Origin of the sequence: Paracoccus tibetensis, assembly GCF_900102505.1 — a bacterium.
GTDB classification, from domain to species: domain Bacteria; phylum Pseudomonadota; class Alphaproteobacteria; order Rhodobacterales; family Rhodobacteraceae; genus Paracoccus; species Paracoccus tibetensis.
On record NZ_FMVT01000007.1, the window covers coordinates 167,050 to 222,572 of the forward strand.

The 55,523-nt window shown below is 69.6% G+C and carries 50 protein-coding genes and 1 riboswitch (1 of these 51 running past the window's edge); of the genes, 28 read left to right on the top strand and 22 right to left on the bottom strand.

The window, feature by feature from the left end; all coding sequences use genetic code 11:
- Window positions 1-206: 206 nt before the first annotated feature.
- The 8 genes from glpD to glpK all read left to right on the top strand — a co-directional run bounded on the left by glpD (window position 207) and on the right by glpK (window position 9,371).
- On the top strand, window positions 207-1,799 hold the full coding sequence (gene glpD, locus BLP73_RS11570; protein WP_090744388.1) for a glycerol-3-phosphate dehydrogenase: 1,593 nt from the start codon (window positions 207-209) through the stop codon (window positions 1,797-1,799).
- A 28-nt stretch (window positions 1,800-1,827) separates the two neighbouring features.
- Window positions 1,828-2,910: an ABC transporter ATP-binding protein gene (locus BLP73_RS11575; protein ID WP_090744390.1), complete on the top strand. Its 1,083-nt coding sequence runs from the start codon at window positions 1,828-1,830 to the stop codon at window positions 2,908-2,910.
- Between the two features lie 9 nt (window positions 2,911-2,919).
- The gene (locus BLP73_RS11580; protein ID WP_090744392.1) at window positions 2,920-3,990 is read left to right on the top strand and encodes an ABC transporter ATP-binding protein; all 1,071 of its coding nucleotides are present in this window, start codon (window positions 2,920-2,922) and stop codon (window positions 3,988-3,990) included.
- 21 nt (window positions 3,991-4,011) lie between these two features.
- Entirely contained in the window at window positions 4,012-4,881 is an 870-nt protein-coding gene (locus BLP73_RS11585; RefSeq protein ID WP_090744395.1) for a carbohydrate ABC transporter permease, read from the top strand.
- A gap of 1 nt (window position 4,882) precedes the next feature.
- Entirely contained in the window at window positions 4,883-5,746 is an 864-nt protein-coding gene (locus BLP73_RS11590; RefSeq protein WP_090744398.1) for a carbohydrate ABC transporter permease, read from the top strand.
- 12 nt (window positions 5,747-5,758) lie between these two features.
- A complete protein-coding gene (locus BLP73_RS11595) occupies window positions 5,759-6,031 on the top strand; it encodes a DUF2160 domain-containing protein (protein ID WP_090744401.1) in 273 nt (90 codons plus the stop codon).
- An 81-nt stretch (window positions 6,032-6,112) separates the two neighbouring features.
- Window positions 6,113-7,816 (top strand): ABC transporter substrate-binding protein, encoded by a 1,704-nt coding sequence (locus tag BLP73_RS11600; protein WP_090744404.1) that lies wholly within the window; start codon window positions 6,113-6,115, stop codon window positions 7,814-7,816.
- Between the two features lie 70 nt (window positions 7,817-7,886).
- Complete coding sequence (gene glpK, locus BLP73_RS11605; protein WP_090744409.1) at window positions 7,887-9,371, top strand: glycerol kinase GlpK; 1,485 nt, start codon at window positions 7,887-7,889, stop codon at window positions 9,369-9,371.
- 15 nt (window positions 9,372-9,386) lie between these two features.
- Here the strand turns inward: glpK and BLP73_RS11610 are convergent, their stop codons facing one another.
- The 3 genes from BLP73_RS11610 to BLP73_RS11620 all read right to left on the bottom strand — a co-directional run bounded on the left by BLP73_RS11610 (window position 9,387) and on the right by BLP73_RS11620 (window position 13,870).
- Complete coding sequence (locus tag BLP73_RS11610) at window positions 9,387-10,046, bottom strand: ceramidase domain-containing protein (protein WP_090744412.1); 660 nt, start codon at window positions 10,044-10,046, stop codon at window positions 9,387-9,389.
- Between the two features lie 139 nt (window positions 10,047-10,185).
- Entirely contained in the window at window positions 10,186-11,985 is a 1,800-nt protein-coding gene (locus BLP73_RS11615) for an NAD(P)/FAD-dependent oxidoreductase (protein ID WP_090744415.1), read from the bottom strand.
- Between the two features lie 163 nt (window positions 11,986-12,148).
- Complete coding sequence (locus BLP73_RS11620) at window positions 12,149-13,870, bottom strand: sigma-54-dependent Fis family transcriptional regulator (protein WP_090744418.1); 1,722 nt, start codon at window positions 13,868-13,870, stop codon at window positions 12,149-12,151.
- Between the two features lie 161 nt (window positions 13,871-14,031).
- Here BLP73_RS11620 and BLP73_RS11625 point away from each other — a divergent pair, with 161 nt between their 5' ends.
- The 7 genes from BLP73_RS11625 to BLP73_RS11655 all read left to right on the top strand — a co-directional run bounded on the left by BLP73_RS11625 (window position 14,032) and on the right by BLP73_RS11655 (window position 20,742).
- The gene (locus tag BLP73_RS11625; RefSeq protein WP_139165949.1) at window positions 14,032-15,090 is read left to right on the top strand and encodes a prolipoprotein diacylglyceryl transferase; all 1,059 of its coding nucleotides are present in this window, start codon (window positions 14,032-14,034) and stop codon (window positions 15,088-15,090) included.
- Between the two features lie 211 nt (window positions 15,091-15,301).
- A complete protein-coding gene (locus BLP73_RS11630; RefSeq protein WP_090744427.1) occupies window positions 15,302-16,081 on the top strand; it encodes an amino acid ABC transporter substrate-binding protein in 780 nt (259 codons plus the stop codon).
- Window positions 16,081-16,755 (top strand): amino acid ABC transporter permease, encoded by a 675-nt coding sequence (locus BLP73_RS11635; RefSeq protein WP_090744430.1) that lies wholly within the window; start codon window positions 16,081-16,083, stop codon window positions 16,753-16,755. The genes BLP73_RS11630 and BLP73_RS11635 overlap by 1 nt, the downstream gene beginning before the upstream one ends.
- The gene (locus BLP73_RS11640) at window positions 16,752-17,492 is read left to right on the top strand and encodes an amino acid ABC transporter ATP-binding protein (RefSeq protein WP_090744433.1); all 741 of its coding nucleotides are present in this window, start codon (window positions 16,752-16,754) and stop codon (window positions 17,490-17,492) included. The genes BLP73_RS11635 and BLP73_RS11640 overlap by 4 nt, the downstream gene beginning before the upstream one ends.
- Window positions 17,493-17,958: 466 nt before the next feature.
- On the top strand, window positions 17,959-19,164 hold the full coding sequence (locus tag BLP73_RS19605; protein ID WP_245686640.1) for a Hint domain-containing protein: 1,206 nt from the start codon (window positions 17,959-17,961) through the stop codon (window positions 19,162-19,164).
- Window positions 19,165-19,262: 98 nt separating this feature from the next.
- The gene (locus BLP73_RS11650) at window positions 19,263-20,273 is read left to right on the top strand and encodes a nucleotidyltransferase family protein (protein ID WP_090744440.1); all 1,011 of its coding nucleotides are present in this window, start codon (window positions 19,263-19,265) and stop codon (window positions 20,271-20,273) included.
- 229 nt (window positions 20,274-20,502) lie between these two features.
- Window positions 20,503-20,742 carry a WGR domain-containing protein gene (locus tag BLP73_RS11655; protein ID WP_090744444.1) on the top strand — a complete coding sequence of 80 codons (240 nt, stop codon included), beginning with the start codon at window positions 20,503-20,505 and terminating at the stop codon, window positions 20,740-20,742.
- Here the strand turns inward: BLP73_RS11655 and BLP73_RS11660 are convergent.
- The 7 genes from BLP73_RS11660 to BLP73_RS11690 form a co-directional block, all read right to left on the bottom strand.
- Window positions 20,715-22,193, bottom strand: a complete 1,479-nt coding sequence (locus BLP73_RS11660) for a mannitol dehydrogenase family protein (protein WP_090744447.1) — start codon at window positions 22,191-22,193, stop codon at window positions 20,715-20,717. The two genes, BLP73_RS11655 and BLP73_RS11660, sit on opposite strands and share 28 nt — an antisense overlap.
- Window positions 22,194-22,217: 24 nt before the next feature.
- The gene (locus tag BLP73_RS11665; RefSeq protein WP_090744450.1) at window positions 22,218-23,222 is read right to left on the bottom strand and encodes an ABC transporter ATP-binding protein; all 1,005 of its coding nucleotides are present in this window, start codon (window positions 23,220-23,222) and stop codon (window positions 22,218-22,220) included.
- Window positions 23,223-23,233: 11 nt separating this feature from the next.
- Window positions 23,234-24,064 carry a carbohydrate ABC transporter permease gene (locus BLP73_RS11670; protein WP_090744453.1) on the bottom strand — a complete coding sequence of 277 codons (831 nt, stop codon included), beginning with the start codon at window positions 24,062-24,064 and terminating at the stop codon, window positions 23,234-23,236.
- A 9-nt stretch (window positions 24,065-24,073) separates the two neighbouring features.
- On the bottom strand, window positions 24,074-24,946 hold the full coding sequence (locus tag BLP73_RS11675; protein WP_090744456.1) for a carbohydrate ABC transporter permease: 873 nt from the start codon (window positions 24,944-24,946) through the stop codon (window positions 24,074-24,076).
- Between the two features lie 176 nt (window positions 24,947-25,122).
- Window positions 25,123-26,448: an ABC transporter substrate-binding protein gene (locus BLP73_RS11680; RefSeq protein WP_090744459.1), complete on the bottom strand. Its 1,326-nt coding sequence runs from the start codon at window positions 26,446-26,448 to the stop codon at window positions 25,123-25,125.
- 145 nt (window positions 26,449-26,593) lie between these two features.
- Window positions 26,594-27,550 carry a sugar-binding transcriptional regulator gene (locus BLP73_RS11685; RefSeq protein WP_090744462.1) on the bottom strand — a complete coding sequence of 319 codons (957 nt, stop codon included), beginning with the start codon at window positions 27,548-27,550 and terminating at the stop codon, window positions 26,594-26,596.
- On the bottom strand, window positions 27,547-28,200 hold the full coding sequence (locus BLP73_RS11690) for an HAD family hydrolase (protein ID WP_090744465.1): 654 nt from the start codon (window positions 28,198-28,200) through the stop codon (window positions 27,547-27,549). The genes BLP73_RS11685 and BLP73_RS11690 overlap by 4 nt, the downstream gene beginning before the upstream one ends.
- A 259-nt stretch (window positions 28,201-28,459) precedes the next feature.
- On the opposite strand from BLP73_RS11690, the gene BLP73_RS11695 reads away from it, so the two are divergent.
- Window positions 28,460-29,581 carry an ATP-grasp domain-containing protein gene (locus BLP73_RS11695; RefSeq protein ID WP_245686641.1) on the top strand — a complete coding sequence of 374 codons (1,122 nt, stop codon included), beginning with the start codon at window positions 28,460-28,462 and terminating at the stop codon, window positions 29,579-29,581.
- A gap of 84 nt (window positions 29,582-29,665) precedes the next feature.
- Window positions 29,666-30,652 carry an alpha/beta fold hydrolase gene (locus BLP73_RS11700; protein ID WP_090744468.1) on the top strand — a complete coding sequence of 329 codons (987 nt, stop codon included), beginning with the start codon at window positions 29,666-29,668 and terminating at the stop codon, window positions 30,650-30,652.
- On the opposite strand, the gene BLP73_RS11705 is transcribed toward BLP73_RS11700, so the two are convergent.
- On the bottom strand, window positions 30,622-31,197 hold the full coding sequence (locus BLP73_RS11705) for a DedA family protein (protein ID WP_090744471.1): 576 nt from the start codon (window positions 31,195-31,197) through the stop codon (window positions 30,622-30,624). The genes BLP73_RS11700 and BLP73_RS11705 overlap by 31 nt on opposite strands.
- Before the next feature lie 138 nt (window positions 31,198-31,335).
- On the opposite strand from BLP73_RS11705, the gene BLP73_RS11710 reads away from it, so the two are divergent.
- On the top strand, window positions 31,336-32,661 hold the full coding sequence (locus BLP73_RS11710; RefSeq protein ID WP_175453334.1) for an ABC1 kinase family protein: 1,326 nt from the start codon (window positions 31,336-31,338) through the stop codon (window positions 32,659-32,661).
- Here BLP73_RS11710 and BLP73_RS11715 read toward each other — a convergent pair.
- Window positions 32,649-35,273 (bottom strand): hybrid sensor histidine kinase/response regulator, encoded by a 2,625-nt coding sequence (locus BLP73_RS11715; RefSeq protein WP_090744475.1) that lies wholly within the window; start codon window positions 35,271-35,273, stop codon window positions 32,649-32,651. The two genes, BLP73_RS11710 and BLP73_RS11715, sit on opposite strands and share 13 nt — an antisense overlap.
- Before the next feature lie 10 nt (window positions 35,274-35,283).
- Window positions 35,284-35,772, bottom strand: a complete 489-nt coding sequence (locus BLP73_RS11720; RefSeq protein WP_090744478.1) for a putative pterin-binding protein — start codon at window positions 35,770-35,772, stop codon at window positions 35,284-35,286.
- A 195-nt stretch (window positions 35,773-35,967) separates the two neighbouring features.
- On the opposite strand from BLP73_RS11720, the gene BLP73_RS11725 reads away from it, so the two are divergent.
- The 4 genes from BLP73_RS11725 to BLP73_RS11740 all read left to right on the top strand — a co-directional run bounded on the left by BLP73_RS11725 (window position 35,968) and on the right by BLP73_RS11740 (window position 40,138).
- Window positions 35,968-36,579: a response regulator transcription factor gene (locus tag BLP73_RS11725; protein WP_090744481.1), complete on the top strand. Its 612-nt coding sequence runs from the start codon at window positions 35,968-35,970 to the stop codon at window positions 36,577-36,579.
- 89 nt (window positions 36,580-36,668) lie between these two features.
- Window positions 36,669-37,616 carry a TAXI family TRAP transporter solute-binding subunit gene (locus BLP73_RS11730; protein WP_090744485.1) on the top strand — a complete coding sequence of 316 codons (948 nt, stop codon included), beginning with the start codon at window positions 36,669-36,671 and terminating at the stop codon, window positions 37,614-37,616.
- A gap of 60 nt (window positions 37,617-37,676) precedes the next feature.
- Window positions 37,677-39,797 carry a TRAP transporter permease gene (locus tag BLP73_RS11735; protein ID WP_090744488.1) on the top strand — a complete coding sequence of 707 codons (2,121 nt, stop codon included), beginning with the start codon at window positions 37,677-37,679 and terminating at the stop codon, window positions 39,795-39,797.
- Complete coding sequence (locus BLP73_RS11740; protein ID WP_090744492.1) at window positions 39,794-40,138, top strand: DUF1850 domain-containing protein; 345 nt, start codon at window positions 39,794-39,796, stop codon at window positions 40,136-40,138. Before BLP73_RS11735 ends, BLP73_RS11740 begins: the two co-directional genes overlap by 4 nt.
- Here the strand turns inward: BLP73_RS11740 and BLP73_RS11745 are convergent.
- The 3 genes from BLP73_RS11745 to BLP73_RS11755 form a co-directional block, all read right to left on the bottom strand.
- Window positions 40,135-41,556, bottom strand: a complete 1,422-nt coding sequence (locus BLP73_RS11745; RefSeq protein ID WP_090744496.1) for an NCS1 family nucleobase:cation symporter-1 — start codon at window positions 41,554-41,556, stop codon at window positions 40,135-40,137. The two genes, BLP73_RS11740 and BLP73_RS11745, sit on opposite strands and share 4 nt — an antisense overlap.
- 145 nt (window positions 41,557-41,701) lie before the next feature.
- Window positions 41,702-43,495: a phosphomethylpyrimidine synthase ThiC gene (thiC, locus tag BLP73_RS11750; protein WP_090744499.1), complete on the bottom strand. Its 1,794-nt coding sequence runs from the start codon at window positions 43,493-43,495 to the stop codon at window positions 41,702-41,704.
- Window positions 43,496-43,576: 81 nt separating this feature from the next.
- Window positions 43,577-43,694: riboswitch (TPP riboswitch) on the bottom strand.
- Window positions 43,695-44,012: 318 nt separating this feature from the next.
- Window positions 44,013-44,486: a sigma-70 family RNA polymerase sigma factor gene (locus tag BLP73_RS11755; protein WP_090744502.1), complete on the bottom strand. Its 474-nt coding sequence runs from the start codon at window positions 44,484-44,486 to the stop codon at window positions 44,013-44,015.
- Window positions 44,487-44,689: 203 nt separating this feature from the next.
- Here BLP73_RS11755 and BLP73_RS11760 point away from each other — a divergent pair, with 203 nt between their 5' ends.
- From BLP73_RS11760 to BLP73_RS11770, 3 genes are read left to right on the top strand one after another with little or no spacing between them, the layout of a single operon-like run.
- A complete protein-coding gene (locus BLP73_RS11760) occupies window positions 44,690-45,547 on the top strand; it encodes a glucose 1-dehydrogenase (protein WP_090744505.1) in 858 nt (285 codons plus the stop codon).
- 10 nt (window positions 45,548-45,557) lie between these two features.
- Window positions 45,558-45,803, top strand: coding sequence for a hypothetical protein (locus BLP73_RS11765; protein WP_217630680.1), 246 nt, complete (start codon window positions 45,558-45,560; stop codon window positions 45,801-45,803).
- Window positions 45,804-45,812: 9 nt separating this feature from the next.
- On the top strand, window positions 45,813-46,418 hold the full coding sequence (locus BLP73_RS11770) for a cysteine hydrolase family protein (protein WP_090744508.1): 606 nt from the start codon (window positions 45,813-45,815) through the stop codon (window positions 46,416-46,418).
- Window positions 46,419-46,475: 57 nt separating this feature from the next.
- Here the strand turns inward: BLP73_RS11770 and BLP73_RS11775 are convergent, their stop codons facing one another.
- Window positions 46,476-47,252, bottom strand: coding sequence for a DUF2243 domain-containing protein (locus BLP73_RS11775; RefSeq protein WP_090744511.1), 777 nt, complete (start codon window positions 47,250-47,252; stop codon window positions 46,476-46,478).
- Window positions 47,233-47,517, bottom strand: coding sequence for a hypothetical protein (locus tag BLP73_RS11780; RefSeq protein ID WP_245686642.1), 285 nt, complete (start codon window positions 47,515-47,517; stop codon window positions 47,233-47,235). The genes BLP73_RS11775 and BLP73_RS11780 overlap by 20 nt, the downstream gene beginning before the upstream one ends.
- A gap of 129 nt (window positions 47,518-47,646) precedes the next feature.
- Here BLP73_RS11780 and BLP73_RS11785 point away from each other — a divergent pair, with 129 nt between their 5' ends.
- Window positions 47,647-47,868 (top strand): hypothetical protein, encoded by a 222-nt coding sequence (locus BLP73_RS11785; RefSeq protein ID WP_090744517.1) that lies wholly within the window; start codon window positions 47,647-47,649, stop codon window positions 47,866-47,868.
- Between the two features lie 3 nt (window positions 47,869-47,871).
- Here the strand turns inward: BLP73_RS11785 and BLP73_RS11790 are convergent, their stop codons facing one another.
- From BLP73_RS11790 to ku, 3 genes are all read right to left on the bottom strand, one after another.
- Complete coding sequence (locus tag BLP73_RS11790; RefSeq protein ID WP_090744519.1) at window positions 47,872-48,072, bottom strand: hypothetical protein; 201 nt, start codon at window positions 48,070-48,072, stop codon at window positions 47,872-47,874.
- Between the two features lie 117 nt (window positions 48,073-48,189).
- Entirely contained in the window at window positions 48,190-50,604 is a 2,415-nt protein-coding gene (gene ligD, locus BLP73_RS11795; protein ID WP_217630678.1) for a DNA ligase D, read from the bottom strand.
- A 3-nt stretch (window positions 50,605-50,607) separates the two neighbouring features.
- A complete protein-coding gene (ku, locus tag BLP73_RS11800; protein ID WP_090744523.1) occupies window positions 50,608-51,543 on the bottom strand; it encodes a non-homologous end joining protein Ku in 936 nt (311 codons plus the stop codon).
- Window positions 51,544-51,835: 292 nt separating this feature from the next.
- Between ku and BLP73_RS11805 the strand changes: the two genes are divergently transcribed.
- Together BLP73_RS11805 and BLP73_RS11810 are read left to right on the top strand one after the other, a co-directional pair.
- Window positions 51,836-54,268, top strand: coding sequence for a pyrroloquinoline quinone-dependent dehydrogenase (locus BLP73_RS11805; protein WP_139165950.1), 2,433 nt, complete (start codon window positions 51,836-51,838; stop codon window positions 54,266-54,268).
- Between the two features lie 76 nt (window positions 54,269-54,344).
- Window positions 54,345-54,956, top strand: a complete 612-nt coding sequence (locus tag BLP73_RS11810) for a hypothetical protein (protein ID WP_090744531.1) — start codon at window positions 54,345-54,347, stop codon at window positions 54,954-54,956.
- Between the two features lie 108 nt (window positions 54,957-55,064).
- Here BLP73_RS11810 and BLP73_RS11815 read toward each other — a convergent pair whose 3' ends face one another.
- On the bottom strand, window positions 55,065-55,523 hold the 3' portion of the coding sequence (locus tag BLP73_RS11815) for a malate synthase G (protein ID WP_090744534.1). Its footprint extends 1,689 nt past the window's final position; only the last 459 of its 2,148 coding nucleotides appear in the window; the start codon falls outside the window, past its right edge; the stop codon is at window positions 55,065-55,067.

Sequence of the window (55,523 nt, forward strand, 5' to 3'; positions counted from 1 at the left end):
GCGGCGCGAAGGCACAAGATGTTCGCTGGTGCGCGGTTTTCGTGCCGTTGTTGGGCGAAGTTGCGCAAAATCATGCGATCGATCTAGAGAATATTTAACCGGCTCAGCTGCTTGCTGGCGAAACGCGCTTCGCGATGAAACGAACACAAAACGCTTTCCTTTTTGCGCGATGCGGGCAAGAATGGCGCGAGCAAGCAGGATGTAAGATGGCCGGGACAGGTGACATCGCAGGCGGGACGGTCGATCTGTTCGTGATCGGCGGCGGCATCAACGGCTGCGGCATCGCGCGCGATGCAGCCGGTCGCGGGCTGTCGGTCGCCTTGGCCGAGATGGGCGATCTGGCGCAGGCGACCTCGTCCGGCTCGACCAAGCTCTTTCACGGCGGGCTGCGGTATCTGGAATATTTCGAGTTCCGCCTCGTCCGCGAGGCCCTGGTCGAGCGCGAGGTGCTGCTGCGCGCCATGCCGCATATCAGCTGGCCGATGCGCTTCGTGCTGCCGTTCCACAAGGACATGCGCTTCGACAGCGAGACGCCGACCTCGAAGCTGCTGGGCGTTGCGATGCCCTGGATGCGCGGGCGGCGGCCGTCCTGGCTGATCCGGCTCGGGCTGTTCCTCTACGACAACCTCGGCGGGCGGAAAATCCTTCCGGGCACGCGCACGCTGGACCTGGCAGGCACGCCGGAAGGCGCGCCGCTGCAGGAGCGGTTCCAGCACGCCTACGAGTATTCCGACTGCTGGGTCGAGGATTCGCGGCTGGTCGTCCTGAACGCCCGCGACGCCGAGGCGCGGGGCGCGCGGATCATGACCCGCACCAAGGTCGTCTCGGCCCGGCGCGAGGGCGAGGGCTGGACGGTCACGACCGAGGGCGCCTCGGGCCGGCAGACCCACCGCGCGCGGATGCTGGTCAACGCGGCCGGCCCCTGGGTCGGCGAGGTGATCCACGGAACGATCGGGCTCAACTCGGCCGAGGGGGTGCGGCTGGTGCGCGGCAGCCATATCGTGACGCGCCGGCTTTACAACCACGACAAGTCCTATTTCCTGCAGGGCACCGACGGGCGGATCATCTTCGCCATCCCCTACGAGGGCGAGTTCACGCTGATCGGCACCACCGACGCCGAACATCACGATCCCTCGGCAAAACCCGAATGCACGCCCGAGGAGCGCGACTACCTGCTGTCCTTTGCCAACCAATACTTCCGCCGCCAGCTGACGGCCGAGGACGTGGTCTGGTCCTATTCCGGCGTCCGCCCGCTTTACGACGATGGCGCGCAAAGTGCGACGGCGGCGACGCGGGACTACACGCTGAAGGTCGATGCCCATGGCGCGCCGGTGCTGAACGTCTTCGGCGGCAAGATCACAACCTATCGCCGGCTCGCGGAGCACGCGCTGGAGAAGATCGCGGCGCATCTGCCCGGCCGCTCCGGACCCTGGACCGCCGGCGCACCGCTGCCGGGGGGCGATTTCCCGGTGGACGGGGTGCCTGCGCTGGTCGCGTCGCTGCGCGCGGAGCATCCTTTCCTGACCGAGCCTTGGGCGCGCCGGCTGGTGCGGGCCTATGGCACCGAGGCGGCCCGTATCCTGGCGGGCGCGAAGTCCGCGGCCGATCTGGGGCGCGATTTCGGCGCCACCTTGACGGAGGCCGAGGTCGTCTGGCTGATGGACCGGGAATACGCCGTTCGCGCCGAGGATGTCGTCTGGCGGCGCAGCAAGCTGGGCCTGCGGCTGGAGCCGGCACGGATCGCGGCACTGGACGCGTGGATGCAGGCCCGCGAGGCCGGAACGAAAGCCGCGGAATAGCGGCAACCGCCCTTGGGAGGGGGACGGCATGGCACTGGAACTGCAGGGGGTCAGCAAGCTCGTTGGAGGCGAGGTGCATATCCACCCCACCACCCTCAGCCTCGATCGCGGGACGATGAACGTGCTTCTAGGGCCGACCCTGTCGGGCAAGACCTCGCTGATGCGGCTGATGGCGGGGCTGGACCGGCCGGCCGAGGGGCGCATCCTCTGGGAGGGGCGCGACGTGACCGGCATGCGGGTCCAGGACCGGCGGGTCGCGATGGTCTACCAGCAATTCGTCAACTACCCCTCGATGACGGTTTACGAGAACATCGCCTCGCCCCTGCGCCTGTCGCGCGTGCCGAAGGCGGACATCGACAAGCGCGTGCGCGCCACCGCGGACATGATGCGCCTGACACCGATGCTGCAGCGCAAGCCGCTGGAGCTGTCGGGCGGCCAGCAGCAGCGCTGCGCGCTCGCCCGCGCGCTGGTGAAGGGCGCTGGCCTCGTGCTGCTGGACGAGCCGCTCGCGAACCTCGACTACAAGCTGCGCGAGGAGCTGCGGGTCGAGATCCCGCGCATCTTCGAGGCCTCTGGCGCGATCTTCGTCTATGCCACGACCGAACCCGAGGAGGCGCTGCTGCTGGGTGGCAACACCGCGACGCTGTGGGAGGGGCGGGTGACGCAGTTCGGCCCGACGCCGCAGGTCTATCGCCAGCCGGTGGATGCGACGACCGCCCGCGTCTTCAGCGACCCGCCGATGAACTTCCTGCCCATCACCAAGGCCGGCGGGCAGATCCGATTTGGCGCGGGCGGAGCGCCTGCCGGGCCCCTGGCCGGCCTGCCGGACGGGCGCTACCTCGCAGGGTTCCGCGCGAACCATCTGGGCCTGCGTCAACCGGCGCCCGACGCGTGGCGCTTCGACGGCCGGCTGACGGTGACCGAGCTAACCGGGTCAGAGACCTTCATCCATCTCGACCATCAGGGCGAGCGATGGGTGGGCCTGATCCACGGCATCCACGATCTGCCGCTGGACCGGCCGCTGACCGTCTGGCTGGAGCCGCGCCACGTCTATGTCTTCGGCGAGGATGGCCGCCTGGTCACCCCCGCTGCCTATGCCGCCGCCGCGTGAGGGGACACCATGGCCGAGATCACGCTTGAGAACCTGGCGCATTCCTACCTGCCCCGGCCGGCGCGTCCGGAGGATTTCGCGCTGAAGGAGCTGAACCACGTCTGGCAGGACGGCGCCGCCTATGCGCTGCTGGGCGCCTCGGGCTGCGGGAAGTCGACGCTGCTGAACATCATCTCGGGGCTGCTGATCCCCTCGCAGGGGCGCATCCTCTTCGACGGGCAGGACGTGACCACCGCCCCCACGGCCGAGCGCAACATCGCGCAGGTCTTCCAGTTCCCGGTCGTCTATGACACGATGACCGTGCGCGACAACCTCGCCTTCCCGCTGCGCAATCGCGGCCGTCCCGAGGCCTATGTCGCCGAGCGCGTGAACCAGATCGCCGCGATGATCGGGATGGAGCACATGCTGGACCGCAAGGCCCGCGGGCTGACGGCGGATGCCAAGCAGAAGATCAGCCTTGGCCGCGGAATGGTCCGCAAGGACGTGAACGCGCTGCTCTTCGACGAGCCGCTGACCGTGATCGACCCGCACATGAAATGGGAGCTGCGGACCCAGCTGAAGAAGCTGCACCACGACTTCGGCCACACGATGATCTACGTCACCCATGACCAGACCGAGGCGCTGACCTTCGCCGATAAGGTCGTGGTGATGCATGACGGCCGCGTCGTCCAGATCGGCACCCCCGAGGAGCTGTTCGACCGCCCCGCGCATACCTTCGTTGGCTATTTCATCGGCTCGCCGGGCATGAACCTGCTGCCGGCCGAGGTATCGGGCCGCGAGGCGCGGGTGCCAGGCGGCGTGACGCCGCTGGCCGCGTTCTATCCGGCTTTGTCGGGCAAGGTGCAGCTGGGCGTGCGCCCCGAGCATCTGCGCCTGTCCGAGACCGAAGGGCTGTCCGTCACCATCCGCCGGATCGAGGACGTGGGACGCCACCGCATCGTCAGGGCCGAGCTGGAGGGGCACGACCTCAACATCATCGCGCCTGAGGATCAGGTGATCGGGGCGGGGATGACGCGCGTCGTCCTCGATCCGGCGCGGGTCAACATCTACGCCGACGACTGGCGCGTGGACGCGGCCTGAGGGGCAGGGGAGGGGGGAGACATGGAAAAGACCGTCAACCACAAGGCCTGGTTTCTGGTGCTGCCGGTGCTGGTGCTGGTCGCCTTCTCGGCGGTGATCCCGCTGATGACGGTGGTCAACTACGCGTTCCAAGACACGTTCGGCAACAACGTCTTCTTCTGGAACGGCCTCGGCTGGTTCGAGGATCTTCTGGCCTCTGAGAGAATGTGGAACGCGCTTGGCCGGCAGCTGGTCTTCTCCGGCACCATCCTGGCCATCGAGATCCCGCTTGGCGTCTTCGTGGCGCTGAACATGCCCAAGCGCGGGGTCTGGGCCAGCGTCGTTCTGGTGCTGATGTCCCTGCCGCTGCTGATCCCGTGGAACGTCGTCGGCACGATCTGGCAGATCTTCGGCCGCGTGGACATCGGGCTGCTGGGCTACACGCTGGACAGCATGGGCATCCGCTACAACTACACTCAGAACCCGGTCCATGCCTGGGTCACGGTGATCGTGATGGATGTCTGGCACTGGACCTCGCTGGTCGCGCTTCTTGCCTATGCCGGGCTGCAGTCGATCCCCGACGCCTATTACCAGGCCGCACGGATCGACCAGGCGAGCCGCTGGAAGGTGTTCCGCTATATCGAGCTGCCCAAGATGGCGGGCGTCCTGATGATCGCGGTGCTGCTGCGCTTCATGGACAGCTTCATGATCTATACCGAGCCCTTCGTCGTCACCGGAGGCGGTCCCGGCAACGCGACCACGTTCCTGTCGATCGACCTGGTGAAGATGGCGCTCGGCCAGTTCGACCTTGGCCCGGCCGCCGCCTTCTCGCTGATGTATTTCCTGGTCATCCTGCTGATCTCGTGGGTCTTCTACACGGTGATGACCAATCTCGACAAACGCGGAGGCTGAGATGACCGCAACCGCTACCAATCCGGCCGCCGCCACCACCCGCACCCGCAGCCGCGCCATCCCGCGCGTCAACGGAAGCGCCGTCGTGATGGTCCTCTACCTGCTGTTCCTGATGCTGCCGATCTACTGGCTCATCAACATGAGCCTGAAGACCAATACCGAGATCACGAGCACCTTCAGCCTCTGGCCCCAGAACCTGACCTTCCGCAACTACGTCACCATCCTGACCGACCCCAGCTGGTACATGGGCTACGTCAACAGCCTGATCTACGTGGTCATGAACACGGTGATCTCGGTCGCGGTGGCGCTGCCAGCCGCCTATGCATTCAGCCGCTACCACTTCATGGGCGACAAGCACCTGTTCTTCTGGCTGCTGACGAACCGCATGGCGCCGCCCGCCGTCTTCGCGCTGCCTTTCTTCCAGCTCTACTCCTCGGTCGGGCTTTTCGACACGCATATCGCCGTGGCGCTGGCGCATTGCCTCTTCAACGTGCCGCTGGCCGTGTGGATTCTCGAGGGCTTCATGCGCGGCGTCCCGAAAGAGATTGACGAGACCGCCTATATCGACGGCTACAGCTTCGGGCGCTTCTTCACGCGCATCTTCATGCCGCTGATCGCCAGCGGCATCGGCGTCGCCGCCTTCTTCTGCTTCATGTTCTCCTGGGTCGAGCTGCTTCTGTCGCGCACGCTGACCTCGGTCGCGGCCAAGCCGATTGCCGCGACGATGACCCGGACGCAGGGCGCCTCGGGCGTCGATTGGGGCGTGCTGGCGGCGGCGGGGGTGCTGACCATCATCCCCGGCGCGCTGGTGATCTGGTTCGTCCGCAACTACATCGCCAAGGGCTTTGCCCTCGGCCGCGTCTGAGGAGGCCGCGTCATGGCATGGATGGCCTGGACCACCCCGACCGCGATCTTCTTCGCCGTCATCGCGCTGCTGCTGATCACCTTCACGATCCTCGCGATCCGCTTCCCGGAGACGCCCCGGCGCGGGGTCCTGGGGATCGAGACGACGCGCGGCGACCGGCTGTTCATCACGCTTCTGGGCTCTGCCTTCATCAACCTGGCCTGGCTGGGCCTGGTGGGTCTGGCGCAGCCCTGGGCGCTTCTGGTTTGCCTTGTCTGGGCCGCCATCGTCTTTCGGTGGGTCTAGACCGGGAAGGGCCTGCGGGTGCGAGGGACCCGCAAGCCGTCAGAGAGTGACCTCGCAAGACGGTTCCTAGGGAGGGAAACCATGAACTTGAGATTGCTGTCCACCACCGGGGTGATGCTGGCGCTGTCCGGCCCCGCCTTTGCCGACATCGAGGCCGCGCGCGTGTTCCTCGATGCCGAGATCGGCGATCAGTCCGTCCTCACGCGCGAGGAGCAGGAGGCCGAGATGCAGTGGTTCATCGACGCTGCCGAGCCTCTGCGCGGCATGTCGATCAACGTGGTCTCGGAAACGATCACCACCCACGAATATGAGTCCCGCGTCCTGGCGCCGGCCTTCACCGCCATCACCGGCATCCAGGTCACCCATGACCTGATCGGCGAGGGCGACGTCGTCGAGAAGCTGCAGACCCAGATGCAGACCGGCGAGAACGTCTATGACATGTACATCAACGACGCGGACCTGATCGGCACCCATTGGCGTTACCAGCAGGTCCGCAACATGACCGACTGGATGGCGGGCGAGGGGGCGGACTTCACCAACCCGGACCTTGATCTGGACGATTTCATCGGCCTCGCCTCGGCGACCGGGCCGGACGACAAGCTCTATCAGCTGCCCGTCCAGCAGTTCGCCAACCTCTACTGGTTCCGCCACGACTGGTTCACCGATCCCGAGATCATGGCCGAGTTCCAGGAGGAATATGGCTACGAGCTGGGCGTCCCGGTCAACTGGTCGGCCTATGAGGACATCGCCAAGTTCTTCACCGGGCGCGAGATCGACGGCCAGCAGGTCTTCGGCAACATGGACTACGGCAAGAAGGACCCCAGCCTCGGCTGGCGCTTCACCGATGCCTGGCTGTCGATGGCCGGCGCCTCCGACAAGGGCGAGCCGAACGGCTTCCCCGTTGACGAATGGGGCATCCGGGTGAACGACAACTACCAGCCGGTCGGCTCCTGCATGGCGCGGGGCGGGGCGACGAACAGCCCGGCGGCCGTCTACGCCATCGAGAAATACATCGACTGGCTGCAGAACTACACGCCGCCCGCCGCCGCCGGCATGACGTTCAGCGAGGCCGGCCCGGTCCCGGCGCAGGGCAACATCGCCCAGCAGATGTTCTGGTACACCGCCTTCACCGCCGACATGGTCAAGGAAGGCCTGCCGGTCATGAACGAGGACGGCACGCCGAAATGGCGCATGGCTCCCTCGCCCTATGGCGCCTACTGGGAAGAGGGCATGAAGGTCGGCTATCAGGACGTCGGCGCGGCCACGCTGATGCAGTCCACCCCGGTCGACCGGGCGCAGGCCGCCTGGCTCTACGCGCAGTTCATCGTCTCGAAGACCGTGGACACGAAGAAGAGCCATGTCGGCCTGACCTTCGTGCGCGACAGTTCGGTCCGGCATGAAAGCTTCACCGAGCGTGCCCCGAACCTCGGCGGGCTGGTCGAGTTCTACCGCTCGCCCGACCGCACCCGCTGGTCGGATACGGGGCTCAACGTGCCGGACTACCCGCGCCTCGCGCAGCTGTGGTGGCAGAACATCGGCGACGCCTCGTCGGGCGCCAAGACCGCGCAAGCCGCGCTGGACGCGCTCTGCGAGCAGCAGGAGGCGGTGATGGAGCGGTTGCAGCGTTCCGGCGTGCAGGGCGATCTGGGCCCGGTCCTGAACGAGCCGCAGGACGCGCAGTACTGGCTGGACCAGCCCGGCGCCCCCGCGCCGAAGCTGGAGAACGAGAAGCCCGAGCCGGTGACCATCGCCTACGAGGAGCTGATCCAGCGCTGGCAGGAATGAGCCTGGGCTGACACATTGACGGGGGGCGCGGCATTGCCCGCGCCCCTCTCCGCACGACAAAGGACCGGCCATGACCCATATCCTCGCCATCGACCAGGGCACGACCTCGTCCCGCGCCATCATCTTCGACGGAAAGCTGCGCCCCTGCGGCAGCGCGCAGGAGGAGTTCCCGCAGCACTTCCCGCGCTCGGGCTGGGTCGAGCATGACCCGGCGGACCTCTGGTCCAGCACCGCCGCCACCTGCCGCGCCGCGATCGAGAAATGCGGCAACCCGCGGATCGAGGCGATCGGCATCACCAACCAGCGCGAGACGGTCGTGGTCTGGGACCGCCGCACGGGCGAGGCCGTGCACAACGCCATCGTCTGGCAGGATCGCCGCACCGCCGCCTTCTGCCGCGAGCTGGAGGAGGCCGGGCATGGCGACATGATCACCGCCCGCACCGGGCTGCTGATCGACCCCTATTTCTCGGCCACCAAGCTCAAGTGGATCCTCGACAATGTCGAGGGCGCCCGCACCGATGCCGAGGCCGGTCACCTGGCCTTCGGCACGGTGGACAGCTGGCTGATCTGGAACCTGACGGGCGGGCAGGTCCATGCGACGGACGCCACCAACGCCGCGCGCACGATGCTCTACGACATCCACAAGGGCCGCTGGAGCCGCACGATCTGCGATCTCTTCGGCATCCCGCAGGCGATGCTGCCCGAGGTGCGCGACTGCGCGAGCGATTTCGGCACGACCCGCGCGGACCTCTTCGGCCGGCCCGTCCCGATCCGCGGCGTCGCGGGCGACCAGCAGGCGGCGACCGTGGGGCAGGCCTGCTTCCGGCCCGGCATGATGAAATCCACCTATGGCACGGGCTGTTTCGCGCTGCTGAACACCGGGGACACGCCCGTGACCTCCAGCCGGCGGCTGCTGACGACCATCGCCTACCAGCTGGACGGCAAGCCGACCTACGCGCTGGAAGGCTCGATCTTCATCGCGGGCGCGGTGGTGCAATGGCTGCGCGACGGGCTGAAGATCATCCGCAACGCCGCCGAGACGCAGCCCTTGGCCGAGGCCGCCGATCCGCACCAGCAGGTGATCTTTGTGCCCGCCTTCACCGGCCTCGGCGCCCCCTACTGGAGCCCGGACAGCCGCGGCGCGATCTTCGGCCTCACCCGCAATTCGGGCCCCGCCGAGCTAGCCAAGGCCGCGCTGGAAAGCGTCGGCTTCCAGACCCGCGACCTGATCGAGGCGATGCGCGCCGACTGGCAGGGCGATCTGCCCGCGCTGCGCGTTGATGGCGGCATGAGTGCGTCCGACTACACGATGCAGTTCCTCGCGGACCTTCTGGGCGCGCAGGTGGATCGGCCGAAGGTGCTGGAGACGACCGCCCTCGGTGCCGCCTGGCTCGCGGGGCAGGAGGGCGGGATCTACCCCGATGCCGAGGGCTTCATGGAAGCCTGGGCGCTGGACCGCAGCTTCACCCCGACCCTGGCGCCGGACGCGCGCGAGGCCCGCTACGCCGCCTGGCTGGAAGCCGTGCAGGCGACCATGCGCTATCACGGCGCCTGAGGCGGCCGCCTGTCCTCAGGCGGGCGAGGGGCGGGACAGGCGGTGGCGGCGCCAGACCTCGATCATCCAGCCCAGCATCACGGCGTTTAGGATGTGCCACATGAAATGCGTGCCGAAGGGCAGCGCGTCGCAGAGCGGCTGGTCCAGCGTGCGGAAGGTCAGCGAGGCGATCAGGATCGACGCGCCGATGGCGAGCCCGCGGGCCGTCTCGGGCAGGCGCCGTCGCAGCAGGACGGCGTAGATCAGGATCAGCAGCGGCACCGGCGCGTAGCCCGCCGACGACCCGATCCCCGGAATGCGCCCGAACAGCGGCACCAACGCGGCGGCAAAGGGGAAAAAGCCCGCGGTCACCAGCAAGGCCCATCCGGTCCGCAACCCGAAGAAGTCGCGCGTCGCGGCGAAGATGTAGAGCAGGATGAAGGCGAGGATCGGCAGCACGTCCATGAGCCCGGTCAGCCGGTTGGCATGGGTGTGAAACAGCCACGAGCCGATGCCGATCACGAAGAGGATGCCGGCCAGCGCCCGCCCCATCGCCATCCCCGGCCCCGCGAGGCGCCGCGCCATGACCAGCGCCGCGATGATGAAGGCGAGGTTGGTCAGCGCGTTGATCGGCTCGGACCAGTAGTCGGGGCCCGTCCGCTCGCAATAGGCATCCACCGGCGCCAGCCATTCCATCCCGCATCTCCCTGTGGCTCACGGCCAGCCTGAGCACGGGGCACGGCGCGGGGCAACGGCGAAGATGAAGCGGAAGCGGCCGCGGATCGATCAGCGCGGCTGCCCGCGGCCCGGCGCCGAGGCCGGGCCGCTGACTGGTTCAGCGCAGGTGGTGGACCTCCTGCAGGCCGTGGACGGGGGTCTCGATCCCCTCGAACCGGGCCTTGAGCTGCAGCGCCAGATACAGCGAGTAGTGCCGCGACTGGTGCAGGTTGCCGCCGTGGAACCACAGGCCCGGCTGCTGCGTGGGCTTCCACATGTTGCGCTGCTCGCCCTCCCACGGGCCGGGGTCCTTGGTCGTGCCCGAGCCGAGGCCCCAGCACTTGCCCACCTTGTCGGCCACGTCCTGCCCGATGAGGTCGGCCGCCCAACCGTTCATCGACCCGTAGCCGGTCGCGTAGACGATCAGGTCGGCCGGCAGCTCGGTGCCATCGTCCAGCAGCACGCCCGTCTCGGTGATCTCGGCGACCTGGCCATGGGCCAGCTTGATTTTGCCGTCGATGATCAGCTGGCTGGCGCCCACGTCGATGTAGTAGCCCGAGCCGCGGCGCAGGTACTTCATGAAGAGGCCGCTGTCGTCGTCCCCGAAGTCCAGCTTGAAACCGGCCTCCTCGAGCCCCTCGTAAAACGCCTTGTCCCGCTCGCGGATCTGGTCGTAGAGCGGCACCTGCCACTGGTGCATGATCCGGTAGGGCAGCGAGGCGAAGATCAGGTCGGCCTTCTCGGTCGTGACCCCGGCCGCCACCGCCTCTTCGGAATAGAGCGCGCCGAGGCCGATCTCCATCAGGCTGTCCGACTTCACGATATGGGTCGAGGACCGCTGCACCATCGTCACGTCGGCATCATGTTCCCACAGCGCCGCCGCGATGTCGTGGGCCGAGTTGTTCGAGCCGACGATCACCACCTTCCTGCCGGCATAGGCGTCGGGGCCGGGATGCTGCGAGCTGTGCTGCTGATCCCCCTTGAAGCGGTCCATGCCGGGGAAGCGGGGCATGTTCGGCTTGCCCGACATGCCGGTCGCCAGCACCAGCTCCTTGGGGTGCAGCCTCACCTCCGCGCCGTCGCGGTCGATGACGACGGTCCATTCGCCCTTGGCCTCGTCGTAGCGGGCGGACTTGCAGGTGCTGCGCGTCCAGTAGTTCAGCTCCATGACCTTGGTGTACATCTCCAGCCAGTCGCCGATCTTGTCCTTGGGGGCGAAGACGGGCCAGGTGTCGGGGAACTTCAGATAGGGCAGGTGGTCGTACCAGACCGGGTCATGCAGGCAGAGCGACTTGTAGCGCTTGCGCCAGCTGTCGCCGGGATTGTCGTTCCGCTCGACGATGATCGTCGGCACGCCCAGATGCCGCAGCCGCGCCCCAAGCGCGATGCCGCCCTGCCCGCCGCCGATGATCAGCGTGTGCGGCTGGCGGGCGTAGCCCAGCTCGCGCGCCTCGGTCTCGCGCGTCTCGCGCCAGCTGGGGCGGTTCTTGCCCGCACCGTGCCTGGCGCCGAGCGGGCGGGTGAAGCCCTTGGCCTCCTCATGGCCCTTCAGCTCCTGCAGCGCGGTCAGCAGCGTCCAGATGCGCCCGTCGCGCAGCCGCACGAGGCCGGTGCCGCGCCCCGCCTTCGTCTCGAAGCGGAACCAGGCGGTGATGATGCCGTCCTCTTCGGTCGCCGCCTCGCGCTCGTCCAGCTGCCAGCCGGTCGGGCGCACATGGCCCAGCTGGGCGCGCAGCATCTCGGCCACCGCGTCCGGCCCCTCCATCGTCCGAAGGTTCCAGGTGAAGCTGACGAGGTCGCGCCAGTGGCAATCGCTGACGAAAAGCGCGGCGGCGCGGTCGATGTCGCCGGCCTCGAGCGCGGCGCCCAGCTCGTCCAGAACCGCCTGAGCGCGGCTGGCGGTGTTCGTGTCCAGCATGATGTCCTCCCTTGTGGCTGGTCTCCTCGGGGAAAGGCTGGCGCAGGAGCGCGGCTCGCCACAGGAAAAACTGCCTGTGCCGCGGGGAAACTGCATGCCGCGCTGCAACATGGTTGCAGGCGCAACCGCGCGCAACGCGCGCGCAGCCTCGGTCCGGCGGGGTTCAGGCGGCCGGGACCAGCCCGGCGGCGCGGACGCGGCGCAGGACGGTCGAGCGGTTCACGCCCAGTCTCCTGGCCGCCAGCGCCATGTTCCAGCCGCAGGCGTCGAGGATGGCGGGCAGGTCCTCGACCTCGGCCTCGGGCGCAGGGGCCAGAAGCGGCGGCGGCAGGTCCGGGCTGTCGATCACCTCGCCGCCCGAGATCAGGGCGGCGGCCTCCAGCGTCGCGGCCAGCTCGCGCAGGTTGCCCGGCCAGAGGCGGGACTTCAGCTCGGCCCGCGCCCCCGCCGACAGGCGCAGCGCGTCGGGGCTGAGGCCGCGCAGCATCCGCTCGATCAGCCAGTCCATGTCCTGGCGCAGGTGCAGGGGCGGCAGGTCCAGCGCCGCGCCCGCGATGCGGAAGAAGAGGTCCGGCCGGAAGCGCCCGTCCCGCACCATCTGCGCCAGGTCGCAGCGGGTCGTGGCGATGATCCGCAGCGGGCAATCCGCGAGGCGGCGCAGCAGCAGGGCCTGCGCGGCGTGGTCCAGATCCTCGACGCCCTTCAGGACCAGCGTGCCGGGGCCGGGCGGCAGGTCCAGCGCCCCGGCCTCCAGCGCCGCGCAGTCCAGCAGCCGGAAGCAGCCGCCATCCCGGCGGCACATGTGGATGGCGCGGGCCAGCCGCTCCTTGCCGGTGCCGGTCGCGCCGCGGATCAGCAGTGCGAGGCGGCTTCCGGCCAGCCGCGCCGCCCGCTCGAGCAGCGCCTGCATGTGCGGATCGGGCCCGGCGAGGCTGGAGAGGCCGCCCGGAAGCTGCGTCCCCTGCCGCGGCAGTCGGACGGTCTGCGGCGCGATGGCATGGCCAAAGAGCGCGCGCCCGTCGGGCAGGCGGATCACCCGGTCCTCGGCAGGCCGGCCCCGCATCAGGTCGGGCAGGTCGTCCACCGTCAGCGTCGTCACCTCGTCGAGGCGCCGGCCCAGCAGCTGGGGGCCAAGGGCCGTGCGCGCCGCATGGGTCATGCCGATGATCGTGCCCGCGCCGTCCAGCGCCACCGCCGCCTCGGGATCCACCTCGAGGAATTCGGGGCTGGAGGAGAGGCGCAGCACCCATTCCCGCCGCGCCATCGCCATCAGGTTCGCCATCTCGACCCGCCGCGCGGCCGTGCGCACCAGCGTCATGGCGAGGTTCTGGCTGGCCTTGGGCTGGGGCGAGCGCAGCAGCGACAGGTCCAGCACCGCCGCCAGCTGGCCCGACGTGTCGAAGATCGGCGCCGCGGTGCAGGAGAGGGGCGTGTGATGCAGGTCGAAATGGTCGCTCTGGTGGATGGTCACCGCCTCGCCGGTCGCGATGCAGGCGCCGACGCCGCAGGTGCCGGCCAGATGCTCGGACCAGTCCGAGCCGAGGTAGAGGCCGGCCGCCTGCAGCTCGGCCTCGAAGCGCGGATCGCCGAAGAAGTCGACCGTGACGCTTTTCGCGTCGGCCAGCAGCAGCACGTAGTTTTGCCCGGCGACCTGCCGGAACAGGCTCTCCAGCCCCGAGCGGGCGATGGCGATCAGCCGCTCGGCCTGTTCGCGGTGCGCCCGAAGCTGCGCCTCGGGCACGATATGGGCGGGGCTGGATCGTGCCGGGTCCAGCCCGTGCCGCTCGACGCAGCGCCGCCAGCTGGCCAGCACGACGCTGTCGCGCGTGGTCGGGCGCCCCTGAAGGACGCGCTCGATCTCCCTGACATGCTCGACATCGCGCATGACGGCCCTCCTCCCCCGCGGCCAGCATGGGCAAGCTCGGACGCCCGATCAAGCCTGCGATGAGCGGCGCCTGTCCGGCAGCGGAAGAAGCGCAGGAACATTTCGCGTCCCGTCAGGTTTTCCGACGTGCCTCGACCACGGGGCAGGTCTGGGAGGACGACATGAAACTTTACACGACATTGATGGCAAGCTGCGCCTTCGCCATGGCGGCGGTCTCGGCGCAGGCGAATTGTGCCGAGGACCTGGCGCGCCTGACCGGCGAAAGCGTCGAGCCCGCCGGCGGCACCGGCATGGCCGCCGGCTCGGCCGGAATGGACAGCACCGCGGGCGGCGCGACGACGGGTGCCAGCACGGACGCGGCTGGCATGGCCGAGGGCGAGGGCATCGCCAAGGACGGCAGCCTCGCGCCGCTGGAGACCGCTGACGGCACCGATCCCACGCAGCGGGCGATGTCCGGGCAGGACGCCCAGGCCCAGCAGGACGGCGAGCCGACCGCCGCCGAGATGGCGGAAGGCACGACCGCGCCCGAGGGCACGACTGACTCGGCAGGCGGCGCGATGACCGGTACCGAGGTCGCGGGCGCTGACGCCACCGCGACGGGCGGCGCCTCTGCCGACGCGGCCACCGGCGAGACGGCGGACAGCGTCGCCGACGCGACGGGCAGCATCAGCATGGACAGCGAGCCGGTCGATGTCGGCACCGAGACCAGCGCCGATGCCGGAGCCGCGGGCATGGCGACGGACAGCGCCAGCACCGACATGGCCGCCTCGAGCGATATGTCGACCGACACCTCGACCGACACCACGACCGACATGGCCGCGGGCAGCACGGACATGGCCGCCGGCGCCGATGCCTCGGCGACGCCGGACATGACCAGCGCCGATGCGGCGACGGACGGCTCGACCGACATGGCGGGCGCCGGAACCGACACCGCCGGCAGCGACACGGCAACGACCGACATGGCCAGCACCGACACCGCCAGCACCGACACGGCAACGACCGATACGGCCAGCACCGACATGGCGAGCACGGGCGCGGACATGACCGCCACCACGCCGCTGCCGGATGCCGCGTCGGACGCCGCCAACGACGCCATGGCCGACGCTCCGGCCACCGGCGAGACCGACCGCGACGCGATCATCACCCGCGCCCGCGCCGCCCTCGGCGCCGGTGACGAGGAAGCCTGCCGCGCCGCGGTGGCCGAACTCGAGGCGCTCTGATCCCCTCAGGCACCGGGCGGGCCTCGGCCTGCCCGGCGCATTGCGGGCCGCGCGGGTGGGTAGGGAACCTTTCCCCCCGCTCGCGCGCTTCGGCGTGCAGATGTTCCCCTGCCACCGAGCCTGGCAGGCCCGGCGTTCTTCTTTCGCCCGGCCCGCTTGCGGTCGCACCGACCAAGGCGCATCTGACCTGTTGACGAACAAGGAGATTCAGATGCGCAGCACGATTCTGGCCACCGCCGCCGCCCTTCTGGCCATGGCCGGCACCGCCGCCGCCGACACGATCCGCGTCGGCATGTCGGGGGGGTATTTCCCCTTCACCTTCACCCGCGCGGACGAGTTGCAGGGCTTCGAGGTGGATTTCCTGCGCGCCGTCGCGGAAGAGACCGGGGACGAGGTCGAGTTCGTCACCATGTCCTTCTCGGGCCTCATCGGCGCGCTGGAGGCCGGGCGCATCGACACCGTCGCCAACCAGATCACCATCACCCCCGAACGCGAGGCCCGCTTCGCCTTCACCCAGCCCTATGTCTACGACGGCGCGCAGGTCGTCGTCCGGCAGGGCAACGAGACCGAGATCACCGGCCCCGAGGACCTGCGCGGGCGCAGCGTCGCGGTCAACCTCGGCTCGAACTACGAGCAGCTGCTGCGCGAGCTGCCCTATGCCGACGAGATCGACATCCGCACCTACGAGAGCAACATCGAGCAGGACACCGCGCTCGGCCGCGTGGACGCCTTCGTGATGGACCGCGTCAGCACCTCGCAGGTGATCGAGCAGAGCCGCCTGCCGCTGGTCCAGGCCGGCGCGCCCTTCAGCGAGATCCAGAACGCCCTTCCCTTCCGCAACGACGAGGCCGGCCAGGCGCTGCGCGACCGCGTCGACGCGGCCATCACCACGCTGAAGGAGAACGGCACGCTGGCCGAAATTTCGCAGCGCTGGCTCGGCGATGACGTGACGGCCCCGGCCGAGGGCGCGGACGCAGCCCCGGCTGAGTGATGCGGCCGCTGGACCTCGGCTACATGGCGGAACTCGCGCCGGTGATCGCCGGCTACGTGCCGCTGACGCTGATGATGGCGGTGATCGCGATGATCGCCGCCCTCGTGCTGGCCGCGCTTCTGGCCATCGTGCGCGTGCTGCGCGTGCCGGTGCTGGACCGCCTCGTGGCGGTCTTCATCAGCTTCTTCCGCGGCACGCCGCTGCTGGTCCAGCTGTTTCTCTTCTATTTCGGCCTGCCGCAGGTCGTCCCGCCGATGACCGGCATCGACGGCGTGACCGCCGCGATCATCGGCCTGACGCTGCATTTCTCGGCCTACATGGCCGAGAGCATCCGGGGCGCGATCCTCGGCGTCGACCGCAGCCAATGGGAGGCCGCGCAGTCCATCGGCATGACACAGGGCCAGCTGCTGCGGCGCATCGTGCTGCCGCAGGCCACGCGCACCGCCGCGCCGACGCTGATGAACTACTTCATCGACATGATCAAAAGCACCTCGCTGGCCTTCACCCTCGGCGTGACCGAGATGATGGGCGCAGCGCAGAAGGAGGCCGCCGGCAGCTTCATGTATCTCGAGGCGTTCCTCGTCGTCGCGCTGATCTACTGGGCCATCGTCGAGACGCTGTCGGTCGGCCAGCGCCGGCTGGAAGCGCGGCTCGGACGGGCGGTGGCGCGATGAGCTGCGAGATCGACATCCGCGGGCTGACCAAGCGCTTCGGCGCGAACACGGTGCTGGACGGGATCGACCTCTGCCTGCAACCGGGCGAGCGGGTGGCGATCATCGGCCCCTCGGGCACCGGGAAGTCGACGCTGCTGCGCTGCCTCAACTTCCTCGACCGTCCCGATGCGGGGGTGCTGAAGCTGGGCGATCTGACGGTCGACGCCGCCAAGGCCAGTCGCGCGCAGATCCTGGCGCTGCGCCGCCGGACGGCCTTCGTCTTCCAGAACTACGGGCTGTTCGCCAACAAGACCGCCCGGCAGAACCTGACCGAGGGGCTGACGGTGGTGCGCGGCTGGTCCGCCGCCCGGGCCGAGGCGCGCGCGGACGAGATCCTGGCGCAGATCGGGCTGGCGGACCGCGGCGACAGCTATCCGGCGTCGCTGTCGGGCGGGCAGCAGCAGCGCGTCGGGATCGGCCGTGCGATGGCGCTGGACGCGGACCTCATGCTGCTGGACGAGCCGACCAGCGCGCTGGATCCCGAATGGGTGGGCGAGGTGCTGGACCTCATCCGCCGCATCGCCGACGGCCGCCAGACCATGCTGATCGTTACGCACGAGATGCAGTTCGCCCGCGAGATCGCCGACCGCATCGTCTTCATGGAGGGCGGCCGCATCGTCGAGGAGGGCCCGCCCGCCCAGATCTTCGGCGACCCTCGCGATGCCCGCACCCGCGCCTTCCTGCGCCGCGTCGGCTGAAGCGGGCCCTCGCGGCAGGGGGTGATTCGCCGGTCCGGATCCGTCATGAATATGCAAATGGGCGAGGCAGTCCCTTATGCTTGTTCAAACTCATTCTGCTGCGGGATAAATGGTAAATAAAGCTGTACTTGAAGCTAATCGTTTTTCAGACAAAACAAACATTAACTCGCTCTAAAGTATAGTAGCTCGCGTTCCCGCAGCTTCAAGTTAACATTTAGTTCAAATTCTAACGACCCGATGCTAGGCATTGCGCATCGGGGCCTGAACGGCCTCGTGTCGAAAAGCCGGCACGCCGACGGGCGTGCCACGCCAGCAACAAGACCCAATTATTACATGGTCTTGCCGCCGGCGCCGCTGTCCGACCTTCGCCGGCCTGCAACCGCGTGCACCTTGCGCGCTCGGTCTTTGGCTATTCAAGCATCCGGCCTCGGCAATATGCGCCGCAGGTCAAAGCGGAGCATTTTCCGTGCCGATTACCCTTTCGAACGTCGTCGCCGTCCGCCTGCCTAATCTTTTAACTCTCGATCTCTCTTCCGATGCCCGCACGACGCTGCAGCGGACCGACCAGCAGCCCTCGATGAACCGCCAGACCGGCGATCTGACGGCCCTCGACCCGAACAATGACGGGGTCCTGAGCCGCGGCGAGACGCTGAGCCACCAGAACCACAATTTCGGCGCGACCGACCCGGTCCCGAACCTGACCAACGCCCCGATCCTGGGCGTCGGCTCGGCAAGCACGACGCTGAAGAACGGCACTCTCGTCAGCTACAAGGTCATCTGGGTCCAGCAGGGCGACGCGCAGTTCCTGCTGTTTCCCGAAACGCCTCCGGGCCAGGTGGACAAGCTCTTCACGGACGGCACGGTCAACCTGAGCTTCCGGGCGGCCAACAATCCGGCTCCTCCCCCGCCGCCCCCGCCGCCGCCGCCGCCCCCGCCGCCCCCGCCGCCGCCGCCGCCCCCGCCGCCCCCGCCGCCGCCGCCGCCCCCGCCGCCGCCGGTCGATCCCGAGCCGCCGGTCGAGCCTCCGGTGGACCCCGAAGATCCGCCGCCGCCGCCGCAATGCTTCACCGCCGGCACGCTGATCGTCACCGATCGCGGCGAGGTTCCGGTCGAGACGCTGCAGCCCGGCGACCTGGTCATGACCCGCGACCGCGGCCTCCAGCCGCTGCGCTGGATCGGAGGCACGCAGCTTGACGCGATCGACCTGGCGCAGCATCCGAACCTGCGGCCGATCCGCATCAAGGCGGGCGCGCTTGGCGGCGGCCGTCCTGCGACGGACCTTCTCGTCTCGCCGCAGCACCGGGTGCTGGTGCGCTCGGTCATCGCGCGCAAGATGTTCGGCACGCTGGAGGTGCTGGTCGCGGCCAAGCAGCTGGTGCTGCTGGACGGTGTCGACGTGGCCGAGGACCTGGACGGGGTGCATTACCTCCACATGCTGTTCGACCGGCATGAGATCGTCACCTCGAACGGGGCCGAGACCGAGTCGCTCTTCACCGGCCCCGAGGCCATGAAGGGCGTCGGCGAGGCGGCGCGGGCCGAGATCGCGGCGCTGTTCCCGATGCTGCTCGAGGACGACTTCCGCCCGCAGGCGGCGCGTCCTCTGATCTCGGGCCGGATGGGCCGGAAGATGGCGCAGCGCCACCACCAGAACGGCAAGGCCCTGACCGCCTGACCGTCATGCTCGATCCGGAAGCCCCCCCCGCGGGGCTTCCGACAGGCCGCGTGTTCAACAGTCTTGCGGGATGTTGAACACGCGGCTAGCTTCGGGCCATGCCGAAGCGTCACTCTGCCCTCGCCCATGCGGCCTATCACGACCTGCTGCGCGCGCTGCGCGAGGAGGGGCTGCGCGATCTGCGCGGCACGCCCACCCTCGTGCGCCGCGGCGGCCGGGGCTACTGGTATGACAGCTTCCGCGTCGGCATCGAGGTGCAGAAGCGCTATCTCGGCGAGGACACGCCCGAGATGTCGGCGCGAATGGAAGCCGCCCGCGCCGGGAAAGCGCCGGCCGAGGCGCGGCGTCGCGAGCGGGCGCGTCTGGTGCGGCTGCTGCGGGCCGAGGGGTTCCTCGGCCTCGATCCGACCACGGGCAGCCTGATGGCGGCTCTGGCCGGGGCGGGGGTGTTCCGCCTTGGCGGCACCGTGGTCGGCACGCATGCCTTCCGGCTCTACGAGGGCGAGCTGAACCGCGCTCTCGGGTTCGAGCAGACGGCGCAGACGGATGACATCGACATCGCCAGCTTCGAGCGGCTGTCGCTGGCGCTGGAGGACGCGGCGGCGCCCCCGGTGGCCGAGGTTCTGGCGGGCTTCGACTTCGCGCCTGCGCCGAGCCTCGAGCCGGGGCGGACCTGGCGCTGGCGGCAGAGCAGCGGCAACGCGCTGGTCGAGTTCCTGACGCCAGCCTTCGCCGAGGAGGGGCTGCGCGATCTGCCCGCGCTTGGCGTGCAGGCGCAGGCGCTGCGGCATCTGAACTACCTCATCGCCGAGCCGATCCCGGCCGCCATCCCCTATCGCAGCGGCGTCCTGGTGCAGATCCCCCGCCCCGAGCGCTTCGCGATCCACAAGCTGATCGTCTCGGAGCGGCGGCGGGGCGAGGACCGGGGCAAGGCCGCCAAGGACCGCGCGCAGGCGGCTTGGCTGATCGCCGCCCTGGCCGAGGACCGGCCAGAGGATCTGGCCGAGGCGCTGGAAGAGGCGCAGGCGCGCGGGCCGCGCTGGCGGGCGCGCATCGAGGCGGCGCAGGCGCGGATGCCCTCAAGCGCGGCGCTGCTGGCGGGGCTTTAGTCTTCGCGTCGCCGCGGTCGCCGGTGGGTGACGAGCGGCCCGGAAAAAGGTCCAGTGGACCTTTCTCGGCGATCAACGGCGAAGCCCTGCCCCCCGGACCCCCCGAGGACACTTGCGCACAGAAGATTGGCAGGAGGGGGTGCATGGCATCAGCGTCGTGAATCGGTCGGGCTCTGGCGATTCATGAAAGTCGTTGGACAGGGGAGCGGTGGCGGGTCAGGCTGGGGGCATGGAGAGCTATCTCACCCGTCGCGACGCTCATCGCAACATGGCGCGCTTCTATGCACTGGAGATCGCGCCCGACCTCTTCGGCGGCGCGGTGCTGGTGCGGCATTGGGGCCGGATCGGGACCGGCGGACAGGCGCGGCGGCAGTGGTTCGCCGCCGCCGCCGAGGCGCGGGCCGAGGCCGCGCGCTGGCGGGCGCTGAAGGAGCGGCGCGGCTATGCGGCCGAGGGGGCGCCGGCATAGGCCGACAGCACCGCCCGCACGCCCTCTTGGTGGAGGCGGGTGAGTTGGCGGCTGAAGGCCTCGGTCAGGCGCGGGTTCTCGCCGAGATCGCCGAAGACGGCGCGGTTCCGGAGGAAGGCGGCCGGGTTGTCGCGGGCGGCAACGGCATGCGTGCGCAGGATGTCCGCATTGTCGTCGTTGGGCGGGATCGGCGTGCCGTCCTCGGCTCTGCCTTCGCAGTAGCGGCACCAGAAGGCCAGTTCCAGCGCGAGGCCGTCGATCAGGGCACCGGCGCTCAGGCGGTCGCGCAGGGTCGGCAGGATGAATTTCGGCTGCCGGTTCGAGCCGTCGAGGCAGAGGCGCGGGATCGTGTCGCCGATCTCGGGGTTCGAGAAGCGGCTGACGATGAGGGCGAGGTAGTCGTCATAGCTGACGTTGGGGATGGGCTGGAGGGTCGGGATGATCTCGACCTGTTCCAGCGTCTTCAGCCAGGCGGCGATCTGCGGGTCGGCCATGGCGTCGTGGACGAAGTGGTGGCCGAGCAGCGCGGAGGGGTAGGCGATGGCGGCGTGGCCGCCATTGAGGATTCGCAGCTTCATCAGCTCGTGGCGCGAGACGTCGGAGACAAACTCGGCGCCGACCTCCTCGAGGGCCGGGCGGCCTTGGGGGAAGTTGTCCTCGAGCACCCATTGGCGGAAGGGCTCGCAGACGACCGGGGCGGCGTCATGGATGCCGAAGCGATCCTGGACCAGCGCGCGTTCGCGCTCGCCCGTGGCGGGGGTGATGCAGTCGACCATCGAGTTGGGGAAGGCGACGTTCTCGTGGATCCAGTCCGCGAAGGCGGGATCGGACCGCCGGGCGAGGCCGGTGACGGTGCTTGCGCAGACATGGCCGTTTTCCGGCAGGTTGTCGCAGGACATGACGGTGAAGGGAGGCGTGCCGGCCTGTCGGCGGGCGCTGAGGGCCTTGAGGATCATGCCGAAGACGCTGCGCGGGGCGTCGGGTCGCGCGGCGTCGTGGGTCATGTCGGGATGGGCCGCGTCGAAGCTGCCGCCGGCATCAAGGTAGTAGCCACCTTCGGTGATCGTCAGCGAGACGATGCGAATGGCGGGGTCGGACATCGCCGCGACCGTCGCGGCAGGGTCGACGGGCACGAAGCCCGTCATCGAGCCGAGGATGCGGGCCGAGAGGCCGTTGGGGTCCAGCTCGACCAGGGTCGTCAGCCAGTCCTGCGCCTCGAGCCGCTCGCGCATTAGCGCATCGCCAGGGCGCACGCCCGCGCCGAGGATCGCCCAGTCATGGTCGCGGCCCACTTCGAACAGGCGGTCGAGATACCAAGCCATGTGGGCGCGGTGGAAGTTGCCGATGCCGACATGGAGGATGCCGGGCTTCAGGGCGGCGCGGTCGTAGCCGGGGCGGGCGATGGCGGCATCGAGCCGCGGCAGGGCGGCTTCGGAAAGGGGCAGGGGCATGGTCGTGTTCCTTGAAGGGGCGGATCAGGCGATCCGCAGGCCCTGGTCGTCGAAGCGGTGGATGCGGGCGGGATCGGGCGTCAGCCAGACCGTGTCGCCGTGGTAGAGTTCCAGATCGCCGCCGGCGCGGACGGTGATCGTCTCGGCAAGGCCGGTGTCCTCGACATAGAAGAAGGTGTCGCTGCCGAGATGTTCGCTGACGCCGACGCGGCCCTTCCAGGCGCCCCCGGTCGGGGAGACATGGATATGCTCGGGGCGCACGCCGATGGTGGCGGCGCCATGCTGCGCGGCCACCGCCCCCGTCAGCAGGTTCATCTTCGGGCTGCCGATGAAGCCGGCGACAAAGAGGTTCTTGGGCGCCTTGTACAGTTCCATCGGGCTGCCAACCTGCTCGATCCGGCCGGCCTGCAGGACGACGATCTTGTCGGCCATGGTCATCGCCTCGACCTGGTCGTGTGTGACATAGACCATCGTCGTCTTCAGGCGGTTGTGCAGCTCGGAGATTTCCAGCCGCATCCCGACGCGCAGGGCGGCATCCAAGTTCGACAGCGGCTCGTCGAAAAGGAAGGCCGAGGGCTCGCGCACGATGGCGCGGCCGATGGCGACACGCTGGCGCTGGCCGCCCGACAGCTGGCCGGGGCGGCGGTCCAGATAGGCGGTGAGGTTCAGCGCCTTCGCGGCAGCCTCGATCCGGCGGTTCTGTTCGTCCTGCGGGATGCCAGCCATGCGCATGGGGAAGGCGATGTTCTTGCGGACCGACATATGCGGGTAGAGCGCGTAGGACTGGAACACCATCGCGAGGCCGCGCTTGGCCGGGGCAAGGTCGGTGGCGTCCTTGCCGTCGATCAGGATGCGGCCGCCGGACGTGTCTTCCAGCCCCGCAATCAGGCGCAGCAGGGTGGACTTGCCGCAGCCCGAGGGGCCGACGAAGACCACGAACTCGCCGTCGTTGATGTCGAGGTCCAGCGGCGGGATGACCTCCACGTCGCCAAAGCGCTTGGTGACGTTTTCAAGCATGATGCGTCCCATGGTTGGTCCCTTTATTTCACCGCGCCGAAGGTCAGGCCGCGGACGAGTTGCTTCTGGCTGAACCAGCCAAGGATCAGGATCGGCGCGATGGCCATGGTCGAGGCCGCCGAAAGTTTCGCGTAGAAGAGCCCCTCGGGCGAGGAATAGGACGCGATGAAGGCCGTCAGCGGCGCCGAGCGGGCGGCGGTCAGGTTCAGCGTCCAGAACGCCTCGTTCCACGCGAGGATGACGTTGAGCAGCAGCGTCGAGGCGATGCCGGGGACGGCCATCGGGGTCAGGACATAGAGGATCTCGGACCGCAGGGTGGCGCCGTCCATGCGCGCGGCCTCGAGGATCTCGCCGGGGATCTCGCGGAAATAGGTGTAGAGCATCCAGACGATGATCGGCAGGTTGATCATCGTCAGAACGCCGACCAGCAGGATGCGGCTGTCCAGAAGCCCGGTGTCGCGGGCCAGAAGGTAGATCGGGACGAGGACGCCCACGGCCGGCAGCATCTTCGTGGACAGCATCCACATCAGGATGTTGCGTGTCCCGCGCCCCGGCACGAAGGCCATCGACCACGCCGCCGGGATCGCGATGATCAGCCCGATCAGCGTCGAGCCGACCGAGATGATGACCGAGTTCCAGAAGTGCCGGAAGTAGTTCGAGCGTTCCTGAACGGCGGTGTAGTTCTCGAGCGTCCAGTCGAAGTTCCACAGGCGCGGCGGCATGGCGATGGCCTGCGCCTCGGGCTTGAAGCTGGTCAGGACCGTCCAGAAGATCGGGAAGAAGATCAGCAGGCCGACGGTCCATGCGATCAGCGTGGTCGCGGCCTTGCGGCGGGTCGAGGCGGCTCGGGCCATGGGATGCTCCTACGCGTCGAGGTTCTTGCCGATCATCCGCATCAGGAAGATCGCGACGATATTGGCGAGGATGATGGCGACGACACCGCCGGCCGAGCCGAGGCCCACGTCGAACTGCAGCAGCGACTGCATGTAGACGAGGAAGGTGAGGTTGGTGGAGGCCGTGCCGGGCCCGCCATTGGTGGTCACCAGGATCTCGGCGAAGATCGACAGAAGGAAAATCGTCTGGATCAGGATCACCACGGTGATCGCGCGGGCGAGGTGCGGAAGGGTGATGAACCAGAAGCGCGAGAGGGGGCCGGCCCCGTCCATCTCGGCCGCCTCCATCTGTTCGCTGTTCAGCGACTGCAGCGCGGTCAGCAGGATCAGCGAGGCGAAGGGCAGCCATTGCCAGGAGACGATGCCGATGATCGAGGCGAGCGGCGCCTGCGTCAGGAAGTCGTAGGGCTGCAGGCCAAGCACGCGGGCGAGATAGGCGAAGATGCCGTTCACCGGGTTCATGAACATGTTCTTCCAGACCAGCGCCGAGACGGTGGGCATCACGAAGAACGGCGCCAGCACCAGCAGCCGCACGATGTTCTGGCCCCAGAACGGCTGGTCCAAGAGCAGCGCGACCAGGATGCCGCCGATGGTGGTGATCATCAGGACACCGCCGACGAGGACCAGCGTGTTGCGCATCGCCGGCCAGAAGGCGGGGTCGGTGAAGAAGTAGCGGTAGTTCTCGAAGCCCGCCCAGCTTTCCATTCCCGGCATCAAGAGGTTGTAGCGCAGGAACGAGAAATAGAGCGTCATCGCCAGCGGCACGATCATCCAGCCCAGGAGCAGGAGAACGGCTGGCGAGATCATCAGCCTTGCGGCCGTGCGGGACGCCTTGGTGGACATGGGGAACCTCTCCCGATGGCGGCGCGCGTGGTGCGGCCGGACTTGGGTATTTGGGCAACGAAGAAGGTGGATCACTGTCCGGGGCCGGCAGGGGCTGCCGGTCCCGTAGGTCAAATCGTCCGGGGCGGGCTGGAGGAGGGATCGCCCGCCCCGGATCGGCGCCTCTTGTCGGGCGCTTACTTCGGATAGCCCGCGCGGCTGATCTCGCGCTGCGTCAGCTGCTGGGCGTTGTTCAGCGCCTGCTGAACGTCGCCCTGGCCCGCCAGGGCCGCTGAGAACTGCTGGCCGACGGCCGTGCCGATGCCTTGGAACTCGGGGATCGCGACGAACTGGCCGCCGCTATAGGGCGTCTCCTGCACCGAGGACTGCGAGGTGTTCGCGGATTCGATCGCGGTCAGGGTCATGGCGGCGAAGGGCGCGGCCTCTTGATATTCCGCGCTGTCATAGAGCGAGCGGCGCGTGCCCGGAGGGGCGGCGGCCCAACCTTGCTCCTGCGCCACCAGTTCGGAATAGCCGCGCGAGGTCGCCCAAGCGATGAACTCCTTCGCGGCGTCCTGGTTCTGGCTGGAGGCCGGGATCGCCAGCGACCAGGTCCAGAGCCAGTTGCCGTGGTTGTCCACGCCTTCCTTGTTCGGGAACTGGGCGAAGCCCACGCTGTCCGCGACGGTCGAGTCGGTCGGGTTGGTCACGAAGCTGGCGGCGACGGTGGCGTCGATCCAGATGCCGCACTGGCCCTGCTGGAACAGCGACAGGTTCTCGTTGAAGCCGTTGTTCGAGGCGCCCGGAGGGCCGAACTGGGTCATCATGTCCACGTAATCCGTCGCGGCCTCGGTCCATTCCGGGCTGTCGAACTGCGGGTTCCACTCCATGTCGAACCAGCGGGCGCCGTAGCTGTTGGCCATGGCGGTCAGGAAGGCCATGTTCTCGCCCCAGCCCGCCTTGCCGCGCAGGCAAATGCCGTAAACGCCGTTCGCCTGATCCGTCATCGCCTCGGCGGCGGTGCGGATGTCGGTCCAGGTCGGGCTGTCCGGGATGGTGACGCTGGCCGCTTCGGCCAGGTCCGTGCGGTACATGACCATCGCGGATTCGGCGTAGAAGGGCGAGGCGTAGAGCGTGCCGTCCACCGACAGCGCGTCAGCGACCGGCTCCAGCAGGTCGTCCGGCTCGAAGCTCTCGGGCATGTCGTTCAGCGGCACCAGCCAGTTCTGCGCGGCCCAGATCGGGACCTCGTAGTTGCCGATGGTCAGAATGTCGTACTGGCCGCCTTGCGTGGCGATGTCGGTGGTCACGCGCTGGCGCAGCACGTTCTCTTCCAGCGTCACCCATTCCAGCGTGATGTTCGGGTGCTGCGCGGTGAAGTCCTGCGTCAGCCCCTGCATGCGGATCATGTCGCCGTTGTTCACGGTCGCGATGGTCAGCGTGACGTTCTCCTGCGCGCTGGCGATCCCGCCGGCGGCGCATAATGCCGTAGCGCCCAAAAGAGCGCGCATCGTCCTGTTCATGAAATCCTCTCCCCTGCGGCCGGAAAGATGATGGGCATTTGCCCGGCCGATGGGCAATTATTCATCACGCAGGGGTGAGATGTCAACATACATGCAACATCTGCCCGCGCGGCGGGTTCCTTCGCTTGTTCAGCAGGAAAGGGGATCAGCCGAGCAGCTTCTCGGCCGTGGCTTCCGAGGTGATGAGCCCGTTCACCAGCCGCCCGCGCAGCGCCGCGCGAATCGCCGGCAACTTGGTCTGGCCCGAGGCGAGGGCGATGACCGGGCGTTCGGGCGCGCGGGGCAGGGGGGCCGAGGCGACGCGGCGGTTGTAGGCGCAGTCCAGCACCTGCCCCTCGGCATCATAGACCCAGGAGGTGATCTCGCCCACCGCGCCCGCCGCCATCATCTCGGCCATCTCGGGCGCGGGCAGGAAGCCGTCCACGTGCAGCGGCGCCGTCTCGCCCATCTGGCCGATGCCCACCATCGACAGGTCGGCCCGGGCGCAGAGGGCGATGGTGTTGCGCGCGGCGGGCTGGGCCTGCATCGCCGCCAGCGCCTCGGGCGAGGGGGCGAGGACCGGCAGCGGAAAGGGATAGTGCGGCGCGCCGACCCGCTCGGCCAGGCGGATCGTGGCGTTGTAGGCGGTGGCCGAGCCGTCCTCCATCATGTTGCCGAGGCGCGAGACGATGATGTGCTGGGGGCAGTTCATGCGCGGCAGCTGCTCGACCATCGCGCGCAGGTTGCGGCCGGTGCCGAGGCTGACGATCTTCTGTTCGGGCGCGCTCAGCAGCCGCTCCAGCAGGGCGGCGGCGGCGATGGCAATGCCGGTCAGCAGGTCCGGCGCCTCGGGGTCCGAAGGCACCACCTCGCAGGTGCCGAGGCCGAATCGCTCGGTCAGCGCGGCCGCCAAGTCCATGCAGCGCCCGATCGGATGGTCGAGGCGCACCTTCACCAGGCGCTCGGCCACGGCTGTCGCGACCAGCCGCTGCGCCGTCTGCCGGCTGACGCCCAGCTTGCGCGCGATCTCGTCCTGCGTGTTGCCCGCGACGTAGTAGAGCCAGCCTGCCCGTGCCGCATCGTCCAGCCGCGCCGATTCCGGCGTGAAGCGCCCCCCGCTCATGCCTCCAGCTCCGCCAGCAGGGCGGGGAAGTCGGCCCAGTCCGAGAAGCTGCGGACCCCGGGCGGGGCGGGCTGGCCGGCCATGTGCCCCCCGCCCGCGTAGTGCAGCACCCGCATCCCGGCAGCCTCGGCGGCGGCAAGGCCCGGGGCACTGTCCTCGATCACCAGGCAGGCGGCCGGGGCCGCGATCATCCGCGCCGCGGCGAAGAGAAAGAGGTCCGGCGCCGGCTTGCCGCGCGCCACCTGGCTGGCGGTGAAGACATCGGCCCCGAACTGCGCGTCCAGCCCCAGCAGCTGCAACGTGCGCGCCACGCGCGGCGGGCTGGACGAGGTCGCGACGCAGACCCGCCGCCCGGTCAGCCCCGCCAGCATCGCGGCGAAGCCCGGCGTCGGGCGCAGCGCCTCCTCGAACCGGGCCAGGAGGCGGCTGCGATAGCTGGCCTCAAAATCGGCGGGCAGGGCGCGGTCGAAGCGGGCGCGTATGCTGGCGGCGACGGTCGGGAAACTGCGGCCGAGGAAGTCGCGGCGCACGTCCTCGGGCGTGATGGCCACGTCCAGCGCGGCGAGCTGGGCGATCAGCACCTCGGCCGACAGGATCTCGCTGTCGGCGATGACGCCGTCGCAATCGAAGATGATCAGCTCGACCTGCATCCGCCCCCTCTGGTCCTGACGGTTCGGGCATAGACCGGAACGGGGGCCGCGGGAAGCGGAGGCGCCGTGTTCAACAAATCCTATGACTGTTGAACACGCGCCTGCACCGACCGGCGCGTGCAGCGCCCCCTGCGACCTCACGCCCCGAGGGAGCCGTGCAACTGGACGGGGCGGCGGATTTCTGCCAATATCGGACGCTCCTGAGGTCGGCCGCCGCCTGCCGTCCGTTTCCGCGACCCCGAAGGACCGATCGCCCGTTTTGACCTATGCCCCGCCGACGCATGCCACCCCGGCACCGGACCCGATGCCGCTTTGCCCGCCCCCCGGCCCCCGCTATCCGGCCTTCAAGCGGCGCGTGCCCGAGCGGCTGTTCTACCTGGTCCCCGCGCTCATGTGGCTGGCGCTGTCGCTGCGCCACGGCAGCCTGACCCTGCCGACCGCTGCCAATCCCTCGATGGAAGCGGGCGGCCTTTGGGGTGAGAGCAAGTCGCAGGGGCTGGACCTCTTCGGGCCGCGGGGGCGGCGGCGCATCGCCCGCTTCGCCCGCGTCACCTGCGGCAGCGACCCCGAGGCGACCACCCGCGCGGCGCTGGCGGCGCTGTCGGCCGAGGCGCTGTCCTTCCCGGTCGTCGCAAAGCCCGACCGCGGCTATCAAGGCTGGGGCGTGCGGCTGATCCGCAACGAGGCCGAGCTGTCCGACTACCTGCGCCTGCAGCCCGAGGGCACGCTGGTCCTTCTGCAGGTGCTGATCGAGATGCAGGGCGAAGCGGGGATCTTCTACATCCGTGAGCCGGGGCAGACGCGCGGGCGGATCGTCTCGATGGCGCTGGTCTTCGCGCCTCATGTTATGGGCGACGGGCGGCGCAGCGTCGAGCAGCTGGTCGCCGCCGACAGCATTCTGGCCCCCAACGCGCCCATTTACCGCCAGCGCCATCCCGAGGACTGGGACCGCGTCCTGCCCGAGGGCGCCTATCACCGGCTGACCAATGCCCGCAGCGCCCGGCTCGGCGCGGTCTATCTCGATGCGCTGGACCAGGTGACGCCGGCGCTGACGCGGGCCATCGACGAGATCTCGCGCGAGATCCCCGACTTCCACTTCGGCCGCTTCGACATCCGCTTCGAGAGCCTGACCTCGCTGCGCGAGGGGCGCGCCTTCTGCATCGTCGAGCTGAACGGCGCCGGGGCCGAGATGCTGCACATCTGGGCCGGCACCGGGCGGCTTTGGGACGCGTGGCGCACGCTCTGGCGGCAGTACCGCACGCTCTTCGCCATCGGCGCCGAGATGCGGCGGCGGGGGCATCGGCCGGTGGGCTTGCGCGGGATGATCCGCCTCCAGCGCCGGCAGGAGGCGCTGCGCCGCATCTATCCGCCCAGCAGCTGACGCCGCCTTGCCGATGCGGCCGTCTGCCCCTTGCGCGCGCCGCGCCCCGGAGGAAGACTGGAGCCGTCACATGCAGGCCCGCCTATGATCGCAGATCTTCCCCATTGCCCGCCCCCCGGCGAGGTGCTGACCATCCCCGCCCCCGAACCGGGCTTTGCGGACGGGGCGCTCAGCTTCGTGCTCGAGCCGTTCCAGCCGCTGCGCGAGCAGCTGACCGCGATCACCGGGATCGGGCTGGAGCCGGACGCCGACTGGCCCGAGGCCGAGGGGCGCGCCGTCCGCCGCGTGACCATCCCCGCCACGAGCCTTGCCGAGGACGCGCAGCTTGGCTTTCTGGCCGCCGGGCGACCCGGCGGGCAGCGCGTTGTCTTCCTGCACGGCTCGCCGGGCCTCGGCGAGGAGTGGGACCGCTTCCTCGTCGACGTGCCGGCGGGGCGCTACTACCTCGCCCCCGACCGCCCCGGCTTCGGCGCCAGCGACGCCGCGCCCGCCCCCGAACTGGCCGCGCAGGCCGAGGCCGTGCTGCCGCTGCTGGGCCCCGAGGGCGCCCCGCCCGCCGTCCTCGTCGGCTATTCCTTCGGCGGCCCGGTCGCGCTGCGGCTGGCGGCCGACCACCCGGACCGGGTGGCGGGGCTGGTCCTGATCGGCAGCGCGGCCGACCCGGTGATGGAAGAGATCGATCCGCTGCAGGAAATCGCCGCCCTCGACTTTTTCGCCCAGCTTCTGCCGGCGGAACTCGCCAGCTCGAACGCCGAGCTGATCGCCCTCGGCCCGGAACTGGAGGCGCTGGCCCCCGCGCTGCCACGCCTCGATCTGCCGGTGGTGATCGTGCAGGGCGATTCGGACAACCTCGTGCCGGCGGACAACGCCGACTACCTGCGCGGGCTGATGCCGCAGGCGCGCACGGTGATGATCGAGGCGGCGGACCACTTCCTGCCCTGGACGCATCCCGACCTTCTGAAGGACGCGCTGGATTGCGTGCTGGCCGAGGCGCTGCCTCTCCCGGCGTCGCAGGTCGAGGGCGCGGCGCGTGTCCCGGCTCAGCCGCTGGCCGCGTCCTTGGCCAAATAGCGCCGCGCGGCCCACCGGCCCGCCGCCACGACGACGATGAGCAGCAACGCCATGACGGCCCAGGCCCAGTTGCCGAGCCAGTCGAAGAGCACGAGGTTCAGTCCGAAGACGCCGAAGAACAGCACCAGGATGTAGACCGCCGCGATCAGCCCGTTGATCAGCGCGAAGCGGCGGAAGCCCACGCCCAGAAAGCCCGAGGCGACGAAGATCGGAAACAGCAGCCACGGGATCAGCCGCGCCAGCAGGCCGGCGGGCCAGGCGCCCCGGTCCAGCAGCTGCCGCCCCCGTAACAACGTCGCCGCGTCGATCCAGCCGCGGATGCGCCGGCTGCGCCCGGCCAGCGCGCCGATCGCGTAGAGCGTCCAGTCGCTGACGATCATCCCGGTCGAGATCGCGGCCAGCGCCAGCGCCGCCGACATCTCGCCCGAGGCGGCGAGCGCCGCGCCGGTCAGGATCGCCGCCTCCTCCAGCACGAAGGGGGCAAGGAACAGCAGCAGCGCCAGAACGGCGGGATTGCCCAGATATTGCTCGATCAGCGCCTCCAACGGGGCCTCCCTGCCGTGTCTTTCCCTGCAACTCCCCGCTTAAGGACCGGGGCGCGGGCGCGCAAGGCGGGGCCGAAACGGCGCGCGCCGCGTTGTCGGCGGGCAGGAACCGCGCAGGCGGGGCAACACGGAGGCGGCATGGACCGCGACGACGAGGATTACGGCCGGCCGGTTCCGGCGGGACGGCTGGCGCGGGCGGCGCGAATGGGGGCGCTGGCCGGCGGGATCGGCGGTCGCGCCCTCGCCGGCGGGCTGGCGCGGCTGGCGACGGGCCGGCGGCCGCGCGCCGCCGAGCTGCTGCTGACGCCCGCCCATGCCGCCCGCATCGCCGGCCAGCTGGCAGGGATGCGCGGGGCGGCGATGAAGCTGGGCCAGCTGGTCTCGATGGATGCCGGAGAGTTCCTGCCGCCCGAGATGACCGCGATCCTCGCCCGCCTGCGCGAGGGGGCCGAGCCGATGCCGCCGCGCCAGCTGCGCGCGCAGCTGGACCGGGCCTGGGGGCAGGGCTGGCTGCGCCACTTCGCCAGCTTCGCGCCCCGCCCCATGGCCGCGGCCTCGATCGGGCAGGTGCACCGGGCGCAGACGAAGGATGGCTGCGATCTTGCGATCAAGGTGCAGTATCCGGGCGTCGCCGCCAGCATCGACAGCGACATCCGCAACCTTGGCCTGCTGCTGCGGATGCCTGGCCTTCTGCCCGAGGGCATCGACCTGCCGCCCCTGCTCGAGGAGGCCCGCGCCCAATTGCGGGCCGAGGCCGACTACCTGCGCGAGGCCGACCAGATGCGCGCCTATGCCGGGCTGCTGGCCGGACGGTCCGAGTTCGCGCTGCCCGCGCCGGTGCCCGAGTTCTGCACGCCCGAGGTGCTGGCGATGACCTTCGTGCCGGGCGATCCGATCGAAACGCTGGAGGCGCAGCCGCAGGCCGTCCGCGACCGCGTCGCGCATGACCTGGCGCGGCTGGTCCTTGACGAGCTGTTCGCCTTCAACCTGATGCAGACCGACCCGAACTTCGCCAACTATCGCTGGCAACCCGAGACCGGCCGGATCGTGCTGCTGGATTTCGGCGCGACGCGCAGCTTCTCGCAGGCGCTCGGCCCGCGCTTCCGCCGGTTGCTGGCGGCCGCGCTGTCGGGCGAGCGCGCGGCGATCCGCGCCGCCGCCATCGAGATCGGCTATTTCCGTGAGGAGACCGCCCCCGCGCACCAGGACGCCCTGCTGGAGATGATGGAGATGGCCTTCGCGCCGCTGCGCCAGCCGGGCCTTTTCGATCTGGCGGGCACCGACATTCCCCACCGCATCAGCGATCTGGCGATGCAGATGGCCCGCACCCGCAGCCGCGCCGAGATGCCCCCGCCCGAGGTGCTGTTCCTGCACCGCAAGTTCGGCGGTCTCTACCTGCTGCTGGCGCGGCTGCGCGCGCGGGTCGACCTGACCGACCTGGTGCGGCCCTATCAGACCAGCTGATCCTGCCGCGCCGTGCCCTGCGGCATCAGGGTCGATAGCGCCGCGATCTGCCGGTGCAGGCGGTCCGAGGTCTCGCGCCCGCCCGGCGCGCCGCGGGCGTCGGCCTCCAGCTCGATCAGCAGGCGGTGCATGTGCGACAGGCCCGCCACCGCCGCCGAGCCGGCCAGCCGGTGCGCCAGCCGCGCCAGCTCCTCCAGCCGGGTCGAGTCGTCGGCCATCTCGGCCATCTGGCTGAGCCCGCATTCCAGATCGCCAAGCAGCCGCTGCAACACGGTCTCGGCCGTGGCGGGGCCGAGCGTCTCGGCCAGCGCCTGCCGCGCGGCGTTCAGGGCCTCGGCGGGGCCGGGCTCGGCCGGAGGAGGGGGCAGGGCCGCGGCGGGTTCGGGGCTTGCGATGTTGCCAAAGCGCGCCAGCAGGTCGTCCAGCTGCTTTAGCGCCAGCGGCTTGGTCAGCACGTCGTCCATGCCGGCCTGCCGGAAGCTCTCCAGCTGATCGGGCAGGGCATGGGCGGTCAGGGCGACGATGGGTGTCGCGGCGTTCAGGCTGCCCTCGCGGATCAGCTTGGTCGCGCCGACCCCGTCCAGCCGGGGCATGCTGATATCCATCAGGATCAGGTCGAAGCGGCGCGACTCGGCGGCATCGACCCCCTCGGTGCCATCGGCCGCCTCGGTCACGTCGCAGCCGCGTCGGCGCAGCATCTCGCGCGCGATCAGGCGGTTGGTCGCGTTGTCCTCGACCAGCAGGACGTCCAGCGGCCGCAGAAGCACGCTGCCCGCGCCTTCGATGACGCCCGCTGCGGGGCGCGGCGCCACGCCGCGCGCGGCGGCAGGGGCGGCGGTCAGCGCGTCCTCGGGCCGCTGCTCGGGCAGGTGCAGGCGGACGCGGAAGATCGAGCCGGTGCCGGGCGCGCTTTCCACCGCCAGATCGCCGCCCATCAGCGCCACCAGCCGCCGCACGATCCCCAGCCCGAGGCCCGAGCCCTCGACCACGCGGTTGTACGAGCTGTCCAGCGTCACGAACTCGTCGAAGATGCGGCCAAGATCGGCGGCGGCGATGCCGATGCCGGTGTCGATCACCCGGAACTCGAGCGTGCCGGTCCCCAGGCTGCGGTCTACCTCGACCCGGACGCTGCCGCCCGAGGTGAACTTCAGCGCGTTGCCGACGAGGTTCATCAGGATCTGGCTCACCCGTCCCGGATCGCCGATCGGCAGGGCCGAGCGGGCGCCGATCACCCGCAGCGTCAGGTTGTTGCTGCGCCGCGCGGCCTCGCTCTCCAGCGCGCCGACGACCTGGGCGGCGATGCGGCCAGGATCGAACATCTCGCTGGCCAGCGTCATCCTGCCGGCATCGGCGCGCGAGATGTCCAGAACGTCGTTCACATGCGTCAGCAGAAGCCGGCCGGAATGCTCCATCACCTCGATGTAGCGGCTCTGCGCGCTGTCGAGCGGCGTCGTCTTCAGAAGGTCGAGCGTGCCGAGCACCCCGTTCAGCGGGGTCCGCATCTCGTGGCTCATGATCGCCAGCATCTGCGCCTTCGCCCGCTCGCCGGCGACGGCGGCGTCGCGGGCCGAGACCAGCGCCGCCTGCTCGGCCAGCCGGCGCGAGATGTCGCGCACGAAGACGACCAGCACCGGGCCGTCATGCCCCGCGGTGCTGGCCAGCGACGCCTCGACCGGGAACAGCTCGCCCGAGCGGCGGCGGGCGAGGGACTGCATCAGCTCGATGCGGATCGGCTCGTCCTGCATGCGGTCGATCAGCCGCTGCAGCGCCCGCTGGCGTTCGTCCGGCACGACCAGCTCCCAGAGCGGCCGTCCGATGGCCTGCTGCTCGGACATGTTCCACATGCGGGTGGCGACGTCGTTGAAGTCGCGGATGCACCCGTCCGGCCCCGTGACGATGATCGCGTCGATCGAGGTGCCCAGCACCGTCTGCATGTGGGCGCGCGTCGCCTCGATCCGCGCGGCCTGCCGCACCGAATCGCGGAAGAGCACGGCCAGCACCCCGACGGCGGTGAGCATGGCCACGAAGAGCAGTCCGACGACCAGCGCCAGATAGGCCAGCGCCTCGTCCAGCTGGCCCCGCTCGCGGTCCGAGCTGGCGGCGAAGACGCGCACTCCCTCCAGCGCGACGGCGCGCAGCTTCGGGCGCAGGGCCGTCGCCTCGTCGATGAGACCGGGCAGCGAGGCCAGAAGCGTCGCGTCCTCGCCGTCGATCAAAGGTGCGGTTCGGTTGAGGAAGACCTGCGCCTGCGCCAGCGCCTCGCCCGCCAGCGGCATCCGGCGCAGATCGTCGAAGCTGGGCGACTGCTCGACCGTGACGATGCGGGAATAGAAGATGTCGAACCGCCGGCGCACCTGGGTCAGCAAGGCGGCGCGGGCGTCCTCGGGCGCGGCGGCGACCTCGTGCATCGCGGTCAGCAGGGTGAGCAGCTCGACCTCGCTCTGGGCCAGCGACCATTGCGTGCTGTTCGCGTTGGCCGCGGCCATGTCGTCGATCTGGCGCCGCGCGGCGTTGCTGGCGGTCCACAGCGCGGCCGAGCCGATCAGCAGGATGACCAGCAGCGCAAGGCCCGTGATGACATAGACAGAGCGCCGCTCGGGCGGTCGATGCATCCGGCCGGCCCTAGTCCTGCGGGGGCATCTGGCGGATGCTCTCGAGCTGCCAGACGCTGCTGGAGAAGATGGATTCGGTGCTGTAGCCGGGCGCGTTGTACGGCCAGACCAGCCACAACGGCCCCTTGTCGCGGACCGACATCTCGGCGCCGTTCATCAGGTAGGCGATCACCGGCCCGTTCCCGGCGGCGTCCTGCTGGACGTCCGCCACGTCCAGGCTGCCAGCGTATTCGTTCAGCGCCGTGGCGCGGACGGTGCCCTCCTCGATCCCGGCATCCGCCAGCAGATCGGCCAGCGGCACGCCGCGAAAGGTCTGCGGCCCGTCGGTCCAGGGGGTCGTGGTGGTGAACTCGGTCGCCTCCATCGCCATCAGCTCGTCGCGGTCATATGTCTGCTCGCCGTCGGCGCCGGTGACGGTCAGCAGCGTCTCGCAGGCCATTGCCGCGTGCAGCGGGGCGGTCACGTAGAGCACGGCAGCCACGGAGAAGTCTCGAATCATCAGCAGTCCTTTGGTGACAGTCTGACGCACAGTGACACATGATGTCGCATCCGGCACTAGACACAAACGTTTATTTGTAGTTGTGGAACTTGTGGCTATTCTCAATTGGTGGTCGTCGTCACGACGGCCGGCACTGCGGATTGCCTGTGCACGTACGACGCTTCGACCTATGCGCTCGCCGGTGTGGTGACAGACATGAAGATTTTGATTGCGGACGATCACGACCTGGTCCGGGACATGCTGGTGCTGTTCCTCGAGAGCCAGGGCCTTGGCCCGGTGGTGGCCGCCGGCTCGGTCGACGGGGCCGAGGCAGCCCTGGCCGCGGCCGAGGGGGACCCGTTCCGGGTCGTGCTTCTGGATTACGACATGCCCGGCATGGACGGGCTGGAGGGCCTTGCCCGTATCCGCAAGTTCGCGGCCCCGGTGCCCGTCGCGATCCTGTCGGGCACGGCCTCGCCTGCCGTCGCGCGGAGTGCGATCGTGGCCGGGGCGCGGGGCTTCCTTCCCAAGACCATGCCCGCCCCCTCGCTGGCAGCCGCGATCCGGCTGATCGTCGGCGGGGATGTCTATGTTCCCTTCTCCTATCTCGACGCGCCCGAGGAGGAGCAGCTGGCCCTCACCACGCGCGAGCAGGAGGTGCTGCAAGGCGTCGCCGGCGGCAAGGCCAACAAGGAGATCGCGCGCGATCTGGGCCTGCAGGAGGTCACGATCAAGCTGCACGTCAAGTCGCTCTGCCGCAAGCTGGGCGCGCGCAACCGCACGCAGGCGGCCATGCTGGCGCGGGACCGGCGCCTGGTCGGCCGCTGAGGCCGCGCGCGGGGCCTGCGGCCGCGACGGGTTGTCGCGCAGCCATGCCTCTGCTTTAGTCTGCCCAAGAACATCATGGGAGGACACGCATGTTCACGCGCATCGCCGCGGCTGCTTCGGCGGCTGCCCTTTTCGCCATGACGCCGCAGGCCAAGGCACAGGATTTCATCAACGTCCTGACCGGCGGCACTTCGGGCGTGTACTACCCGCTCGGCGTCGCCCTGTCCGAGATCTACGCCTCGGGCATCGACGGCGCGCGCACGCAGGTCCAGGCGACCAAGGCCAGCGTCGAGAACCTGAACCTGCTGGCACAGGGCCGCGGCGAGATCGCGTTCGCGCTTGGCGACAGCGTCCAGATGGCGTGGGAGGGCAACGAGGAGGCCGGCTTCCCGCGCCCCCTGACCGAGCTGCGCGCCATCGCCGCGATCTATCCCAACTACATCCAGATCGTCGCGGACGCGGCGGCCGGCGCCACCACGCTGGAGGATCTGCGCGGTAAGACCCTGTCCGTCGGCGCCCCCGCCTCGGGGACCGAGCTGAACGCCCGCGCCATCTTCGAGGCGGCAGGGATGAGCTATGACGACCTGGCGCGCGTGGAATACCTGCCCTACGCGGAATCCGCCGAGCTCATCAAGAACCGCCAGCTCGAGGCGACGCTGCAGTCTTCGGGCCTCGGGGTGGCGTTCATCCAGGACCTGTCGGCGACGCATGACATCACCATCGTCGCCATCCCCGAGGAGGTCGTCACCGCCATCGGCGAGCCCTTCGTCCCGGCAATCATCCCGGCGGGCACCTATGCCGGCATCGACGAGGACATCCCGACCGCCGCCGTCGGCAACATGCTGATCAGCCATGAGGGCGTGAGCGAAGAGACCGCCTATCAGATGACCAAGCTGATGTTCGAGAACCTCGAGCGGATGCGCAGCGCTCATGGCGCGGCAGCGGACATCACCCCCGAGACGGCGCTGGACGGCCTGCCCATCCCGCTGCATCCGGGGGCCGAGCGCTATTATCGCGAAGTCGGCCTGATGCAGTAACGGCGCTTCGGCCCGCGCCCCGTCGACCGGGGCGCGGGCCGGCCTCTCAGGAGATCCGCGATGAGCCACGCCCCCGATCCTGCCGCCGGCGGGCCCTCCCGCCCTGCCGGCCTCGACCCTAACCTCGAGGCCGAGGTCAGCGAGGGCCTGCCGCCCGGCTTCGGCCCCGGCGTGATGGGGCGCGTCGCCTTCTGGCTGGCGGTCGCCTTCTCGCTGTTCCAGCTTTGGGCCGCCGCCTACGGCACGCTGCCAAGCCAGGTGGTGCGCGCGATGCATGTCGGCTTCCTGCTGCTGCTGGGCTTCGGCCTTGTCGGCAACCTCGTCGCCAAGACGCGGGGCGGGCAGGCCTTCTTCTGGCTGCTGGGCCTGATGGGCTTCGGCACCGGGCTCTACCAGTGGATCGAATACACCCAGATCCTGCGGCGCACGGGTTTTCTGAACCAGACGGACCTGATCGTCGGCACCGTCCTGATCGTGCTGGTCTTCGAGGGCGCCCGCCGCCTGATGGGCTGGCCGCTGGCGGTCATCGCCGGCTGCTTCCTTGCCTATTGCTTCTTCGGCCAGCACCTGCCGCCGCCCTTCATCCATCGCGGCTACGGCTTCGAGCAGATCGTCGAGCATTTCGCCTTCGGCACCGAGGGCATCTACGGCAGCCCGATCTATGTCAGCAGCGCCTACATCTTCATCTTCGTCGTCTTCGCGGCCTTCCTGGAACGGGCGGGGATGCTGAACCTCTTCAACGATTTCGCGCTTGGCATGGTAGGCGCGGCACGCGGAGGCCCGGCGCAGGTCGCGACCCTGGCCTCGGCGCTGATGGGCACCATCTCGGGCTCGGGCGTGGCCAATGTGGTCGCCTCGGGGCAGTTCACCATCCCGATGATGAAGAAGTCGGGCTTCAAGCCTGCCTTCGCCGGAGGGGTCGAGGCGACCGCCTCGATGGGCGGGCAGATCATGCCGCCGGTCATGGGCGCTGTCGCCTTCATCATGGCCGAGACGCTGAACGTGCCCTATGCCCGCGTGGTGCAGGCGGCGATCGTCCCCGCCGTGCTCTACTTCGGGGTCGTCTTCTGGATGGTCTGGCTTCAGGCCGGGCGCGACAACCTGAAGGGCCTGCCCAAGGAAAGCCTGCCGAACCCCTGGGCGGCGGTCAGGGCGCAATGGCCGCTGGTCCTGCCGCTGGCGGCGCTGGTCTACCTGCTGTTTGCCGGCTACACGCCGATCTTCGCGGGCACAATGGGGCTGGCGCTGGTCACGGTGCTGATCCTCGGCGCGCCGCTGGCCGCGCTGATCGGGCCTTACGTCTTCCGGCTGTTCTTCTGGATCGTCCTCGGCCTCGGCGCGGCCAGCTTCCTGCGCTACGGGGTCGACCTGCTGGCCATCATCATCGCCGGGCTGATCGCCCTCTGCGCGCTCTTCAAGGGCACGCGGCCGACCATCGGCATCATCCGCGACGCGCTGGCGCAGGGCGCGCGGAACGCGCTGCCCGTCGGCATCGCCTGCGCCATCGTGGGCGTCGTCATCGGCACGCTGACGCTGACCGGCATCGCCTCGACCTTCATCGGCGCGATCATCGCCATTGGCCAGAACAACCTGTTCCTGTCGCTGCTGCTGACCATGCTGACCTGCCTCGTGCTTGGCATGGGCATCCCGACGATCCCGAACTACATCATCACCTCGTCGCTCGCTGGCCCGGCGCTGCTGGAGTTGGGCGTGCCGCTGCTGGTCAGCCACATGTTCGTCTTCTATTTCGGGATCATGGCCGACCTGACCCCGCCCGTGGCGCTGGCCTGCTTCGCGGCCGCGCCTATCGCGAAATCCACCGGCCTCAAGATCTCGATGCAGGCGATCCGGCTGGCGGCGGCGGGCTTCATCATTCCCTTCATGGCCGTCTATACCCCGTCCCTGATGCTGCAGGACGGCGGCGCCATCGCCGAGGCCTATGGCTACCCGGTCGAGGTCGCCTTCGTCCTGCTGAAGACGGTGATGGGCGTCGGCCTCTGGGGGATCGCGGTGGTCGGCTACTTCCTCGACCGCACCACGCTGCCCGAGCGGCTGCTGGCGCTGGCGGCAGGGGTGTCGCTGATCCTCGCGCTGCCGATGAGCGACGGTGCCGGCTTCCTGCTGGGCGGCCTCTTCATCGCGCTGCACCTGATGCGGGTGCGGCGGCTGGCGGCGGCGTGACGCTTTGCGTCGCGGGCATGGCGCTGGCCGTGTCCACCTTCACGCTGGACTGGCAGCACTCTGTCGCGCGGACGACGTGGTGGGAGCGGTGGGAGGTGACGGCCGAAGGCCTTGCGCCGGTCGAGGCCCGCATCACCGGCCTCGGCGCGGGGATGGAGCCGCCGCCCGAGGCCCGGCGCGAGGCCGACGGCTGGCACTGGAGCCCGCGCGTTCCGCCGCAGCGCGAGGTGGTGCTGTCCACCTCCGGCGCGACGGGCGGCGGCTGGCGTCTCTGCGCGGACGGCGCCTGCTTCGACCTGCCCGAGACGGGCAGGCCGCTTGTCCTGTCGGCCTGCGACTAGCCGCGCGGCATCAGGGCGTAGTAGATCGCCCCTCCAAGCGCCGCCCCGATCAGCCAGGCATAGCCCGACAGCGCCGCCAGCGCCGGCACCCAGACCGCCGCGACCGAGAAGACCGCCGCCACGGCAAAGGCGATCAGCGCCTTGTCGTTCCAGCCGTTCTTGTAGTGATACTCGCCCCCGGTGGTCGCATAAAGCGCGTCGCGGTTCAGCCGCTGGCCGCGGATCAGGTAATAGTCCACGATCAGGATGCCGTAGAGCGGCGCCAGCGTCGCGCCGAGCGTGTTGACGAAGCCGTCGATCCCGATCTCGCTGATGACGCTGGTCCAGAAGCCGCCGATCACCAGCGCGAAGCCCGAGGTAATGAGCCCGGCCTTGCGGAACCCGATGGTCGAGGGTGAGAGGTTCGCGATCCCGTTCACCGCCGGGATGAAGTTCGCCACCAGGTTGATGCCGACGGTCGCCGCGAAGAAGGTGATCGCGGCGATGACGGCCAGCAGCACGCTGTCCGTGCGCTCGACGATCTCGGTCGGGTTGACCAGCGCCTCGCCATAGACGACCGCCGCCCCGGCGGTGGTCAGCAGCGCCAGCGCCGAGAAGAGGATCATGTTGAACGGCAGCCCGGTCAGGTTGCCGAGCGTCATGGCGCGCTTGTTCCGCGCATAGCGCGAGAAGTCCGAGAAGTTGATCATCACGGCGGCGAAATAGGCGACCATCGTGCCGATGATGGCGATGAAGCCGGCCAGTTCGGTGCCCCAGGTGCCTTCGGGATTGGCGAAGATCGTCTGAGCCTGCGTCAGAAGCTGCCCGTCCGAGCGTTGCCACAGCACCACGACCAGCCCGATCATGACCAGATAGACGAAGGGGCCGGCGACGTTCAGGAAGGTCTCGACCCAGTTCATGCCGCGCCAGAAGATGACGATGTGAAAGGCCCACACGATCAGGAAGGCGGTCCAGTCGATGGCGGTCAGCCCCATGATCTCGGCCCCGCCGGTGGCGCCGGTCAGCGACCGGATCAGCAGCGCGATGGCGGTCGAGGCGAAGTAGACCTGCACCCCGTACCAGAAGACCGCCACCACCGCCCGCAGCACCGCCGGCAGCTTGGCGCCCGCCGTGCCCATGCTGGCGCGGGCGAAGACGGGGTAGGGGATGCCGTAGCGTTCTCCGGCCGCGCCCGACAGGTTCACCAGGAACATGACCAGCAGCCCGGCCGTGATCAGCGCGGCAAAGGCCGTCCAGCCGCTGACCCCGTAGGAGATGAAGAGCGAGGCGACCAGCGTGTAGCCGAACAGCGACTGGATGTCGTTAGCCCACACGTTGAAGATCGCAAACCAGCCCCAGGTCTTCTGCTGCGGCGTGACGGGGTGAAGCGTGTCGTCGCCCTCGGGCGCGTGCGCCGCCTCCAGCGTGATGTCGTGCATGGCCGTCCCTCTTGTCGTTGCCGGTCCGGCGACCTGCCGGCCGTGGCGCGATGGTAGGGGCGGGATTGGGTGAGGCGCCATCCCGGCACCTCACCCTACGTCACTTTTCGTGCGGCAGCGGCGCAACTGCCACATGCATGGGCAGTCAGGCCTTCTCCTCCAACGGCATGTAAAGATCGCCGCCGTCGCGATACTTCCGCGCCATCTCCTCCATCCCCTTTGCCGCGTCCTTGATGTCGTGGCTGATCTTCATCGAGCAGAACTTCGGCCCGCACATCGAGCAGAAATGCGCGACCTTGTGCGCCTCCTTCGGCAGGGTCTGGTCGTGGAAGTTGCGGGCGGTGTCGGGATCGAGCGACAGGTTGAACTGATCCTCCCACCGGAACTCGAAGCGGGCGCGGGACAGGGCGTCGTCGCGCAGCTTCGCGGCCGGGTGCCCCTTGGCGAGGTCGGCGGCATGGGCGGCGATCTTGTAGGTGATGACGCCCACCTTCACGTCGTCGCGGTCGGGCAGGCCCAGATGCTCCTTGGGCGTGACGTAGCACAGCATCGCGGTGCCGAACCAGCCGATCATCGCGGCGCCGATGCCGCTGGTGATGTGGTCGTAGCCCGGCGCGATGTCCGTCGTCAGCGGCCCGAGCGTGTAGAACGGCGCCTCGCCGCACACCTCCAGCTGCTTGTCCATGTTCTCCTTGATCTTGTGCATGGGCACATGGCCAGGACCTTCGATCATCACCTGGCAGTCGTGCTTCCACGCGATCTGCGTCAGCTCGCCAAGCGTCTCCAGCTCGGCGAATTGCGCGGCGTCGTTGGCGTCCGCGATCGAGCCGGGGCGCAGCCCGTCGCCCAGGCTGAAGCTGACGTCATAGGCGCGCATGATCTGGCAGATTTCATCGAAATGCTCGTAGAGGAAGCTCTCGCAGTGATGGTGCAGGCACCATTTCGCCATGATCGAGCCGCCCCGGCTGACGATCCCCGTCACCCGGTCTACGGTCAGCGGGATGTGCCGCAGCCGCACGCCGGCATGAATGGTGAAGTAATCGACCCCCTGCTCGGCCTGCTCGATCAGGGTGTCGCGATAGACCTCCCACGACAGGTCCTCGGCGATGCCGCCGACCTTCTCCAGCGCCTGATAGAGCGGGACGGTGCCGATGGGGACGGGTGCGTTGCGGATGATCCAGTCGCGGATGTTGTGGATGTTGCGCCCCGTGCTGAGGTCCATGACCGTGTCGGCGCCCCACCGGATCGCCCAGACCATCTTTTCCACCTCTTCCGCCATGGACGAGGTGACGGCCGAATTGCCGATATTGGCGTTGATCTTCACCAGGAAGTTGCGGCCGATGGCCATCGGCTCAAGCTCGGGGTGGTTGATGTTGGCGGGGATGATGGCGCGGCCGCGCGCGACCTCGTCCCGCACGAACTCGGGCGTCACGAAATCCGGAATCTCGGCGCCGAAGCTTTCGCCGTCCCTCGCCTCGCGCAGGGCCTGCCGGCCGAGGTTCTCTCGGATGGCGACATATTCCATCTCGGCCGTAACGATTCCGGCGCGGGCATAGGCCAGCTGCGTGACCGGCCCGCCCGCGGCGCGGCGGGGGCGGTGCTGGATCGGAAAGGCGGGGGTCAGGCGCTCGCCCGAGACGAAGCCGTTGTCCTCGGGGCGCAGGGGTCGGCCGGCATAGCTCTCGGTCTCGCCGCGCGCGGCGATCCACGCCGCGCGCGGGCGGGGCAGTCCGCTGGCGATGTCGATGCGCGTCGCCGCGTCCGTGTAGGGGCCCGAGGCGTCGTAGACCGTCACCGGCGGCTCGCCCGCGCTTTCGTGCAGGGCGATCCGGCGCAGGGGGACCCGCAGGTCCGGATGAAGGCTGCCGGGCAGGTGGATCTTGTCCGAGGCCGGCAGCGGGCCGGTCGTCACCTCGGGGGCGGGAACATCAAGCGTCATGTCAGGCTCCTTGCCTTGCGCAGGAGACCCAGCATGGTCTGGACCGGGGGAAAGGAGGCAGCCGAGGGACCATCCCCCCGCGCAAGACATCCGCACCATCCCTACGCCAGCATGAACTGGATCAGGTTCGTCGGGTCATTGCGCTGCCTTGCGGCCCAGCAATATCTCAGCCCCTTGCGGGACACCCCGTGGAGCATTCAGCTTCGCCCGGCGCGGCCGGGCTGTCAACACGCGGAAAAAGGGGTCAGAGCCGCCCGTCCGGGTCCGCGGGGACTGCGGCCACGGGGACAGCGTGGCGGCACGCGGGCGCCGGACGGGCGGCTCTGTCCTGACGAGGCGGGCGCCGATCCGCCGCAGCCGCAAGGGTTGGTGCGGCCGCGTCCTCTCAGGGCGCAAGGAACACGGGTGGGCGGGTCAGGGAACATCGCGGCCCCGCGTCGTCAGGACCCGAAGAACCGGAAGCCGGGGGCAATGTTCCAGCGGCGGCGCGAATATTTCGCGCGCGGCGGGGGCGGCCTCAGGCAGCCTCGCCCAGGGCGCGGCGCAGGATGCCGCGGGCACGGTTCACGCGGCTCTTGATGGTGCCGATGTCGCAGCCCAGCACCTCGGCTGCGTGCTGGTAGCTCTCGCCGATGACGGCGACCAGCACCAGCGCCTCGCGGTAGTGGACGGGCATGTCGGCCAAGGCCTGCTGCATCTCCTGCGAGGCCATGTGCCAGTCCTGCGTCGCCTGCACGATCGGCCCGCTGCTGACGCAGTCGGCCGCGCCGGTCCGTTCCCGGGCGCTCTTGCGGACATTGGTGTAGAAGCGGTTGCGCATGATCGTGAAGAGCCATGCGCGCATGTGGGTGCCGGGGCGGTAGCTGCCGGCGTTCTCGATGGCGCGAAGCAGGGTCTCCTGCACGAGATCCTCGGCATCGGCGGCATTGCCGCACAGCGAGCGGCCGTAGGCCTTCAGCGCCCGGACATGGGACAGAATGTCATCGGACATGAGATCTTTCAGATATGCCCGACGCCTTGTGGCGCCGGCGGTCGACGTTCCGCCAATTGAATGATCAAGAAGTCGCTTGGGTTCCGCGTCCGCCGGCCGGTGAGCGAAATTCGGGAACAATACGGCCGGGCCTGCGGTTCATGCCGCCGATCCACGAAGGCCGCGGGCGCCGCGCCGGTGGCTGAAGACAAGGACGTGACACGATGAAGGACTACCCCAAGCCCCCGTTTCCCAAGCAGGAACAGTCGCTGCCCGGCAGCTTCCGCGAGATGGACCCGGCCCCGGACCATGGCGAGGACAGCTGGGTCGGCGCCGGCCGCCTGGAGGGGAAGGTCGCGCTGATCACCGGCGGCGACAGCGGCATCGGCCGCGCGGTCGCCATCGCCTATGCGCGCGAGGGGGCCGACGTGGCGATCTCGTATCTGGACGAGACCGAGGACGCCCGGTCCACCGCCGAGCTGATCGAGGCCGCCGGCCGCACGTGCCTGATGCTGCCCGGCGACATCTCGGAGCCCGCGCATTGCCGCAAGATGGTGGACGAGGTCATCGGCCGCTTCGGCAAGCTGGACATCCTGGTGAACAACGCCGCCCACCAGATGCTGTTCGACCAGATCGAGGAGATCCCGGACGAGGAATGGCAGAAGACCTTCGCCATCAACATCCACGCCATGTTCTACCTGTCCAAGGCGGCGATGAAGCACATGGAGAAGGGCGGCTCGATCATCAACACGGCCTCGGTCAATTCGGACATGCCCAGCCCGTCGCTTCTGGCCTATGCCGCGACCAAGGGGGCGATCCAGAACTTCACCGCCGGCCTCGCCCAGATGGTCGCCGAGCGCGGGATCCGCGTGAACTGCGTCGCGCCCGGCCCGGTCTGGACGCCGCTGATCCCCGGCAGCTTCGCGCCCGAGAAGGTGTCCGAGTTCGGCGCCAATTATCCCATGCAGCGGCCCGCGCAGCCCGTCGAGCTGGCCTCGAGCTACGTGATGCTGGCCGAGGACATGTCCAGCTACGTCTCGGGCGCGACGATCGCCGTCACCGGCGGCAAGCCGATCATCTGAGGAGAACGCCATGCGCATTTCCACTTCCGTCGTCTTCGCCTGCGGGGTCGTCTCGGGCCTCGCGATCCTGTCGCTGATGCGGGCGGCGGCGCTGGCCGATGCCGCGGGCAGCCGCATGTCCCACCGCCATTCCGGGCAGGACCGCGTCCGGCAGGCCGGGCCCGCGCAGATGAAGTCGCCGCCGCCCAGCTGGGACGAGGTGGACGAGGCCTCGGACGAGAGCTTCCCCGCCAGCGACCCGCCCTCGACCTATTGAGGGCGGCGCATGGCGAGCGGTTTCAGATACGGCGCCCCGGGTCCGGGGGCCGTCCATCTCTGCGTGGACATGCAGCGGGTCTTCGGGCCCGGCTCGGCCTGGAACATGCCCTGGATGGAGCAGCGCCTGCCGAACGTCATGCGCCTGGCCGAGGCGCATCCCGAGCGCACGGTCTTCACGCGCTTCATCCCCCCGGCCCGGCTGGAGGAGGCGCAGGGCAACTGGCTGCCCTATTACCAGAAATGGCCGCAGATGCTGGGCGAGAGCCTCGATCCCGACTGGCTGCGGCTGACGCCCGAGCTGGAGCGGCTGGTTCCCCCCGCCCGCGTCTTCGACAAGCCGGTCTACTCGCCCTGGATCAGCGGCGCGCTGCATCGTCTCCTGCGCGAGGGCGGCATCGACACGCTGATCGTCTCGGGCGGTGAGACGGATGTCTGCGTCCTGGCGACGGTCATGGGCGCGGTGGACCTGGGCTACCGGGTGATCCTGGTCAGCGACGCGACCTGCTCGTCCGCCGACGAGGGGCATGACGCGGCGCTCAGCATCTATGCCAGCCGCTTCGGCCAGCAGATCGAGAGCGTGACGACCGACCAGGTGCTGGCCTGCTGGTTCTGAGGCGGCAAGAGGGGGCGCTGCCCCCGCCGCGCGGGGCGCGGCTCCCCCGGGATATTCTCACACAGAAGATGTCGACCAGCTGAAGCATCCTGCGGGCGAAGCGGTGCCGCTGACCATCAGCGCGCCCTGCCGGTAGAGGGCGAGGCGGCGCTCGCGCGGCAGCGCGAGGATGACGACCTCGAGCCCCGGCTCGGCCCAGATGATGCGGGCGCCGAGCGCGTCGAGCCGCGTCTGGATCTGGTCGGGGGCGAGGCCCGGGCGGAAGACGACGGTGGTGAAGGGCTGGTCGGGCGGCGGCTGGATCGCCCAAGCGCCCGACAGGCCGGCCGTCAGGGCGAGCGCCGCCAGCGTCGCGGCGGCCCGGCGGGGCGGCGCGGGGCGTCCGCGCAGCAGCGCGAGGCCGATGGCGGCGGGGACGAGGCCGAGGCCGGCGAAGAAGGCGAGATCCCAGGCCAGCGGGTTCGGCGCGTCGATGCGGATGCGATGGATGCCCAGAAGCCAGTGCGACAGCACGCCGTCCAGCAGGTGCCAGAGGCCGAAGCCGATCAGCAGCGCGCCCGCCAGGTGTCGCGGCGGGAGCGGGCGGCGCGCCCGCAGGTCGCGCCAGAGCAGCCACAGCGCCAAGGCCGCCACGACATACATCAGCCCGTGGAAGACCCCGTCCCAGAGGATCTGCGTCCTGAGATCCACGATCCCCGGCACGAGGCTGAGCAGGTGGTGCCATTGCAGGATCTGGTGCAGCAGGATCCCGTCGAAGAAGCCGCCGAAGGCGAGGCCCAGCAGGATGCCGGGCAAAAGGCGCGGCGGACCGGCCTCAGGGGGCGCGGGCGTCATCGCCGTTCGCCGCTGCCGGGTCCTGGGGCAATGCCGCTGCCATCTCGGCAATGATGCGGAACTCGTCGGACATGCCGAGGCTGAGGGCGAGGCCCTCGGCGGGGACCGCGCCGGGGTCCTCCTGCCCGTCGAACATTACCTCGCGCCCGTCCATCCAGTCGAGAAGCCCCCGCCGCTGGTCCTGCGGCAGCAGCGCCATGAGACGGGCGAGCAGCCGCCGATGCGCCAGCAGCCGTCCTTCAAGTCCGAGTAGCTGGTCCGTCATGTCGGGCATCCGCCTGATTGCTCTCTGTCGCTGCAGCAACAGCCGCGGGCGGCATTTGTTCCGCGCGGAACATCGCCCGGCCTCGCCCGTTGTCCCGGCACGCCCCTGACGCCTTACCGGAAAGCCGCCATGACCGAGGACCCCAGACCCCCGCGCCTGACCGTCGCGACGCCGGAAGGCCCCCCACCCGTCGGAGGCGGCGAAGCCGAGCGCGACATCCACGGCGTCGTGCAGCGCGAATGGCTGAGCCAGAGGAACGGCTGGCGCATGACGCTGGCTGCGCTGGCGGTGCCGAGCGTTCTGGTGCTCGGCAGCTTCGCCGCGATGCTGTGGTTCTGGCTCTGGGGCTGAGGTTCAGCCGTGCGGTGCTTCCCGGCCCGATTCGGCGCCCTGCGGGACAGGGGCGAACTCGTGCTGGGCCAAGGCGTCGGCCAGCTGTTGGGCCAGCTCGCGCAGCCGCGGCGACACGGGTTCTTCCTCGACCTGCGCCATCAGGCGGATCAGCGCTTCGTCCACGCCGTCCCCACCAAAACCCATCAGATCGTCACTCGCCATCACACGCTCCAGCTGCTTCCTCGCAGTCTAACTTAAATCAACGGAACCATCGACGGGTTCCGTGCACCTGAACTTCAATTCTTCGAAACTGTGACATCGGCCAAGAGGCGCCGGAAATTAGCCTCGGTCAGCATCCGCAAGGGCCGACACCACCGCAGCGTTGAGGCTTTGGGCCGGCGGCGGCGTGACCTCGGCCCAGCCCCGTGCGAGCGCCGCCTCCATGGAGAATGCCGAGGCACGGCGCAGACCGGGCAGCTCGTCCCAGCTGACGGGGCAGGCGACGGGGGCGCCGGTGCGGGCGCGGACCGAGAAGGGGGCGATGGCGGTGGCGCTGCGGTCGTTCCTGAGCCAGTCGATGAAGATGCGACCCTTGCGGCGGGCCTTGGACATCTCGGAAAGGAAGCGCTTGGGCTCGCGCGCGGCGGCCAGCTCGGCGACGCCGCGGCAGAAGAGCTTGGCGGTGTCCCAGCTGACGGTGCGGCGAAGCGGGATCACCAGGTGCACCCCCTTGCCGCCCGACAGCAGCGCCCAGCTGTCCAGCCCCAGCTCGGCCAGCAGCGCGCGCAGGTCCAGCGCGGCACGGCGCACGGCGGGAAAGCCCAGCCCCTCGTCGGGGTCGAGGTCGAAGACCAGCCGGTCGGGGCGGTCCAGCCGGTCGCGCTTCGCGCCGCGGATGTGGAACTCGACGGTCCCCATCTGCACCGCCGCCACGATGCTGGCCGCGTCCGAGAGATAGCCGTAGGGGGCCGGCCCGCCGCTGTCCTCGATCATCACGGTCTTCAGCGCTGCCGGGAAACCCTTGCCGGGGTGCTTCTGGAAGAACCGCTCGCCCTCCAGCCCCTCGGGCAGGCGGACGAGGGACAGGGGGCGGTCGGCGGCGTCCTGAAGCATCAGGGGCGCGGCGGCCTCGTAATAGCGCGCGAGGTCCAACTTCGTGCGCTTGGGGCGGGGGAAGATCACCCGGTCGCCGCTGCTGATCGCGATGCCCGCGACCTTGGGATCCCCCTTCATGTTCACCTCCGCATCCCGCGTAACCTGCCTCGGCGCCTTGTCCTCGCGCAGGCCGAGGAAGACCGCGTGGCGCAACCGGCCGGTGCCGGTCGTTTCGGCATAGTCGATCTCGGCGATCAGGCGCGGCTCGATCCATCGCACGCCGCGGGTTTCGGCCTTGGGCGCTTCCACCGGAGCGGCCTTGCGGACGAGGGCGCGCATCTTGCCCGCCAGTTCGTCCAGCGCCTCGCCGTCGAAGCCCGTGCCAACCTTGCCCATGTAGCGCCAGCCGCCCGCCTCCTGCACGGCCAGCGCCAGCGAGGCGAAGGGGCGCCCGGCGCTGGAGGATTTCTGCCAGCCGACGATCACGAACTCTGCCCGGCGGCGGCACTTGATCTTGAGCCAGTCGGTACCGCGTCCGCCGCGATAGGGGGCGTTCATGCGCTTGGCGATCAGCCCCTCGCCGCCATTGTCGCAGATGAGGGCCAGCGCCTCGTCCGCCTCGCCGGGGATGACCGGCGACAGGGTGACGGGGCCAAGCGGCGGCAGGTCCGCCAGCAGCTTTTCCAGCGCCGCGCGCCGCTCGGTCAGCGGGCGCTTGGTCAGGTCCTTGCCGTCCAGATGCAGCAGGTCGAAGGCGACATAGCGGAACGGCCCGCCCGCCTTGATCGCGTCCTGCAGCGCCGAGAAGCCCTGAAGCCCTGCCCCCGCGACGATCTCTCCGTCGATCAGCGCGCGGCCTGCCGTGATGTCCTCCAGCGCCGGGACAAGGTCGGCGAAGCGGTCGGTCCAGTCGTGCCCGTTCCGTGTCCAGATCCTCGGCCCGCCCGTCCCGAGGCCGATCAGCGCGCGGTAGCCGTCCAGCTTCAGCTCGTGCCAGTGGCTGTCCGTATCCGCCAGCCCCTCGGTCAGCGTCGCGAGCTGCACCGGCACCTTCGCCGGCACCTTTCCCTTGCGCGGCGCCGGGACGGGCGCGGCGTTTGAGGCGATCTGGTCCATGCTGCGGCGGCTGAGGACGCTGGTGGTGTAGCGCGCGACCGGGTCGGGGCCGCCCGCCACCTCGTCCTCGGCCTTCACCATCAGCCAGTTCTCGCGCCCCTTGTCCGAGGCGCGGCCCTTCAGCCGGATCAGGTGCCACTCGCCCGTCATCCGCTGGCCGTGCAGGCGCATCCGCAGGTGGCCCTTGACCAGCCCGCGCGCGGCCGGCTCAACCGGCTGCCACCAGCCGAGGTCCCACAGCATCACCGTCCCGGCCCCATAATTGCCCTTGGGGATGACCCCCTCGAACTGAAGGTACGAGAGCGGGTGATCCTCGGTCCGCACCGCCAGCCGCTTGTCGGCGGTGTCGAGCGACGGTCCGCGCGTGACCGCCCAGCTGAGCAGCACCCCTTCCCATTCCAGCCGCAGGTCCCAATGCAACCGCGTCGCGTCGTGGTTCTGCATCGAGTAGCGCAGCGCAAGGCCCGAGGGGTGGCCGGGATCGTCCGGCTCGGGCGTCTGCGCGAAGTCGCGCTTGTCCTGATATGCCCTGAGGTTGCCCAAAGATCAGGCCGACTTGCGGGTGCTCGTGGACTTGGCCGCGGGCTTCTTGGCGGCCGGCTTCTTCGCCGTCGTCTTGGCGGGCGCCTTCTCGGCAGGCTTCGCCGCGGCCTTGGCAGGCGCCTTCTTCGCCGGTGCCTTCTCGGCGCCGCCGTCCTTCTTCAGGCTCTCCTTCAGCGCCGCCATCAGGTCCACGACATTGTCGCCCGAGGGACGCGCCTCCTCCTTGCCTCCCTTGGCGCGCGGGGTCTTGCGGTTCTTGCGCCGCGCCTCGATCAGGGCGCGCAGCCCCTCGTCGTAATGGTCGCGGAAGGCGCCCGCGTCGAAAGGCGCGCTCTTGCGGCGGATCAGCTGGGTCGCCACGTCCAGAAGGTCCGTGTCGCTCTTCTCGTCGGCGATCTCGGCGAACATCGGCTCGGCCTCGCGCACCTCGTCCTCGTAGCGCAGCGTCTCCAGCAGCAGCCCGTCGCCGCAGGGCCGGATCGCGCAGAGGTATTCCCGTCCCCGCATCGCCAGCTGCCCGAGCGCAGTCTTCTTCTCGGCCCGCAGCGCGTCGCGCACCACGCGATAGGCGTCCTGCGCCAGCTCGTCCGTGGGCAGCACGTAGTAGGGCTTGTCGTAGAAGAGGGGCGAGATCTCGTGCTGCTCGACGAATTGCACCAGCTCCAGCGTCTTCTTCGTCTCCAGCTTGATCTCGTCGATCTCATCCGGCTCAAGCAGCAGGTAGTCGCCGTCGCCCAACTCATAGCCCTTCTTGATTTCCTCGGCCTTCACCGGGCCGATGCCGGCGACGGTCTTCTCGTAGCGCACCGGCTTGCCCGAGGGGCCGTGGATCTGGCGAAAGCTGATCCGCGCGGCGCTTTTTGTCGCTGGATGCAGCTCGACCGGGATGGCGACGAGGGACAGGCGCAGCTGACCCTTCCAAACGGCGCGCGAGGCCATGGCAGTCTCCGATGCGGGTGAACGGGATCTTGGGACACTCCGGGCGCAACGCCGCCGGGGCCGCCGGGGTTCAGCCTCACGCTTCTGGCGCAGGGCGGGGGGTCCGGGGGGTGCCACCCCCCGGTGCGCCGCGGGACGCAACCTGGCGCAACTTGTGTCGTCCCGAGGGCGGCCGAGCGGCGGGAACCCGCCGCCACGGCTGGCGTTGGCGAAGAACGGCGGGCGAGTTTGCTCGCGCCGCCAGCAGCTTAACCTCCCCGCCCGGCCCGAAGGGAAACCCCGCCCAATGCCTATGACCGCGCCTGCCGATCTTCCCCATCTGAGGCTCTGGGCGCGGCTTCTCCTCATCTTGCTCGGGCTGGTCCTGCTGGCGGTCGGCGCCGGCTCGGCCTGGTTCGGCGTCCAGATCGCCTTCGAGGGCGGCACCTGGTACTACCTGATCGCCGGGCTCGGGCTTGCCATCGCCGGGATCGCACAGGTCGCGGGCCTTGTGCGGGTCAGCGTGCCGCTCCAGGCGCTGCTGCTGATCGGCACGCTGGTCTGGTCCCTGTGGGAGATCTGGGGCAAGGGGTTCCTGCCGGCCTGGGGGGCCGATCTCGGCGCGCGCTGCGGGCTGATCGCGGCGCTGTTCTTCGCCTCGGCCATCATCGCCGCCGCCGGCACGCCGCGCCCCCTGCGCGCGCCCGGCCAGCTGCGCCTGACGCTCGGCGCCGCCGCCGTGGCGCTTCTCGGTGTCGCCATCACCATCGCCTTCTACTGGGAACGGCCCCGCAGCCCGTCCGAGCTGGCCGAGTTGCCCGTCGCGCCCCTGCCGGAGGGGCTGAACGGGCCGGAGGAATGGTCCGCCTTCGGCGGCTCGACCCATGGCCAGCGCTTCACCCCCGCCCGCCAGATCACCCCGCAGAACGTCGCCGGACTGACCGAGGCCTGGCGCGTCCAGACCGGCGATCTGGCACCGAACGACCGGGTCTACTACTCGGCCCAGAACACCCCGATCCTCGGCGACGGCCGGCTCTACACCTGCACGCCCTCGAACCAGGTCATGGCGCTCGACCCCGGCACGGGCGAGGTGCTGTGGCATTTCGACCCCCAGGTCGAGCCGCAGCACATGGAGTCGCTCTTCTCCGCCGCCTGCCGCGCGGTGGCGGTCCATCAGGTGCCGGGCGCGACTGGCCCGTGCAGCACCCGCGTCCATGCCGCCGTCGTGGACGGGCGGATGTATGCGCTGGACGCCGCAACCGGCGAGGTCTGCACGGATTACGGCACGAACGGCATCGTGGACCTGACCCTCGGCATGGGCATCCAGGAAACCGGCCTCGCCTCCTCGACCTCGGGGCCGGCGCTGGTGGGCGAGGCGCTGATCGTCGGCATGCAGGTCAGCGACAACCAGCGCCGCGACGCGCCCTCGGGCGTGGTGCGGGCTTTTGACGCGACGACGGGCGATCTGCTCTGGGCCTGGGACGCCCTGCGCCAGGGACGCGCGCAGGAGCCGCTGGCCGAGGGCGAGGTCTATCCCCGCGGCACGCCGAACGTGTGGAACATCATCACCGGCGATCCCGAGGCGGGGCTCGTCTATATCGGCACCGGCAACTCGGCGAACGATCACTGGGGCGGCACCCGCACCCCCGAGGAGGACCGCTTCACCAGCGCCATCGTCGCCATCGACCTTCAGACCGGCGAGACGGTCTGGGACTTCGCCACGGTGATCCACGACCTGTGGGACTACGACATCGGCGCCCAGCCCATCATCGGCGACATCACGGTGGACGGGCAGGCCCGCCGCGTCGCGATCATGGCGACCAAGACCGGCTCGATCTTCGTCTTCGACGCCGCGACGGGCGAGCCGGTCAGCCCGATCGAGATGCGCCCGGTTCCTCAGGGCGCGCTGCCCGGCGACTGGACGGCCGAAAGCCAGCCGCAATCGGTGCGCTATCCCAACCTCTCGGGACTGCCCGGCCCCGAGCCCGAGGTGATCGACGCCCGCCACGCCTTCGGCATGACCCCGATCGACGCCGCCATGTGCCGCCTGGAATTCGAGCGCTTCCGCTACGAGGGGATGTACACGCCCCCCACCGACGATCCGGGCGGGATGCTGCTCTTCCCCGGCACGATCGGCGGGATCAACTGGGGCGGCTCGGGCCTCGACCGGGACCGGGGCATCCTGATCACCAACCATTCGCGCCTGCCGAACAAGGTGCTGATGATCCCGCGGGACGAGGTCGCGGACCTGCCCGTCGGCATGGGCGGCGCCCGCCCCGACCAGGAGATCGCGCCGCACTACTTCTCGCCCTGGGGCGTGGACCGGCCGATCTGGCTGTCGGCCCTCGACGTGCCCTGCATCGCCCCGCCCTGGGGCTTCGTCGCCGCCACCGACATGGACACGGGCGAGTTGCTCTGGAGCCAGCCGCTCGGCACCGGCTTCGACACCGGGCCGCTGACCCTGCCGACCTTCCTCAAGGTCGTGCTCGGCACCGCCAATATCGGCGGCCCGCTGGTCACGGCGACCGGCCTCACCTTCATCGCCGCCAGCCAGGACAACTGGCTCCGCGCCCTCGAGACGGAGACCGGCCGCCTCGTATGGGAGGGGCGCCTGCCCGCCGGCGGCCAGGCCTCGCCCATGAGCTACGAATGGGAGGGGCGGCAATACATCGTCATCACCGCCACCGGCCACGAGCGGCTGATGACCACGACCGGCGACTACGTCATCGCCTTCGCGCTGCCCTGACGCACGATCCCGGGACCGCGGGGAACGGCCCGCCGCCCCGGCCGTTGCCCCGGACGGCAATGCAAGGACAAGCGGCATGTGGGAGTGGATGAGCGAGAACAGCAGCCTCGTGCAGGCGGCCGTGGGGGCCGTCACGGCGATGGTCTGGGTGATCTACCTGCACATCATCGTGCTGGGCTTCCAGCGCCAGCGCCGGACCGAGATCCTGATCCATCTGGGCGGCGCGCGCGACCTGAACGCCCGCATCCTCGTCAGCAATCTCGGCTTCGAGCCGATCTACATCCTCGAGATCATGCTGACTGTCTGGACCGACGAGGGCGAGCGCATGACCTCGGTCGCCGACCGGACCGAGATCGCGCGCGACAACCTGGAAACGCCCGGGCAGGCGACGCTTCAGGGGCCGCTGAAAAGCGGCGACGTGGTCGATATCGGCAGCTTCGAGAACCTGCTCGAGCGTGCCCGCGCCGGCAGCTTCGACCGGCTCGAGCCCGGCGACATCCGCCGCTTCGAGATCACCGTCGCGGCCATCACCGCCGCCAATGCCGGCATCGCCGCCGCCACCCGCCGCTTCAGCCTCAGCCAGGACGGCAAGAACCTTTGCCTCGCCTGCGAGGGCCTCTATGCCCGCCAGATCCGCGGCCGCTGGCAGCGTCGCCGCATCGAGCGGCAGCTTAAGCGGGTCCGCTAGAGGCACATCTCAGGCGGAACCTCGTCCCATCTACTGTGCGGAAATATCCTCGGGGGGTCCGGGGGGCAGACAGCCCCCCGGCCGCCGCCCCCGGCAAGGTCCTCCGGCTCACCCCCGCGCCAGCGCCTTCGCCTCGCGCCGCCGGGCGTGCAGCGCCGGCTCGGTATAGCCCGAGGGCTGCGCCGTCCCCGTCAGGATCAGGTCCCGCGCCGCCTCGAAGGCGGGCCCGTCGAAGCCAAGGGCAAGCGGCCGGTAGGCCGGATCGCCCGCGTTCTGCTTGTCCACCTTGGCGGCCATGCGGCGCAGCGCGTCCTCGACCTCGTCCTTCGTGATCAGGCCATGCTCCAGCCAGTTCGCCAGGTACTGCGCGCTGATCCGGCAGGTCGCGCGGTCCTCCATCAGCGGGATGTCGTCGATGTCCGGCACCTTCGAGCAGCCGACGCCCTGGTCCACCCATCGCACGACGTAACCCAGGATGCCCTGCGCGCTGTTGTCCAGCTCGCGCAGCACCTCGTCGCGGCTCATCGGCTCCTGCGCCAGCGCCGGGGTCAGCAGCAGGTCGAGGTC

What these genes read in the sequence shown, in the direction of transcription:
- glpD (WP_090744388.1), top strand. Translation starts at nt 207, where the DNA reads ATGGCCGGGACAGGTGACATCGCAGGCGGGACGGTCGATCTGTTCGTG.
- BLP73_RS11575 (WP_090744390.1), top strand. Translation starts at nt 1,828, where the DNA reads ATGGCACTGGAACTGCAGGGGGTCAGCAAGCTCGTTGGAGGCGAGGTG.
- BLP73_RS11580 (WP_090744392.1), top strand. Translation starts at nt 2,920, where the DNA reads ATGGCCGAGATCACGCTTGAGAACCTGGCGCATTCCTACCTGCCCCGG.
- BLP73_RS11585 (WP_090744395.1), top strand. Translation starts at nt 4,012, where the DNA reads ATGGAAAAGACCGTCAACCACAAGGCCTGGTTTCTGGTGCTGCCGGTG.
- BLP73_RS11590 (WP_090744398.1), top strand. Translation starts at nt 4,883, where the DNA reads ATGACCGCAACCGCTACCAATCCGGCCGCCGCCACCACCCGCACCCGC.
- BLP73_RS11595 (WP_090744401.1), top strand. Translation starts at nt 5,759, where the DNA reads ATGGCATGGATGGCCTGGACCACCCCGACCGCGATCTTCTTCGCCGTC.
- BLP73_RS11600 (WP_090744404.1), top strand. Translation starts at nt 6,113, where the DNA reads ATGAACTTGAGATTGCTGTCCACCACCGGGGTGATGCTGGCGCTGTCC.
- glpK (WP_090744409.1), top strand. Translation starts at nt 7,887, where the DNA reads ATGACCCATATCCTCGCCATCGACCAGGGCACGACCTCGTCCCGCGCC.
- BLP73_RS11610 (WP_090744412.1), bottom strand. Translation starts at nt 10,046, where the DNA reads ATGGAATGGCTGGCGCCGGTGGATGCCTATTGCGAGCGGACGGGCCCC.
- BLP73_RS11615 (WP_090744415.1), bottom strand. Translation starts at nt 11,985, where the DNA reads ATGCTGGACACGAACACCGCCAGCCGCGCTCAGGCGGTTCTGGACGAG.
- BLP73_RS11620 (WP_090744418.1), bottom strand. Translation starts at nt 13,870, where the DNA reads ATGCGCGATGTCGAGCATGTCAGGGAGATCGAGCGCGTCCTTCAGGGG.
- BLP73_RS11625 (WP_139165949.1), top strand. Translation starts at nt 14,032, where the DNA reads ATGAAACTTTACACGACATTGATGGCAAGCTGCGCCTTCGCCATGGCG.
- BLP73_RS11630 (WP_090744427.1), top strand. Translation starts at nt 15,302, where the DNA reads ATGCGCAGCACGATTCTGGCCACCGCCGCCGCCCTTCTGGCCATGGCC.
- BLP73_RS11635 (WP_090744430.1), top strand. Translation starts at nt 16,081, where the DNA reads ATGCGGCCGCTGGACCTCGGCTACATGGCGGAACTCGCGCCGGTGATC.
- BLP73_RS11640 (WP_090744433.1), top strand. Translation starts at nt 16,752, where the DNA reads ATGAGCTGCGAGATCGACATCCGCGGGCTGACCAAGCGCTTCGGCGCG.
- BLP73_RS11650 (WP_090744440.1), top strand. Translation starts at nt 19,263, where the DNA reads ATGCCGAAGCGTCACTCTGCCCTCGCCCATGCGGCCTATCACGACCTG.
- BLP73_RS11655 (WP_090744444.1), top strand. Translation starts at nt 20,503, where the DNA reads ATGGAGAGCTATCTCACCCGTCGCGACGCTCATCGCAACATGGCGCGC.
- BLP73_RS11660 (WP_090744447.1), bottom strand. Translation starts at nt 22,193, where the DNA reads ATGCCCCTGCCCCTTTCCGAAGCCGCCCTGCCGCGGCTCGATGCCGCC.
- BLP73_RS11665 (WP_090744450.1), bottom strand. Translation starts at nt 23,222, where the DNA reads ATGGGACGCATCATGCTTGAAAACGTCACCAAGCGCTTTGGCGACGTG.
- BLP73_RS11670 (WP_090744453.1), bottom strand. Translation starts at nt 24,064, where the DNA reads ATGGCCCGAGCCGCCTCGACCCGCCGCAAGGCCGCGACCACGCTGATC.
- BLP73_RS11675 (WP_090744456.1), bottom strand. Translation starts at nt 24,946, where the DNA reads ATGTCCACCAAGGCGTCCCGCACGGCCGCAAGGCTGATGATCTCGCCA.
- BLP73_RS11680 (WP_090744459.1), bottom strand. Translation starts at nt 26,448, where the DNA reads ATGAACAGGACGATGCGCGCTCTTTTGGGCGCTACGGCATTATGCGCC.
- BLP73_RS11685 (WP_090744462.1), bottom strand. Translation starts at nt 27,550, where the DNA reads ATGAGCGGGGGGCGCTTCACGCCGGAATCGGCGCGGCTGGACGATGCG.
- BLP73_RS11690 (WP_090744465.1), bottom strand. Translation starts at nt 28,200, where the DNA reads ATGCAGGTCGAGCTGATCATCTTCGATTGCGACGGCGTCATCGCCGAC.
- BLP73_RS11700 (WP_090744468.1), top strand. Translation starts at nt 29,666, where the DNA reads ATGATCGCAGATCTTCCCCATTGCCCGCCCCCCGGCGAGGTGCTGACC.
- BLP73_RS11710 (WP_175453334.1), top strand. Translation starts at nt 31,336, where the DNA reads ATGGACCGCGACGACGAGGATTACGGCCGGCCGGTTCCGGCGGGACGG.
- BLP73_RS11715 (WP_090744475.1), bottom strand. Translation starts at nt 35,273, where the DNA reads ATGCATCGACCGCCCGAGCGGCGCTCTGTCTATGTCATCACGGGCCTT.
- BLP73_RS11720 (WP_090744478.1), bottom strand. Translation starts at nt 35,772, where the DNA reads ATGATTCGAGACTTCTCCGTGGCTGCCGTGCTCTACGTGACCGCCCCG.
- BLP73_RS11725 (WP_090744481.1), top strand. Translation starts at nt 35,968, where the DNA reads ATGAAGATTTTGATTGCGGACGATCACGACCTGGTCCGGGACATGCTG.
- BLP73_RS11730 (WP_090744485.1), top strand. Translation starts at nt 36,669, where the DNA reads ATGTTCACGCGCATCGCCGCGGCTGCTTCGGCGGCTGCCCTTTTCGCC.
- BLP73_RS11735 (WP_090744488.1), top strand. Translation starts at nt 37,677, where the DNA reads ATGAGCCACGCCCCCGATCCTGCCGCCGGCGGGCCCTCCCGCCCTGCC.
- BLP73_RS11745 (WP_090744496.1), bottom strand. Translation starts at nt 41,556, where the DNA reads ATGCACGACATCACGCTGGAGGCGGCGCACGCGCCCGAGGGCGACGAC.
- thiC (WP_090744499.1), bottom strand. Translation starts at nt 43,495, where the DNA reads ATGACGCTTGATGTTCCCGCCCCCGAGGTGACGACCGGCCCGCTGCCG.
- BLP73_RS11755 (WP_090744502.1), bottom strand. Translation starts at nt 44,486, where the DNA reads ATGTCCGATGACATTCTGTCCCATGTCCGGGCGCTGAAGGCCTACGGC.
- BLP73_RS11760 (WP_090744505.1), top strand. Translation starts at nt 44,690, where the DNA reads ATGAAGGACTACCCCAAGCCCCCGTTTCCCAAGCAGGAACAGTCGCTG.
- BLP73_RS11765 (WP_217630680.1), top strand. Translation starts at nt 45,558, where the DNA reads ATGCGCATTTCCACTTCCGTCGTCTTCGCCTGCGGGGTCGTCTCGGGC.
- BLP73_RS11770 (WP_090744508.1), top strand. Translation starts at nt 45,813, where the DNA reads ATGGCGAGCGGTTTCAGATACGGCGCCCCGGGTCCGGGGGCCGTCCAT.
- BLP73_RS11775 (WP_090744511.1), bottom strand. Translation starts at nt 47,252, where the DNA reads ATGACGCCCGCGCCCCCTGAGGCCGGTCCGCCGCGCCTTTTGCCCGGC.
- BLP73_RS11780 (WP_245686642.1), bottom strand. Translation starts at nt 47,517, where the DNA reads ATGACGGACCAGCTACTCGGACTTGAAGGACGGCTGCTGGCGCATCGG.
- BLP73_RS11785 (WP_090744517.1), top strand. Translation starts at nt 47,647, where the DNA reads ATGACCGAGGACCCCAGACCCCCGCGCCTGACCGTCGCGACGCCGGAA.
- BLP73_RS11790 (WP_090744519.1), bottom strand. Translation starts at nt 48,072, where the DNA reads ATGGCGAGTGACGATCTGATGGGTTTTGGTGGGGACGGCGTGGACGAA.
- ku (WP_090744523.1), bottom strand. Translation starts at nt 51,543, where the DNA reads ATGGCCTCGCGCGCCGTTTGGAAGGGTCAGCTGCGCCTGTCCCTCGTC.
- BLP73_RS11805 (WP_139165950.1), top strand. Translation starts at nt 51,836, where the DNA reads ATGACCGCGCCTGCCGATCTTCCCCATCTGAGGCTCTGGGCGCGGCTT.
- BLP73_RS11810 (WP_090744531.1), top strand. Translation starts at nt 54,345, where the DNA reads ATGTGGGAGTGGATGAGCGAGAACAGCAGCCTCGTGCAGGCGGCCGTG.